General features: G+C 63.2%; 51 protein-coding genes and 1 tRNA gene (1 of these 52 running past the window's edge). 17 read left to right on the top strand and 35 right to left on the bottom strand.

What is annotated here, in order from left to right; all coding sequences use genetic code 11:
- Positions 1 to 30: 30 nt before the first annotated feature.
- From V6590_RS17210 to V6590_RS17200, 3 genes are all read left to right on the top strand, one after another.
- A tRNA-Met gene (locus V6590_RS17210) sits at positions 31 to 107 on the top strand.
- A 334-nt stretch (positions 108 to 441) separates the two neighbouring features.
- Positions 442 to 711: a hypothetical protein gene (locus V6590_RS17205; protein WP_335424917.1), complete on the top strand. Its 270-nt coding sequence runs from the start codon at positions 442 to 444 to the stop codon at positions 709 to 711.
- Positions 712 to 823: 112 nt separating this feature from the next.
- Positions 824 to 2,311, top strand: coding sequence for a reverse transcriptase domain-containing protein (locus V6590_RS17200; protein ID WP_335424916.1), 1,488 nt, complete (start codon positions 824 to 826; stop codon positions 2,309 to 2,311).
- A gap of 100 nt (positions 2,312 to 2,411) precedes the next feature.
- Here V6590_RS17200 and V6590_RS17195 read toward each other — a convergent pair whose 3' ends face one another.
- The 23 genes from V6590_RS17195 to V6590_RS17085 form a co-directional block, all read right to left on the bottom strand.
- Positions 2,412 to 2,639, bottom strand: a complete 228-nt coding sequence (locus V6590_RS17195; protein ID WP_335424915.1) for a hypothetical protein — start codon at positions 2,637 to 2,639, stop codon at positions 2,412 to 2,414.
- A gap of 23 nt (positions 2,640 to 2,662) precedes the next feature.
- The gene (locus tag V6590_RS17190) at positions 2,663 to 3,298 is read right to left on the bottom strand and encodes an N-acetylmuramoyl-L-alanine amidase (RefSeq protein WP_335424914.1); all 636 of its coding nucleotides are present in this window, start codon (positions 3,296 to 3,298) and stop codon (positions 2,663 to 2,665) included.
- A gap of 69 nt (positions 3,299 to 3,367) precedes the next feature.
- Positions 3,368 to 3,514 carry a hypothetical protein gene (locus tag V6590_RS17185; protein WP_335424913.1) on the bottom strand — a complete coding sequence of 49 codons (147 nt, stop codon included), beginning with the start codon at positions 3,512 to 3,514 and terminating at the stop codon, positions 3,368 to 3,370.
- Between the two features lie 17 nt (positions 3,515 to 3,531).
- The gene (locus V6590_RS17180; RefSeq protein ID WP_335424912.1) at positions 3,532 to 5,415 is read right to left on the bottom strand and encodes a DUF2793 domain-containing protein; all 1,884 of its coding nucleotides are present in this window, start codon (positions 5,413 to 5,415) and stop codon (positions 3,532 to 3,534) included.
- A 13-nt stretch (positions 5,416 to 5,428) separates the two neighbouring features.
- The gene (locus tag V6590_RS17175; RefSeq protein ID WP_335424911.1) at positions 5,429 to 9,400 is read right to left on the bottom strand and encodes a baseplate multidomain protein megatron; all 3,972 of its coding nucleotides are present in this window, start codon (positions 9,398 to 9,400) and stop codon (positions 5,429 to 5,431) included.
- Between the two features lie 5 nt (positions 9,401 to 9,405).
- On the bottom strand, positions 9,406 to 9,912 hold the full coding sequence (locus tag V6590_RS17170) for a C40 family peptidase (RefSeq protein WP_335424910.1): 507 nt from the start codon (positions 9,910 to 9,912) through the stop codon (positions 9,406 to 9,408).
- Positions 9,905 to 10,810, bottom strand: a complete 906-nt coding sequence (locus tag V6590_RS17165) for a phage/gene transfer agent baseplate hub protein (RefSeq protein WP_335424909.1) — start codon at positions 10,808 to 10,810, stop codon at positions 9,905 to 9,907. Before V6590_RS17165 ends, V6590_RS17170 begins: the two co-directional genes overlap by 8 nt.
- Positions 10,807 to 11,106, bottom strand: a complete 300-nt coding sequence (locus tag V6590_RS17160; protein ID WP_333817891.1) for a hypothetical protein — start codon at positions 11,104 to 11,106, stop codon at positions 10,807 to 10,809. The genes V6590_RS17165 and V6590_RS17160 overlap by 4 nt, the downstream gene beginning before the upstream one ends.
- Positions 11,103 to 11,729, bottom strand: coding sequence for a phage distal tail protein, Rcc01695 family (locus V6590_RS17155; RefSeq protein ID WP_335424908.1), 627 nt, complete (start codon positions 11,727 to 11,729; stop codon positions 11,103 to 11,105). Before V6590_RS17155 ends, V6590_RS17160 begins: the two co-directional genes overlap by 4 nt.
- Positions 11,730 to 13,823 (bottom strand): phage tail tape measure C-terminal domain-containing protein, encoded by a 2,094-nt coding sequence (locus V6590_RS17150; protein ID WP_335424907.1) that lies wholly within the window; start codon positions 13,821 to 13,823, stop codon positions 11,730 to 11,732.
- Complete coding sequence (locus V6590_RS17145) at positions 13,807 to 13,962, bottom strand: DUF7697 family protein (protein WP_434063278.1); 156 nt, start codon at positions 13,960 to 13,962, stop codon at positions 13,807 to 13,809. The genes V6590_RS17150 and V6590_RS17145 overlap by 17 nt, the downstream gene beginning before the upstream one ends.
- 113 nt (positions 13,963 to 14,075) lie before the next feature.
- Positions 14,076 to 14,483 carry a phage-derived protein YdaY family protein gene (locus V6590_RS17140; RefSeq protein ID WP_335424905.1) on the bottom strand — a complete coding sequence of 136 codons (408 nt, stop codon included), beginning with the start codon at positions 14,481 to 14,483 and terminating at the stop codon, positions 14,076 to 14,078.
- Positions 14,484 to 14,494: 11 nt separating this feature from the next.
- The gene (locus V6590_RS17135; protein WP_335424904.1) at positions 14,495 to 15,439 is read right to left on the bottom strand and encodes a phage tail tube protein; all 945 of its coding nucleotides are present in this window, start codon (positions 15,437 to 15,439) and stop codon (positions 14,495 to 14,497) included.
- 29 nt (positions 15,440 to 15,468) lie between these two features.
- Positions 15,469 to 15,909: an acyl-CoA transferase gene (locus V6590_RS17130; protein ID WP_335424903.1), complete on the bottom strand. Its 441-nt coding sequence runs from the start codon at positions 15,907 to 15,909 to the stop codon at positions 15,469 to 15,471.
- Positions 15,910 to 16,159: 250 nt separating this feature from the next.
- Entirely contained in the window at positions 16,160 to 16,660 is a 501-nt protein-coding gene (locus tag V6590_RS17125; protein WP_335424902.1) for a DUF6998 domain-containing protein, read from the bottom strand.
- A 79-nt stretch (positions 16,661 to 16,739) separates the two neighbouring features.
- Positions 16,740 to 17,381 (bottom strand): DUF6441 family protein, encoded by a 642-nt coding sequence (locus V6590_RS17120; protein WP_335424901.1) that lies wholly within the window; start codon positions 17,379 to 17,381, stop codon positions 16,740 to 16,742.
- A complete protein-coding gene (locus tag V6590_RS17115) occupies positions 17,378 to 17,692 on the bottom strand; it encodes a head-tail joining protein (protein ID WP_335424900.1) in 315 nt (104 codons plus the stop codon). The genes V6590_RS17120 and V6590_RS17115 overlap by 4 nt, the downstream gene beginning before the upstream one ends.
- A 1-nt stretch (position 17,693) precedes the next feature.
- On the bottom strand, positions 17,694 to 18,032 hold the full coding sequence (locus tag V6590_RS17110; RefSeq protein ID WP_335424899.1) for a DUF2190 family protein: 339 nt from the start codon (positions 18,030 to 18,032) through the stop codon (positions 17,694 to 17,696).
- Between the two features lie 25 nt (positions 18,033 to 18,057).
- The gene (locus tag V6590_RS17105; RefSeq protein ID WP_335424898.1) at positions 18,058 to 20,055 is read right to left on the bottom strand and encodes a prohead protease/major capsid protein fusion protein; all 1,998 of its coding nucleotides are present in this window, start codon (positions 20,053 to 20,055) and stop codon (positions 18,058 to 18,060) included.
- 420 nt (positions 20,056 to 20,475) lie between these two features.
- Complete coding sequence (locus tag V6590_RS17100; RefSeq protein WP_335424897.1) at positions 20,476 to 21,999, bottom strand: phage portal protein; 1,524 nt, start codon at positions 21,997 to 21,999, stop codon at positions 20,476 to 20,478.
- The gene (locus V6590_RS17095; protein WP_335424896.1) at positions 21,996 to 22,214 is read right to left on the bottom strand and encodes a phage head-tail joining protein; all 219 of its coding nucleotides are present in this window, start codon (positions 22,212 to 22,214) and stop codon (positions 21,996 to 21,998) included. Before V6590_RS17095 ends, V6590_RS17100 begins: the two co-directional genes overlap by 4 nt.
- Positions 22,205 to 24,187: a phage terminase large subunit family protein gene (locus tag V6590_RS17090; protein WP_335424895.1), complete on the bottom strand. Its 1,983-nt coding sequence runs from the start codon at positions 24,185 to 24,187 to the stop codon at positions 22,205 to 22,207. The genes V6590_RS17095 and V6590_RS17090 overlap by 10 nt, the downstream gene beginning before the upstream one ends.
- Complete coding sequence (locus V6590_RS17085) at positions 24,174 to 24,782, bottom strand: elements of external origin (RefSeq protein WP_335424894.1); 609 nt, start codon at positions 24,780 to 24,782, stop codon at positions 24,174 to 24,176. The genes V6590_RS17090 and V6590_RS17085 overlap by 14 nt, the downstream gene beginning before the upstream one ends.
- Positions 24,783 to 24,873: 91 nt before the next feature.
- On the opposite strand from V6590_RS17085, the gene V6590_RS17080 reads away from it, so the two are divergent.
- Genes V6590_RS17080 through V6590_RS17070 form a run of 3 tightly spaced genes read left to right on the top strand, consistent with a single transcriptional unit; the run spans position 24,874 to position 26,023 of the window.
- On the top strand, positions 24,874 to 25,095 hold the full coding sequence (locus V6590_RS17080; protein ID WP_335424893.1) for a hypothetical protein: 222 nt from the start codon (positions 24,874 to 24,876) through the stop codon (positions 25,093 to 25,095).
- A gap of 11 nt (positions 25,096 to 25,106) precedes the next feature.
- On the top strand, positions 25,107 to 25,691 hold the full coding sequence (locus tag V6590_RS17075) for a hypothetical protein (protein WP_335424892.1): 585 nt from the start codon (positions 25,107 to 25,109) through the stop codon (positions 25,689 to 25,691).
- The gene (locus V6590_RS17070) at positions 25,688 to 26,023 is read left to right on the top strand and encodes a hypothetical protein (RefSeq protein ID WP_335424891.1); all 336 of its coding nucleotides are present in this window, start codon (positions 25,688 to 25,690) and stop codon (positions 26,021 to 26,023) included. The genes V6590_RS17075 and V6590_RS17070 overlap by 4 nt, the downstream gene beginning before the upstream one ends.
- A gap of 36 nt (positions 26,024 to 26,059) precedes the next feature.
- Here the strand turns inward: V6590_RS17070 and V6590_RS17065 are convergent, their stop codons facing one another.
- The 8 genes from V6590_RS17065 to V6590_RS17030 form a co-directional block, all read right to left on the bottom strand.
- On the bottom strand, positions 26,060 to 26,572 hold the full coding sequence (locus V6590_RS17065) for a hypothetical protein (protein WP_335424890.1): 513 nt from the start codon (positions 26,570 to 26,572) through the stop codon (positions 26,060 to 26,062).
- Between the two features lie 73 nt (positions 26,573 to 26,645).
- Positions 26,646 to 27,350 (bottom strand): hypothetical protein, encoded by a 705-nt coding sequence (locus tag V6590_RS17060; RefSeq protein WP_335424889.1) that lies wholly within the window; start codon positions 27,348 to 27,350, stop codon positions 26,646 to 26,648.
- On the bottom strand, positions 27,347 to 28,315 hold the full coding sequence (locus tag V6590_RS17055; RefSeq protein WP_335424888.1) for a DNA methyltransferase: 969 nt from the start codon (positions 28,313 to 28,315) through the stop codon (positions 27,347 to 27,349). The genes V6590_RS17060 and V6590_RS17055 overlap by 4 nt, the downstream gene beginning before the upstream one ends.
- Positions 28,308 to 29,069, bottom strand: coding sequence for a ParB/Srx family N-terminal domain-containing protein (locus tag V6590_RS17050; protein WP_335424887.1), 762 nt, complete (start codon positions 29,067 to 29,069; stop codon positions 28,308 to 28,310). The genes V6590_RS17055 and V6590_RS17050 overlap by 8 nt, the downstream gene beginning before the upstream one ends.
- 272 nt (positions 29,070 to 29,341) lie before the next feature.
- Positions 29,342 to 29,863, bottom strand: coding sequence for a DUF6362 family protein (locus V6590_RS17045; protein ID WP_335424886.1), 522 nt, complete (start codon positions 29,861 to 29,863; stop codon positions 29,342 to 29,344).
- An 18-nt stretch (positions 29,864 to 29,881) separates the two neighbouring features.
- Positions 29,882 to 30,829, bottom strand: coding sequence for a helix-turn-helix domain-containing protein (locus tag V6590_RS17040; RefSeq protein ID WP_335424885.1), 948 nt, complete (start codon positions 30,827 to 30,829; stop codon positions 29,882 to 29,884).
- Complete coding sequence (locus V6590_RS17035; protein ID WP_335424884.1) at positions 30,826 to 31,020, bottom strand: hypothetical protein; 195 nt, start codon at positions 31,018 to 31,020, stop codon at positions 30,826 to 30,828. Before V6590_RS17035 ends, V6590_RS17040 begins: the two co-directional genes overlap by 4 nt.
- 13 nt (positions 31,021 to 31,033) lie before the next feature.
- Positions 31,034 to 31,288, bottom strand: coding sequence for a helix-turn-helix transcriptional regulator (locus tag V6590_RS17030; protein WP_136395974.1), 255 nt, complete (start codon positions 31,286 to 31,288; stop codon positions 31,034 to 31,036).
- Positions 31,289 to 31,602: 314 nt separating this feature from the next.
- Here V6590_RS17030 and V6590_RS20980 point away from each other — a divergent pair, with 314 nt between their 5' ends.
- From V6590_RS20980 to V6590_RS16975, 11 genes are all read left to right on the top strand, one after another.
- On the top strand, positions 31,603 to 32,196 hold the full coding sequence (locus V6590_RS20980) for a hypothetical protein (protein WP_335424882.1): 594 nt from the start codon (positions 31,603 to 31,605) through the stop codon (positions 32,194 to 32,196).
- Between the two features lie 142 nt (positions 32,197 to 32,338).
- The gene (locus V6590_RS17020; protein ID WP_335424881.1) at positions 32,339 to 33,568 is read left to right on the top strand and encodes a tyrosine-type recombinase/integrase; all 1,230 of its coding nucleotides are present in this window, start codon (positions 32,339 to 32,341) and stop codon (positions 33,566 to 33,568) included.
- Positions 33,569 to 33,727: 159 nt separating this feature from the next.
- The gene (hsdR, locus tag V6590_RS17015) at positions 33,728 to 36,184 is read left to right on the top strand and encodes an EcoAI/FtnUII family type I restriction enzme subunit R (protein WP_335424880.1); all 2,457 of its coding nucleotides are present in this window, start codon (positions 33,728 to 33,730) and stop codon (positions 36,182 to 36,184) included.
- A complete protein-coding gene (locus tag V6590_RS17010; RefSeq protein ID WP_335424879.1) occupies positions 36,181 to 36,903 on the top strand; it encodes a hypothetical protein in 723 nt (240 codons plus the stop codon). The genes hsdR and V6590_RS17010 overlap by 4 nt, the downstream gene beginning before the upstream one ends.
- A 10-nt stretch (positions 36,904 to 36,913) precedes the next feature.
- Positions 36,914 to 38,362, top strand: a complete 1,449-nt coding sequence (locus V6590_RS17005; protein WP_335424878.1) for a class I SAM-dependent DNA methyltransferase — start codon at positions 36,914 to 36,916, stop codon at positions 38,360 to 38,362.
- Entirely contained in the window at positions 38,359 to 40,116 is a 1,758-nt protein-coding gene (locus V6590_RS17000) for a restriction endonuclease subunit S (RefSeq protein ID WP_335424877.1), read from the top strand. Before V6590_RS17005 ends, V6590_RS17000 begins: the two co-directional genes overlap by 4 nt.
- Complete coding sequence (locus V6590_RS16995; RefSeq protein ID WP_335424876.1) at positions 40,113 to 40,832, top strand: DUF3800 domain-containing protein; 720 nt, start codon at positions 40,113 to 40,115, stop codon at positions 40,830 to 40,832. The genes V6590_RS17000 and V6590_RS16995 overlap by 4 nt, the downstream gene beginning before the upstream one ends.
- Complete coding sequence (locus tag V6590_RS16990; RefSeq protein WP_335424875.1) at positions 40,829 to 41,299, top strand: hypothetical protein; 471 nt, start codon at positions 40,829 to 40,831, stop codon at positions 41,297 to 41,299. Before V6590_RS16995 ends, V6590_RS16990 begins: the two co-directional genes overlap by 4 nt.
- Positions 41,300 to 41,547: 248 nt before the next feature.
- Positions 41,548 to 42,468, top strand: coding sequence for a DUF5655 domain-containing protein (locus V6590_RS16985; protein WP_335424874.1), 921 nt, complete (start codon positions 41,548 to 41,550; stop codon positions 42,466 to 42,468).
- A gap of 155 nt (positions 42,469 to 42,623) precedes the next feature.
- Positions 42,624 to 43,391 (top strand): hypothetical protein, encoded by a 768-nt coding sequence (locus V6590_RS16980; RefSeq protein ID WP_335424873.1) that lies wholly within the window; start codon positions 42,624 to 42,626, stop codon positions 43,389 to 43,391.
- Positions 43,392 to 43,958: 567 nt separating this feature from the next.
- Complete coding sequence (locus V6590_RS16975; protein WP_335424872.1) at positions 43,959 to 44,519, top strand: dCTP deaminase; 561 nt, start codon at positions 43,959 to 43,961, stop codon at positions 44,517 to 44,519.
- Between the two features lie 636 nt (positions 44,520 to 45,155).
- On the opposite strand, the gene V6590_RS16970 is transcribed toward V6590_RS16975, so the two are convergent.
- The 4 genes from V6590_RS16970 to V6590_RS16955 form a co-directional block, all read right to left on the bottom strand.
- Entirely contained in the window at positions 45,156 to 46,226 is a 1,071-nt protein-coding gene (locus tag V6590_RS16970) for an MBL fold metallo-hydrolase (protein ID WP_335424871.1), read from the bottom strand.
- Positions 46,227 to 46,802: 576 nt separating this feature from the next.
- On the bottom strand, positions 46,803 to 47,492 hold the full coding sequence (locus tag V6590_RS16965) for a hypothetical protein (RefSeq protein WP_335424870.1): 690 nt from the start codon (positions 47,490 to 47,492) through the stop codon (positions 46,803 to 46,805).
- 137 nt (positions 47,493 to 47,629) lie between these two features.
- Positions 47,630 to 47,857 (bottom strand): hypothetical protein, encoded by a 228-nt coding sequence (locus V6590_RS16960; RefSeq protein ID WP_335424869.1) that lies wholly within the window; start codon positions 47,855 to 47,857, stop codon positions 47,630 to 47,632.
- 23 nt (positions 47,858 to 47,880) lie between these two features.
- Positions 47,881 to 47,893, bottom strand: partial view of an N-acetylmuramoyl-L-alanine amidase gene (locus V6590_RS16955; protein ID WP_335424868.1) — the final stretch only. 623 nt of this gene lie beyond the right edge of the window; the window shows 13 of its 636 coding nt (coding positions 624-636); its start codon lies off the right edge, out of view; it ends in the stop codon at positions 47,881 to 47,883.

Below are 47,893 nucleotides of genomic sequence, written 5' to 3'. Positions count from 1 at the left end.
ACCCAATATCAACGATCAAAAAAGCACTGACGCGGGGTGGAGCAGCCAGGTAGCTCGTCAGGCTCATAACCTGAAGGTCGCAGGTTCAAATCCTGCCCCCGCAACCAAATTTTCCTATAAAAATCAAGACTTTACGGGCCGCCCTCTGGGGCGGCGTTTGCGCCCTCCACCGCGGGTCAACAATAGGTCAACAAACGGACCAAAACCGCGTGCAAGATCAGCGGGATAGTAGGGCCGCAGGAGGCAGACCGCGCGAACACCGAGCCTGAGCGCGCTCGACCGGTTTTCGGGCGGTAACCCACAGGTTCTCCGTCACTGCCAGATTATCACGCCTTCAAAGAACTCAATGACGCCTGGCGGCTCCGGTGACCGAAGCAACTGCGCAAGAATCCTCCCCACGACATCTTGAAACCAAACGGCCCCCACCCCACTATAGGCGGTATGTCCATGGTTGCCATGGCGGGGGACGTGAAGCTGGACCTGTCCATGCGGATCGCCCGCCACGGTGACCTCGCCGAAGTGGCGTTTGCTGCCGAGGTGTCTGTCGTCGCGGCCCAGCCGTGCGCAGTGGATGGGCTGAACCTGACCGTTGGCTTCGAAGCTGTGATTACTGCGTCCCAGGACGACCCCCACACAGCAGATAAGCTTTCAAAGCGGCGGGCGCGGCCGGGCCGGAGAGCGCTTGACATTGCCAAAAACCTGCTAGGGTGAAAGGTGGAGAAATGTGTGATCTGACCCGCAAAAACCGGCTCGCCTGAGCTGGCTTTCCGGCGTGCGCGCCTTCGCGCTCGTCGCAGCGTCCATGGTTGCCATGGCGGGGGACGTGAAGCTGGACCTGTCCATGCGGATCGCCCGCCACGGTGACCTCGCCGAAGTGGCGTTTGCTGCCGAGGTGTCTGTCGTCGCGGCCCAGCCGTGCGCAGTGGATGGGTGCCCGTCAACGGTCGGGGCTGTACGAATGGGGGACCCGAACGGAGAACATATGAGAAGTCTATTTGAAGAGGTTCGAAACGAGCAGAATGTATTCGCTGCCTGGAGGCACGTTAAGCGGAGCGCACTGACCTCCGGGAATACCGAAATCAAAGGCCAAGCCGCCGAGTTCGAACATGAACATCAGAAGCACCTCAGAAGACTGATTACCCAACTCAGGGAGGGCCGTTTTAAGTTCGACCCAGTCAAGGGTGTACTTAAGGACAAGAAAAAGAGGCTTTCGCAAGGCAAAGACCCGCGACCGATCGCCATTGCCACCTTACAGAACCGGGTGGTTCAAAGGGCAATCCTTCAGGTGTTGCAGCCTCGGGTTCTACTCGACCCCAAAGACCCTGATTCCCGATCGAACACGAAGATTGATGACCGCCTCGGCAAGATCAACGACGTGAACCATTCCAAGTACGGCGTCGGGGGCCTTATGAACCCCTACGGAGGCGTGCGCCCGGCAATCAGGTCGATAAGAGAGGCGATCGATGGCGGTGCGAAGTATTTCTACCAGTCGGATATCCGATCGTTCTTCACGAAGATTCCAACTGCTACCGTTGTGGATTTTGTTCGCCGTGAGACACAGGATGACCCCCTGTCTGACCTGTTTGCGGCGGCACTGGAAGTTCACCTTGCCAATCCTGAAGAGCTCGAGGGCTACACCCAACTGTTCCCGAAGGGCGGGATCGGTGTTGCTCAAGGGTCGTCACTTTCAGCATTCGCCGGAAACGTGCTCCTTTACGACATGGATCATGCTTTAAACGATCTGGGTGTGACCGCGATCCGCTACATCGACGACATACTAATGGTATCCCCAAACGAAGCGGACCTAGAAGCCGCAATCAGTTGTGCTGAAAAAACGCTGACCGGCTTTGGTTTTGGACTGTACAAGGCTTCGGATGGTTCGGGAAAAGCAGATCGTGGGGAGTGCGCCAACTCGATCACCTTTCTTGGTTGCACGATCCAGCCAAACCGGTGCGTGCCGAGCAAGCAATCGGTGCAGAACATGCGAAACAGCGTCACAGAGGCCCTTTCCAACTCGAAGGCAGCCATTCGTGAAGCAATTCGTAAGGGCGGAGGCCTCGATATAAAGTTATCCCAAAGCGCTACTCTGGACGCTATTGGTCGGCGACTCTATGGATGGCAAAAGGCGTTTGCGTTTTGCGCCGATTTACAGCCGTTCCAGCAGCTGGACGATCATGTCGCCACCCATATCCTCGATTATCAGGAATTCGTGCGGCGCAGCCTGAAGGGCAAAAGCTCTGAAATTCAGATGCTGGTGTATGGCATTCCGTCCACGAGAGCTTTGTTTGCTGCCCATGGACGGGGGACCTAAACGGGGCAAGGCCCATCTTCTGGCTGCGTGTGCCATTCAAGAGGATTGGCTGTATCGCGCGCCGCATACCCATCTACGAAATCGCGGTGCGGTTCGGGCCTCACTCCCTTTCTTTCACGACATACCCTGCCACGAAGTTCACCGCCCCCTGGGCCAGCGCGAGCCCTCCGGCGACGAGCGAAGCGCCGACCTCTCCACCGCAGGCCTCGGACAGCCCCGGCAGCCAGGGCGCGATGATCGCGGCCACGATCGGGCCGAGAAGGCTCGTCCAGCCGACGGCTGCCATCTTGCGGGTGGGGCGAAGGCTGAGTTGGTTGATCAGGTTCATGATGGTGTCTCCTTTGGTGGGTCTCAGGCCCGATTAATCCAGCTGCGCACGACGAAGCCCGGGCAGGCTTTGGCGGCGTGGTCGTTGTGACCGGTGATGCGGGTGATGGCGGTCTCGGCGCGGATGGCGTCGATCAGACCGCGCAGGGCGCGATCCTGGGCGGTGGTGAAGTGCCCCTCGAAAGGATCGGTGGCGGATGAACCCGCGCCGCCGATCAGGCAGATATGGATGACGCCGCGATTGTGGCCTTCCGCCCCTGCGCCGATTTCGGTCTCGGCGCGGCCGGGCAGGATCGCACCGTCGCGATCAATCAGATGGTGGTAGCCGATCTTGCGCCAGCCGCGCTCTTCGCGGTGCCAGCGGTCGATCTCCTTGCGCTTGGCTGCCAGGGCCTGCCCCCGCATCCAGTCCGGATGGGTGGCAGCGCAGTGGATGACGATCTCGTCCACTGGATAGCGGGCGTTACCCTGGAAGATCATCGGCCCGCCTGGCACCGGCACCGCAGGCTTCAGGTTGCGGATCGCGCCGCCCTCGTTGGCGATGGCCTTCAGCGCGGCATCAGTGCGCGGGCCGAAGAGCCCGTCAATCGCGCCAGTGTAGTAGCCGAGGCGCGCCATTGCCATTTGCAGCGCCTTCAGCGCATCGATCTGGTCGTTCATGGGTTTGGTCCTTTCGGGCAAAGAAAAACCCCGCCGGAAGGGCGGGGCGCGGGGCGGTCTTGTCGGGGTTCAACCGGCCTTGGGCGTGTCCGGCGGCGGGTCTTGCGCTTCCCGGGCGGCGGCCAACTCGGCGGCGAGAAGGGCGCAACGCTCTGAGAGGATCGCGATCTGCTGGCGCAGTTCGGCGACATAGGCGTTGGAAGCGGCAGGGGACATGAGGGCTCCTTTCAGGGTCAGAAGTCAGTTTCGAGGTAGAGGCCGGTGGACTCAAAAGCGACGGCCGCGGCGGTGGCGCCGTTGTTCAGGAAGAGGCGCGGCGCGAGGAAGGTCGCGGCCTGGGGCAGGTCGGTGGTCACTTCCTGTTCGAAGACGGCGCCGGTCGGTTCGTTGACTGCCCGCAGCCAGATCGAGGTTCCCGCGGCGGGGCACCAGATCGTCAGGGTCAGAAGCCCGGCCGTGGCGATAGGGAAAGCGCCGCCGAGATCCACGAGGGTTGGCGCGCCGGTGGCGTCATTCCGGACCAGTTGCCAATTTGCGTGCGTGCCGCGCTGGAAGCCAATGCCGATGGCTTCGACAAGGGTTGCCAGAGATGTCGTCACGGCCAGGGCTGCGATCGATGCCAACAGGCCGAAGAAGCCCATCCCGGTTGCCTGAAGAGTCGTCAGGCTGATCCTTGCGACAAAGGTGAAACCGCCCAGACCCGCAGCGTTGCCCCGCCAGCAGGTTGTGACTGCCGAGCGCTGATCGCAGACCGAATCCACCACGGCGGCCGAAGTGACCCGCCAGCGCCGGGAACTGTTCAGAAGCGATCCGGCGCTCAAGGCGGTGTGGCTGACCGTGCCAACGCTGGTCAGCGCAATCCCTTGGGCTGCAATTGTTGTGCCGGACACCGGTGCCCAGATTCCTATGCGGTTAAGCCCGGTGTGGGGTTGCAGCGGGAAATCCCGCCCGGAAGGCCTGACGACTTCCAGCCAGGGCGCGCCAGCCCGCTGTCGGCCATATAGTGCCAGCTTGCCCGCCGGTGGCACGGCCGGGATCGCGGCGAGGCCTGGCAGGATCAGGGGCTCAGGGAACTCGGCCCGCCCAGTGGCGCGATCGATCACAAAGGCATCGAAGAAGGCCGAGCCGTTCGGTGACACCTTGAGAGTCACGTCATCCGATCCGAGTAGCCCAAACAGCGCCCGCGCCGAAAACCCTGTCTTCAGGGCGAGGCTTGCATCATTCCCCGCTGCCGCCTTGTTGATCGTGGCCTCGTGCGACCCGCCTGCGTTGTTCAGAAGTGTCGCTGCGGCGTTGACGCTCAGCCGGTTCGACGCATCGGGCGATGCGCCGCCGAGGCCCAAGCCCAGCGCGGTGATATTCGCCGTGGCCGCGCCGATCGCCGTCACGCTGGCCGCAAAGGTGACGGTGGGCGTGTTGATGATGGTGCTGCCCAGTGCCCCTGCGGTCGTCGAGCCGAGATTGATCACGGTCGTCGATCCCGCGGCGCCGCCAGTGCCCAAGTTCACGGTCTTGGTGACACCAGTGCTCGTGCCGCCGGTGCCGATGCCATAGGTGGCAGTCGTCGTCGCGGTGCCGATCGTCACCGTCGCATTTGCAAACGTCGTCGCCCCCGCGAAGGTCTGGGCCGCGTTGCCCAGATGGGCCAATGTCGCGGAGAGGTTAGGCAAGGTGAAGACGCGTGTGGTGCCCGCCGACAGGCCCGAGAGCTCGAATGCCGCGAGCTTGGTCGGATCGGCGTCATCGGCAAGGCGGAAGAGGTTGTCCGGGAAGGGTAGTGCTGCCTGCCGCACCCAGGCACCGCCGAGAAAGGTCAGTGCGGCATCCGTGGCGCGATCCCAGACCGCCCAACCCTCGGCCGGGGGATAGAAGGCCCAGGCCCCGTCCTGCCAAGCGGCGATCGCAACGGCCTGGCCTGCCCAGGCCGCCGTAGGGCTGGGGCCCACGATATAGCGGGCGCCATCGACCGGCGATCCGGGCGGGGTATTCAGACCGGTGCTTTCCACAGCGGGCTGCACAAGGGCATCGAGGGCACGGAAGGCCTCGTTGACGGTGATGTGCTTCTGCGCCTGGTTCGCCTCGAGGAAGGTGAGGCGGATGTTCGGGGTGTCGGCCATAGGACCTCCGCGTTCAAAGGGTGATGTCGAGGATGGCGCCGCGGCCCAGCGCGCCGGTCTGCGTGATGCGCAGCGCGAGGGGGCCAGGGACCGGGGCGCCGAAGTCGGCGGTTTGCATCGCGGCCGTGTAGGTGAAGACTGGGGTCTTGAGGCCCGACACCGTGCGCACAATCGCGGCGCCGTTCAGCACGTCGAGTTCATAACCCTCTGCCGCCTCGCCGAGAGGCACTTCGGTCAGGGCCCAGTTGTCGCCTGCAAAGGCCCGCGTGCGGCGGGTCCAGCTGAGTGCAATATCGCCACCGGGCAGGTTGACCCGCCGGGCATGACAGGGCCGCCAGGGGCGCAAGCCGCGGGCGGAGGGCGCAAAGGTGACGGCGAGGTTCGCTGGATCGCCCGCGGGCTTGCTCGAAGCGCCGATCCGCCAGTTCCAGGGCGCGCCATGGTCTGCAGTGCCGATCGGCAGGGGTTTGACCCCTCCGTCCAGCACGACCACCCGCGCCCCGGCCGGGGCGGGGTTGGCGATCGCGTCCTCCGTGCCGAGAAGGCCACGCAGGAGCCGGGTCAAACGCCAGCGCCCTGGCGATTGCAGGCTGGCCGTGGCGAAGCCGACAATCTCCCAAAGATCAGGCGCGGTTTCGATGGCCACCCAGTTCGTGCCGGAGAACACGGCCGTATCGCTGACGCTGGCGAACTGGCCTGCGATCATGTCGACCCAAAGCTCGTTGCCGCGGTCGAAGCGGTTGGTCGGCCCGGCGTAGAAGGGAAAGGCCAGGATGCCGAACCAGCCCGGCCGCGAAATCGTCGTCAGGACCGCGAAACCATCCGTCGATGCCGATCGCCAGACCGCCGCGGTGCCATACCACGGGGCGGCATGGGCTGCGGCATAGGGTTGCCAGTCGGGGAAATCCTCCGACAGCTGCGGCAGGTTCATCAGCGCCACGAGGGGCGGACCATAGACTGCCTTTGCCCCCGAAGTTGCGCCCCGATCCGAGCCGGGGGCCAGATCATAAATGGCACGATCTGACCGGCGCGCTTCAACCCGTCGCCCAGCGCCGTCGGTGATTGAGGTCAGGGCGAATTCGATCAAGCGGTTGTCGTGATCGAGCAGGATCACATCGGCCGGGTCGAGCGCCAGCCGCGACGGCGGCAGAGTGAAACTCGCCTTCTCGCGGCCGACCCAAGCCTCAAACAATGCCCGGCGCACCCCGCGTTCAGCGGCGCCACTGGTCGAGGCGATCGGCAGTTGCTCGGCCGAAATCCGCGCCGTCTCGACAGTGATGCGCCGCGCTTCCACGGTAATTCCGGCGAACTCTTCATCCCGCGCCATCAGCCGCCACTTGAGGGCGAGGGGCAGTTCGGTCTCCTGCGCCCGGGTCAGTTCCAGATCCTCGGCCTCGCCGCTGGTAGCAACCAGCGTGTCGAGCGTGATCGTGGCGACGGGCCGCTGCCCCCGCATGCGGAAGCGGATTTTGCCCTCGGCCTCGAAGGCGTCGAAGCCGAAAAGCCGGGCGAGGGTCTCGATCGAGGCGCGCGGGCTTTCGATGGCGTTTACCGCAAAGCCCGGCACCGATCCGGCAAGATCGGTGGCGTCTAGGTCAGCTGGGGCCAGCCCAGCGCGGGCGCAGAGTTCGGCCACGAGTTCGGCGAGGCCCGTGGCTCCGGCGCGGCCGGTCAGCCAATGTCCCAAGCGCCAGTTCTCGGCATCGGACCAGACATCGCTTCGGGCGGGGAAGGCCGGGAAGGGGCGGGCGTCCCATGTCCAAAGCGCAATCTCGGCGGTCTCGATCATCCGGCCGGAATAAAGCGATGCGGCCGGGTTGTTGGCGGGGTTGGTCCAATAGCCGATCAGGGCCTCGGCATAGCGGCGTTGGATGAACTCGTCCGGCCAGCCTCGCGAGAAATGCGGAAGCAGAGATTCCGACGACTTCGGGTCAACAAAGACATTCGGCTGGTTCGTGCCGCGATCGACGCAAGGCGCACCTGCTTCCGTGAAACGGATCGGCTTTGATCCGGGCACCCAAGCGGTGGGCCCGCCGCTTTCGACGCCGCCCAGGCGATTGAAATGCGGCTGGCCCCACCAGTTCCGCAGGTCTTTGGGGCGGAAGACCCAAGGCTTTCCGGCGCCGTCCGTGATCGGGGTGCGGATTTGCGCCAGGCGGTCGGACGAGGAGGCATAGAACCAGTCGAAGCCCTCGCCGCCCTCGATGTTCGCTTGCAGATAGGCGGCCTGCTGCGGCCCCTGCCATCCGGCCAGGGCATCGAGGTGATCATCGCCATCGCGCCAGTCCGAGAGCGGCAAGTAGTTGTCGATGGCCACGAAATCCACATGCGGCGAGGCCCAGAGCGGATCGAGGTGAAAGAACACATCGCCCGTGCCGTCGGCAGGCTGATGGCCGAAGTACTCCGACCAGTCGGCAGCGTAGCTGACCTTGGTGCCGGGCCCGAGGATCGCGCTGACATCGGCCGCGAGTTGCACGAAGGAGGTGACGGCAGGATAGGTCGAGGCGCCGGAGCGGATTTGCGTCAGCCCGCGCATCTCGGTGCCGATCAGGAATGCGTCCACGCCCCCGGCCGCGGCGCAGAGATGGGCATAATGCAGGATCATCCGACGCAGGCCCCAATCGCTGGGGCTGCCGGTGAAACTTACCGTCGTGCCCGACACCGCGAACTGCCCCGGCGCGGCCGACCCGAAGAAGCTGGCCACCTGGCTGGCGGCGGAAGCCGTCTTGTCGACCGTGCCTGCAAAGCCCGCGGCCGGAGCGCAGGTGATCCGGCCGCGCCAGGGATAGACCGGCTGGCCGGGCGCAGTGCCGTTCGGCGAGTATGGGTTCGGCAGGGTGTTCGCCGCCGGGATGTCCATCAGGATGAAGGGGTAGAAGGTGACGCGCTTGCCCCGGGCCTTCAGGTCTTGGATGGCCTGCACCACTGCGGCATCGGTGGGCGTGCCGCCATAGGCTGGGCCGCCATCGACGGTGGACACCACATGGGCCGCGGCGCGGGTGATGCCATTGACACGCCAGACCATTGGCGTGGTTGTCTTGGTGGCGGATTCGACGCCCGGCTTGATCTGGCAGACGCCCGCCCTGAGATCGGTGCCAAACCAGGACACGACGAGGGAGATGGCCTCGCATTCGGGTAAGGCGGCATCGAGCCGGTTGAGAGACGCGACCAGATCGGGCAGGCCCTCGACGCTGTTCTCGTTCTCCGGGGTCGAGGTGCCGTTGCCACCCGAAGGCCCCCAAAGGCCCGGCGCGGCCGAGGTGCGGGTGACGGTCTCGGTCGCATAGGCGAACTCGCCCGCCGACGGGATCAGGTTCACTGCCTTCACCAGTCGTTCCATCGCACTTGGATCGGGCGAGGGCCGGATCACCTCGAAGGAAAGCTGCGGCAGGCGGTTGCCAAAAGTCTCAAGCGCCAGATCCTCGAAGACGACATAGGCGACGCCGCGATAGGCCGGGGCCTGCCCAGCGCCCTCTTTGGCTTCGATGAACGGGTCGGGCATTTGTGCCTCAGTGCCGAGATGCACCCGGACAACTGCGCCCGGAACATCGAAGGGTTTGCCATCGGCCCAGATACGGCAGACGCCGCCGATCGGGCCCTCGCACAGCGCGACGGCGAAAGAGGCGAAGTAACGATAGCCCTCGGTCACGACCTTTGGCCCGCCGCCCTTGCCGCCGCCTTGGGTCTGGCGGAACTGCTCCTCGCGGAAGTCGGTGGCCCAGATGATGTTCCCGCCAAGCCGCATCGTCCCGTAAAGCCGCGGGATCACCGCGCCCTCGGTCGCCGATGTCAGGCGCAGATCGTCAAGCTTGGCGCCTTCGATCCGTTGGTCCGGGGCCAGCGAGCCGATGATCAGGCTGTCGATGACCGAGCCCGCAAAAGAGCCGATCGCGCCGCCGATCGTGGCGGCGCTGAAGCCGAGAAATGCGCCACCGAAGGCGCTGCCGATTGCGGAACCGGCAGCGGCGAGGAGCATGGTTGCCATGGGGATCAGCCTGGAAAGAGGAAAGCCGCCACGGCGCGACGGCGCCAGGGCAGGGTGAAGGGTTCGCGGGTGACGCCAGTGGTCTCACGGGCGTGGATGAGGGCCAGCTGGTCGGCGGGCCCCGGCACGAGGATGCCGCAGTGCTTGGCCGGACTGGTCGCGACCATGCGGAACAGGATCAGGGCGCCGGGTGCGGCTGCGCCCATCGGGATCTCGATCAGGAAGGCTTGGGCGGCCTCCCACATCACTTCGCGGCCGCTGCTTTCGCCCCAATCGCGGGTGTAAGGTGGCGGGGTGACCGGTTCAGACCCATGCAGATCGCGCCAAATGCCGCGGGCAAGGCCGAGGCAATCAGTACCAAGACCCCGTGCGGAGGCTTGATGCAGGTAGGGCGTGCCAAGCCAGCTTTCCGCGATCGCCACCACAAGGGCGGGATCGGCCGCGGCGCGGACAGGTTCCTGCGTGGGCGCATCCCCACCGCCCAGCGCACGATGCTTGCCCAGTCTAGCCATCTGCAAGCGGGCGCAGGGGCGCGCCGGAGTTGGCGTCGGTCTCGTTCGGGTAGCGGGTGACCAGATCGTCGCCGGGGATCGAGGGGAAGCCACGGAAGTTGATCACATTGCCGAACCGATCGCGGCAGCTGGCGTGGCGCTTGTCGCAGCCTGCGGTGATGGAGAAGGCATCACCCGGCGCGATCGGGCGCACCGGTGCCTCGATCAGGGTGATTGTGGCCGTTCCGCTGGCAAGCGTGTGCCCCGCCACTTCCGCCCGCCGCCCGGCATTGGCGCCGCTAATCCACTCCACCACCCCGAAATCGAACCAGCCCGAGGCAAAGGCCCCGAGGCCCGTCGCGACGGTAAATCGCCGGTCTCCGATTGTGGCTGTCGCAGCGCCGGTGCCGCGATACAGGGCGCTCGTCAGGTTCACCCCGCAGCGCGCATCACCCAGCGTCGCGTCGCAGAAATACTGAAATGTTCGGCCGACGGGCTGGTTCAACAGATGCGCCAGAGCCCGCACTTCGGCGGTGAAGGCGTGCCGCCCCCGCCTGATCTCACCGATGCTGCCCCGGCGCATGAGCACGCGCTGGTTGACCGCTTGCCAGTTCACGAGCCAGACCTCGACGGCGCCGTTGTCCCAGAGGCCGTCGGCGATATCGGTCTCGGTGATGCGGTCTGACCGCAGCGCGCCTTGCACGTCCTGGGCGTCAACCGACAGATCGCCCAGGCTTCTGATCTCGCTGGCCGCGAAACCGGTCTCGGGTTCGAAACTGGTGCCTGCGAAGGCCAGCATCTGGTCATGATCGGTGAAGCCGAAGACGGCACCATCGCGGCGTTGCAGCCGCCAGCACCAAGCGAGGGTGGTGGTGCCTTCATCCAGATGCGCTTGGAAGCCTGCGGGCAGGGTCTTCATGGGGTGCGGTCCTGTTGTTCGAGGCGGCCGACAGCGGCGCCGATGCGGGCGATGTTCTCGTCAAGGCGGATCATCCGCTCTTCGATCACGGCGATGGCGCGCAGGGCCTCGGCCACGTCGCGGATTTGCTCGGGGCGGATCATCGCCAGATCGTCCAGTTGCCGTTCGAGCATGGCGACGCGGGTGTTGATAATCCCGGCCCACCAGATCGCGGCTCCGCCTTGGGCGGAAAGGGCCAGAGCGAGACTGACGTAGGCGACGTAGCCCATGGTGTTGCGGTCTTTGGGCGGGGTCATCGGCGCACCTCGATCAGGGGAATGGAGGGGATGGAACCGGTGCGTTCGATATCGAGGGTGACGGGCAGCTCGTCGGTGTCGAAGCGCACCGGCACGTCGAATTCGAACCCGGCGCGGATCACGGCGCCGGTCGTGGGCGCCACGACAAAGGTGACGATGCCGGTGGTAGTGTTGACCGACCAACCCGAACCCTGCGCGACCCCGTTCACCGAAATGGTCACTGTGCCCGCCACTGGCTTGATGATCGCCCGCGCCCACGATTGCACGCCGGAGGCATAGGTCTTGGTCAGGGCAAAGGTGGTGATCGATCCGTTGCCGGTGCCGATGATCTGGTCGGTGGGCGCGGGCGCGGCCGAGGGCAGGCAGGATTTGTAGTCCGACCAGTCCTTGAACCGAAACGCATGCAGGCGGCCGTTGCGGGCCTCGAAGAAGGCGACGACGGCAGCCAGATCGTCAGCCCGGCGCACGCCATAGGAGACGTCGTAGCGGCGGCGCGAGTTTGCCCAAGAGGCGTTGCGTTCCTCGTCGCCTGAGGCCAGTTCGACGATGCGGGTGCGCCTCTCCGGCCCGCCTTTTGCGCCCCGGCTGATGCTGTCCGGAAACCTGATCTCGTGAAACGCCATTCAGCTACTCCTTCGGCCATAGGCCACGGCCCGGGCGATGTCGGAGGCCACTTGCGCGCGGGAGGCGCGGAAGCTTCCGGCGTCGCGGGCATAGATGTTGACGGTGGTGCCTGCGCCCCTCTCCCAGGCGCGGGTCTCGGCACGGTTCAGGACGCGTTCGCCGCGCAGAAGGACGGCGGCGTATTCGTCGGACCCAAGGCCCCTCCCGCCGCCATTGTGGAACCGCGGGGCGGCGGCGAGGGCGGCGGCGGGGATCATCATGCTGGCGGGGCCGGGCACTCGGCCGCCTGTGTGATAGACACCCGCCGAGATTGATCCGCCGATGCCCCCGCCGATCCCGCCCAGAACCCCGCCCAGCGCGGAAGCGAGGGGACCGAAGACGAAGCGGCGAAAGGCGATCTTGGCCAGATCAGCGATGATCGACGTCGCCAAACTGCTGAAATCCAGCTTCCCCGTCCGGACGAACTCGGCGACGGCCTCTTCCCCCGCGCGGAAGGCCGAGGTGATCGCCTCGCCCACGCTGCCGCCCCAGTTCGCGGCCTCGGCAGCGTAGGTTGACAGCGCTTCGCTGACCGCCGCCCAGCCGGTTGCCGCGATATCGGCAGCGGCAGCCACTTCCTCGGCCGTCTGCAACGGCCCACCACCGCCACCCGCGCCACCTTCAGCCGGAGCGTCGGGCGTGATGGAGATTTGCAGCGCGCGATCGCGGACGTCGTTGAAGTATTCCGACAGCGGCGAGCCGGAGACGATCCCACGGATTTGCGCCGCCAGCGCTGCCCTTCGTTCGGCATCGCGGGCGGCATAGGGGTTCGCCACGCTGTCGATCCGAAACGTCGCCGGGTCCAAGGTGGACAAGGCAGGATCAAGGCCGACCGCCTCAAGGGCCGCATTCGCCGCCTCGGCAAGAGCGTTGATCCCGGCCAGCGCCTTCTCGATCATCCAGTTGACGGCATCGATCACGGCATTCGCGGCGCCCACCGCGAGGGCCCCGACGGCATCTGGCACGCCCTGGAAGGCGTAGGTCGCACCTGCGGCCGCGACCTTGAAGGCGTTGATGACGAGGTCGCCCATCCAGATGACGCCGTCGACGATCCGCTCCCAGGCCCAATCGGCCCAGGCGACGGCATTGTCCCACCAGCCGCGGATGGTATCGAAGACAGGCTTGCCGATCTGGTAGACGTTCTCCGCGAAGACCTGCCAGGCCGCCCGCGCTACGTCGGTGAAGCTGACCTGCGCGCCGGTGGACTCGTTGATCTCGTTCCTCATCCCGGCGATCGCTGCCGAGCCCAGCGCAACTGCAGCCGTTACCAGTGGGAAGCGCCCGGCGACTTGCAGCACCCCTTGGCCAAGGGTCCGCGCCATACCGCCCAGATCGCGGAAGAGGGCGCCGACCCCGCCATTGCCAAACCCATAGATCTGGGAAATCTGGCTGCCTTGCTGCGCCATGACCATGAAGGGATTCATTCCGCCTGCGAGCGAGACGCCGATATCCTGAAGCTGGAAGGACAGGTTCGCCATGCGGTGGCTGGCGTTCCGCGTGGCACTACTCATCCCACCGAGCGCCGTGGTCCGACCCTTGATTGCCGCAATGCTGGCCAGTGTCGCCTGCCGTTCGCGCGCAATCGCGGCCGTCATCTCCTCCGCGGAAATGGCCCCGACCCGGTGTGCTTGCCGGATCTCGGTCAGGGTGGATCGATAATTCCGCACCACCGCGAAAAGCGGGTTGTGCTTGGCACGCAGGTCATCAAGGGCCCGGCCATAGGCGGCAACATCGGCCGCATCGCGGGCCATGCCGCCCGAGACCCCGGTCGATCGGTTGACCGTGTTCATGACGGTGCCGGACACCGCCCCCGCCTGGCGCAAAGCCGTCGCAGCCCGGGCTGCCCGATCGGCAAGGTCCTGCATCTGGCGCATGGCTTCCCCGGCCGAGACCCCGGCCGCATTCAGCCCCGCCGCCGCCCGTGGGCCCGCCGCCTCGATCAGGGTCAGCGCGCGGGCGCCTTCCTGGCCGATGCCGACCAGTTCGGCCTTCAGCGCCTGCCCGCCGGTCGCGACAAGGCGCACCGAGACCCGGCGTTCAGATCGACTCGTCATGGTTCTGGGCTCTCACTTGGGCGTTAATGCCGCGCACGGCGAAGGGTTCGATCAGGGGCAGAAGCTCGGCCGCGATCAGCCGGTTCAGGCCCAGCGCTTCGGCCATGGCCAGGGCGGCCGTCATGTCCCAGCCCACCACACCGCCGGGGATGGCGCGGAACTGGCCGCGGAGGGACTGGGCCAGTTCCCAGGCTTGCCAGGCTTCAAGCGTGCGAGGGCGGTGGAGATCAGCGGGGCAGTCGGGGCAGGGCTTTACGCATCCGGCGCAGTAGCCTTCGCCCCCGCCGAAGTGCCATTCGGCAAGGGCCCGGAGACGTTTCCCTCATCGGCCAGGATCAGGCCCTTCGCCACGTAATCGGTCTGAAAGCGCTGGAAGAGCGGGAAGAGGTCGAGAAGGGCGGCCACCGCCTCGGGCGTTGGCGGCACGGGATAGCCCTCGGCATTGCCGACGCCCTCCCAGTCAAGGATTGCGAGCGACCCGATCGCCTTGGCCAGAGCAACGGCTACCTGATCGGCCGGGGCGTCGTCGGGGAGGCTTGACACCTGCGCGTCGCTGCGGGCGGCACCGATCAGCGCCGAGGTCAGAGGCGCGAGGCGCAGGCGCACACCACCACCGAGGTCGAGCCAGGCGGGTTCGGGCGATAGGTTCAGGCGGATCATGGGAAGGCTCCTCAATAGCTGGTGGTCGTGTTGACAAGGACGGCGGTGCACATGCGGGCGGGGGAGGTGGCCCGCGCCGCTTGCCATTCGAAGGTGGCCTGCACCCCCTGCGGCCCGTTGATCGGGATGCGAGGGCGCGGCAGATAAGCGGCGTGGACCGTGAAAGTGAGGGAGGCGTTTGCGCCCAGGCTCCAGGCAAAGACAAGTTCGCAGGGATCACCGGCGATCGCCTGGTTCACCAGCGTCAGATCGGCGAAGCGCGCCTCGATCGATCCCGTGAGGGCGGCCATCGATGGGTCCAGTCCTTCGAGAAGGCCATCGTTGCGGATGGTCTCGATCCGGTCGAGGTTGTTGGCATAGGACACCTGCGCCGAGACGATATTGCCCAGCGTGGCCCCGTTCCGCGTGATCGACCCCTGAAAATTGCCGAAGCGCTGCAAGGGCAGGGTGGCATCGGTCAGGGTTCCGGCGGCCGTCGTGGCTGCAACCGTCTCGCCCCGCCCGATCAGGCCGACCGTTGCCGTAAGCAGCCCAGAGCGCTGCGATTGCCACTGGATGCGATCGGCGACGAGGCCGGAGTACATCGCGAACCGCGGCACGTCCGGCATCTGCGTTTCGATCGCCATGCTGGGCAGCGTGAAGCCGCCCGACTGGAAGGTATGCGTCCGCGGCGTGGTGCCGGTCGTCACCGGTTGGCCGAAGATCGCCTTCAGCCAGAAGCCCAGGTTCTCGGCGTCCATCGGAATGACGACATCGCCATCCACATTGACTGCATCGCGGATCGGCGCCTGCGGATCACGGCCGTAGCCCAGAAGTTCCGGCGAGAGGAGGCCCTGTTCTGAGCCAAGCGTCGTTGTGGCAAAGGGCATCCGGCGATAGCCGCTGGCGGGCGGCGTGCCGTAAACGGATTCGAAGGCGAACGCGACTTGCGTCCGCGCGCCGGGCTGGCGGGCCATGGGTCAGTCCTTTCGGGGGTGGGGTCAGGTCAGAGAAGCGGGTCGGTCGTGGCGTAGGCGAGGATCACCGTGATCACCGCCGCCTTCAGGCCCTCATTGCCGTCGATCGCCAGCAGCACCGGTTCTGGCGCTTCGGGCGTGATGTAGTCACAAAGGCCGCCCAGCGTTCGGTCAGCGGCCAGCGCAGTGCCGATCGCGAGGCGCAAGGCGTCGAAGGCGGCATCCCGAGCGGTCGGATTCCCGTCGACAACCACTTCGATCTCGGCGCGGTGTTCGTAGTAGTAGCCCGGCGGCGACAGCCACACCTCCGGCGGCCCCGGATCGCCATCGCGCAGGATCACCACCCCGGCGGCAGGCACCTTCTCGGGCAGGATCGTATTACGTAGCACCTTGGCACCCGGCGGCATCGCGCTGGACAATAGGCTATGGAGCGACCCGAGCAGGCGCTCGGCCGTGGATTGGGTGGGCATGGGCGGGTTCCGGCGTCGAGGCTGTTCCTAAACGGCCCAGCGGGTTATCATGCGATTGTCAGACCGTTTTCCGAGCGAAGGCACCTTTCGATGCCGAAATCTCTCCACGACAAACTCGCCGAGCTTGATCCGGCACGTCTTGCCCGCATTCGGGCCGAGGCTGGTCGGCTTCAGGCAGAAATCTTGGCGGCGAGGTCGGATCGGAACCCGACGCCCGATGTGAAGGGTGCGTCCAGCGGAAGCGATAAACTCAGCTCGTCATCGGCAAGTCGGACCATTTGACCCGAAGGTATCGGCCCTTGCGGCCGGGGATGTCCTTCCGGTCGATCATGCGACCCGAAACCTCAAATTCCTCGTTGATCTTTACGACCAGCAGTTTGCTGAAGTTGCCTGAAAGATCGATTACAACCTCGTCCTTTCGCTTGAACGGTGTGATCGTCTTGATTTCCACATGGTCGTTGCCAAGCCTGCCATCGGCGCCTTGGGCGTAGTTCTTGTTCAGCTTGATTCCATAGGTCATGGCGCCGAAGAGTTCGCCGATATCGCCATAGAGGTTAAGGTGCCGACCGGTCTCAAGGTGATACTGTTCGGCCAGAGAAATCAGATCGTCAAAGTAGGGGATCATCGAACGGTCACCATTTGGGTACTTGGCATCCCATTCCTGTTGGCGGAGGTACTCGTCGATCTCCGACCAAGTCACCCATTCACCGTCATCATAGAAGGCGCGGTCGTCCCAATTGATACTGTCCATTCCGTAGCCCAAGCGCCTGATTCCTCTTCAATTTGCTCACCTTGCTTCAGCATTCTGGCTGTTCTGTGGCGGCAGGTTCTCACCCCTTCCACGCCCCCAAGATCGCTGCCGGCAGCCGCGCCGTCGCCTCCCGCGCCAGCGCATCGAGGTCCAGCTTCTTTGGCATCTTCACCTGCCGCAACAGCAGGAACACCGGCACCGTCTGGGCCCCGGCCAAAACTCCATCCCGCCGCCGACGGCCGCCCTTGGCCGCGGCCAGCCCCCGGCTGTTCAGACGCGCATCATCGACGACGAGCAGGCTCGGCCTGTTTCGGCGATAGACGAAGCGCAGGCGCATGCCGGTGCGCTGCTCCCAGCGCCAGGGCGTGATGCGCTGGCGGCCGAGGCCGGTGAGGCCTGCGGCGGGCAGGGGGATCGCCAGCCAAAGGCCGTCCTTGCCGCGGATCAGCACGCCGCCGTCGAAGGCGTGCAGGATGTCGGGCGCCTTGGTCCAGACGAGGCTTGCAGCGCGCAAGCTGGTGCCCGATCGCGGGAAGTCTGCCTGCCGGACGGAGTTGGCGAGGCGCGATCCCAGCCCCGAAGCCCGAACCTGCCCGCGCCAGTCGTCGCGCAGGCCCCGCCCGGCGGCAAAGACGCCGCGGGTCACGGCGGCTTCGGCCTCTTGCAGGATCTCGGTGGCGACCGCGTTCAGATCGCCATCGATGCTGGCGCCGATCTTCATACCTCGCGCGCCTCTGCCTTCCAGACATGGCGCAGGGCGTCGCGCAGCGGTTCGCCCCGAACCTCGTAGATCACGCCTGCGATCTCGAACGTGTCGCCTGGGGCAAGGGTGCCCAGCGCGGCGCATTCGACATCGATCATCACGCTGTCGGTGACAAACCGGCCCTCGCCAAAGCCGGTCACCGCATCCGGCCGCCGCAGCATGACGCGGACAGCGACCGGCGCGCCAGCCCCACCCGATCGCCAGAGCGCATCCTGCGCGAGGTTCGGATCGCGGAAGAGGGCGGCCGTGACGGTGGCAAAGGCCGACATTTCAGGTGGCGCCCCCATTCAGGCGCACGATCCCGGTGGTATCGCCTGCGCCGCCCGCCACCGCCTGCGTGGCGATGCCGATCCGGGTGTTGCCGGTAAGGACGTTGGTGGTTCGGTTGTTGGCCGCATCCCAGTAGATCGTCTGGCCGACCGTCCAGGCCTGCGAGGGCGCCTTTGGCAGTGAGAACACGCCCACCAGCCGGATCACGGCGGTCTCGCCGATCGCCGCGGCCCCCTCGGCAACGCCGAAGATGCTGCCGACCAGCACGCCCTGGCCGGAGGCGATCACGGCGGCGGCGGTAATGTTGATGGTTTCGCCATTGGCGATGAAGTTCTTCATCAGGGTTCTCCTTCAGAGAGGGGCGTCAGACGCCCGCGTTGCGGAAGAGGCCGCGCCAGTCGATGGCTTTGGCGGCGAAGTCGTGGCGGGCCTTGATCTCGATGCCGTCCACCTCGAAGCCCGAGCGGGTTTCGGTGTAGACGCCCTGCTGGCCTTCGAGATAGGCGAACTCGATCGTGTCGATCCGCGACGGATCGGCTGCAAGGAACCAGGGATCGGGCCCGGCGGCGGGGATCAGGCGGGCCTCTTCGATCGGTTCCAAGCGATTGGCGAAGGCGTTCACCCCGGCCACCGCGTTGGGGGTGGTGGCGGTGACGTTCTTCCGCGCTTCGACCGACCGGACGCCCGGCGGGGTGATGATGTAGCGCGGCAGCACGCTGATCTGGCGGCCTTCCAGCCCCCGCTGGTTGCCGAAGAGGCGGTAGGCCTCGGCGAGGGTGGTTTCCGAGATGGCTCCGGCGGTGCCGAGGTTGGCGTGCGAGGCATGGAAGAGCGGGTTGCCGTCGGCCATGTTGGGGTTGGTCGAGAAGATCGAATAGACGAGGTCGCTTTCGAGATCGGCCGCGGCGGCGCCGAAGGCCGAGGGGATGCGGGTGAAGGCATCGAGGTCGTCGTTGATCAGCGTCTGGCGGGTGATGCCGACGATCCGGCCGTAGGTCACCAGCGCATAGACCTCCCGGCTTTCGCCGATCGTGCCATAGGTGAACTCGCCCGATTCCGGCACGCGCAGCAGGTCTGGCGCGCCGCCAAGCTGATTGCGGGCGACCGGCTTGAAGTCGGTGATGACAGCCTGCCGAGCCCAAGCGGTGAAGGTGCGGGGCGTGGTATCATAGGCCGCGCGCAGGGTCTTGTTGGCGACGTTCGCCAGGATCAGGGGGAAGTCGCTGGTCGAATGCAGGCCCGAGCGGCCGATCAGGGCCTCGGTCGCGAGTTCCATCTTCGACATGCCGCGGGTCGCGATGCCGCGGCGATCGAGGGCGTGGCGGGCCAGTTCGAGGAGGGTCAGGCCGCGGAATTCGCGCGCCCGGTCGGTCAACTGGGCCCGGCCGGGGTTGTGACGGTGCAGCAGCGCTTCAGACATGGCGTCGCGATAGGCGGCGTCTGCCGCGCCAGTGCCGCGGGCGGTAGCGGCGACAGGCTCTGATCCCCGGGCGGCCGGTGCATCGGCTTCGGCCAACTTGTCGAGGATCGCGGCGCGAGCGGCATCAAGCGAGAGCCCGCGGCGGATCAGATCGGCGGCGAAGCCCGCGCCCAGCGCATGGCGTTCGCAGAGCGCCAGCACCTCGGCCGCGGAACGGTTAGCCTCGGTGCGGATTGCATCAGGGGACGGAGCGGCCGCAGGCGGCGCGATCGGCGCGGCGCGGGTTTCCACAGCCGCTTCGGCTTCGGGTGTTTGGGTCTCGGGCATGGTGGTCCTCGTCTGGTTCGCGGAAAGGGCGGGCGCGTCGGCCCGGGTCAGGAGGCAGGGGGTGAGGGTTTCGGGGCGGGGATCGGTGCTGCGGATATGCGCGCCGGGATCGGCGGGCATGGCGACGGCGGAGATTTCCATCGGCTCCCAGTCGACCGCGCGCCACAGCTCGCGCTGGCCCTGGGGTTTCGTGATGTCGTAGCGATGGATCCGGTAGCCGACAGACACGGCCGAGACCGTGCCATCCATGATCCGCTGCACGATCGGGGCGGCATCGGGGGCAGAGGTGAGCCGGACCCGGGCAAAGCCTTGGCCGCCCTCGATCCGGGCCGTTCCGGGCAGGATGGCGCCCACGACGGACTCGAGACCCCAGGACCGGTGCGAGTCCAGAAACGGCGCGCCTGCGTTCAGGCGATCCATCCGAACGGCGCCGGGCGTGACGACCAGTTCCTCGTCATATTCGACGACGTCATCCCAGCCCTCATAGCGCCGCCTCTGCACCGTGGCGCCGGTGGTCCAGATCACATCGATCGTCATGTCGTCACCCTCGCCGCGAACAAGCCGCAGCGAGGCCTCCCGCGTGATCAGCGGGAGGTTCAGGGTTTCCGGGGGCATTGGGTGTCACCTCGTGTTACGAACGCGGGTTTGCGCGTGGAGAAAAGCAATGACATCATGAAAGAAGCCACTTGACCTCGTGAGGTTCGGTGCCCACCTTTGGAACGTCATTCAGTTGGGGGTCTTCGGGCCTCTGGGGATGGTGGGGGGCTCAAATCCCTTGGTGTTGCTAGGACCGGCTCTGCTCTTCCTCGTCTGTTTAATCGCCTCCAGGCATCTACTGCGCAAAGGCACCAGCAAAGAAAGGAGCGCCCACATGGGAAAAAAGTCTAAACCAACTACCTATCCAAAGCTGTCTACGTCCGTCCACGAAGCTCTTCATGAGTTCTCAGTTTCGTTCGGAGCCGGTTTCCTTGGTGGCACCATTCCAACCATTCTGCCGTCGCGCCGATAAGCGCGACGGCAGCTTTCTGCGACGGTTCACTTGGCCTCGCCATTGCCTGATTGCGCCGAGATGCCTTCCGTTTGAGCCAGACCGGCGCGGCTGACGCGGCGGGGATCGGCATCGAAGATCAGGCCCAGTTGATCGAAGAGGGTGGCATACTTCTGCCACTCCTCGACAACCTCGCGCGGGTCATACCCGCGGCGGGCAATCTGCTGTGCCGGGGTCGAGAACCCGGCGCGCACCTCCATCAGATCGGCGGTCACGTCCTGAAGGGGATTCACGCTTTCGAACCGGGGTGGCGCCCATTCGACGGCGATCTCCGGCTGGGGCAGGGCACCGGCCGTCCAGGCGGCTTCCATCACCCAATCCCAGATGCGCTGGCAGAACATCGGAATGACCACCTGCCATTGCACCGCTTCCACCATCCGGCGGAATTCATGCAGGCCGACGCGGGAGGACGCGAAGTTCACCTGACTGAGATCGCCAGTCATCAACTCATAGGGCACCCGGAACCCGGCCGAGATGATGTGCTGCTGCACCCGGTTCCATTCATAGATGCCCGAGGTCGAGGCGGGCGTGTTGAACTTGATGTCCTTGCCGTTGCGGACATAGCCGATCAGGCCGGGTTCGAACTGTTCGATCCGGTTGCCATCGGCATCCTGCACCACTGGCGCAATCGACTGCTGATCCTCGTCCGCGCCAAAGACGAAGCCAACCATCGAGGCCTCGATTTTCTTCCGCACCAGTTCGGCGGTCTGCCAGTCACCCAACTCGCGCAAGGCGCGCATCGCAGGCACGCCCCAGGGCACGCCGCGGTTCTGGACTCGCTGGCGTTCGAAGAGGTGGGCCACGCCATCCGCGCCGACCCGCAAGGATTCAAACCGCCGTCCAAATACCGGCATCGCATCGCCCGGATGATCGGGGAACATCCAGTAGCCCCGACGACGGCCGAGCGCGTCGTATTCGATGCCCTGGACGATCCGCCCACCATCCGGCCGATTGCCGAACTTGGCCCCATCAAGGTGATCGGCCTCGTTAAGCTGAATCTGCACCGGCGCGGCGAGGCGGTCACTGGCCCGGCGGCGACGGCGAAGAGCGAACACTTCGCCGCCTTCGATCATTTCGCGCACGGCCAGGGCGGTGAGACCGTGGAAATCGGTATGCCCATCGGCATCAGCCCTCTGCGCCCAACGCTTCCAGAGATCATCGGCGAGCTTGTTCAGCGCCGGATCGGCCGCGGCGGCCCGTGGCCTGATGCCAGTGCCGACGATGTTCGAGACCAAAACCTGCACGGCCTTGGCGGCGAGCGGGTCGTTCCGCACCAGATCGCGCATCCGGTCGCGCAGGGCGCCGCCCGCGACGGCGATTTCCGCGTCAGCAGCCGTTGACCCAGCGCGCCATCCATCGGTTCCCCGCCCGCGGGCGGCGGCGTCATAGCCACGCCGCAGATTGGCGATCGCCACCCGGGCCGCATAGCGCCGGGCCGCCGTGCGGGGCGCCACCGTGGCCACGATCCGGTCGATCACCCCCCAGGGTACATCGGGCGGGGTGGGTTTCATGTGCGGCCCCGGCTGAAGCTGGCCTTGCCCGCGACAGGGCGCGACCCGCCGGAACTGTTGGCCATCTGCCCTTCAATGAAGCGGATGCGGGCGAGAAGATCGGCCGCATTGCCATAGGTCAGCCGCCGCCCGTCATATTCCACGACCAAAGCGCCTGCGGCATAGGCGCGGCGCAGGGCATCAAGTTCGGCTTGCGAGAAGGACATCAGAGCCATTTTCCACGTCGGGGCCCAAGCCAGCCGGTTGGCCGCTTCGGGGCAGATTGCGGTTGTGGCCGGTCAGGTTGACCGGCCGGGGTGGTGGCGGGCCTCGCGGGCCCGATCTGTTCTTCCAGCGCTTCCCAGCGGGCGTTGTCCCAGCGATCGATCCCCATCAGCCAGGCGGCGGCGCGGGCATAGACCCGGCAATCGAGGGCCTCATTCCGCTCGCGGGTCTGTTCCCATTCCAGCTTCTGATAGCCGGTGCGGGTCTTTCGGGTGACGAGCTGCTCGGAGGTCAGCTGCTTCACCCATTCGGCCGTGGTGCCTTTCGGGATATGGACAAAGCCTGCGGGCCAGTCGGCACCTGCGGCCCGTTCCTCGTCCGTTGGTGCGGCAAGGCGCAGGAAACGGTAGGTCTCGGCCTTGAACACGGCCCCGGCGACCTTCCAGAGCCGGACACCGCGCCGCAGCTTCCGGCCGCCTTCGGTGGTTTCGACATAGGTCGGCCCGTCCACCGGCGTCGATCGGTCAAACCCGGCCACGCCCTTGATGGCGATTACCTGCCCGTGGCCAGCCTGCCGCACCCAGGCATAGACCGCATCGGTCGTCGCGCCGTCGCCGGAGTCGATCGCCACCCGCGCCAGCGCCATCCGGGCACCGGAGGCGTGTTCCCATGTCATCCCGAGGAACTCGTTCAGATCCGCCCAGACCTCGGCCCGGGCGGTGTCGCCTTCCAGAACCACATGATCGACGAGCCAGGAGCGCAAGTTTCGGCCCCAACCCCAGACGTCAATCTCGATCCGGTCGCGCTGGACGTCGATCCCGGCCGTCAGGATCAGCACGCCCGCAGGCGCCCGGCCCAACTGCCAATCCTCGCGTCGCTCGTAGAGGCGCTGCCAATCCGGTGCCTCGCCGCGTTCCGCCCAGGTTTCCCCGAGGACGGTGTTCTTGACCGTTTTCAGGGCGGAATCGTTGCCCTGCGCCTGATCCCAGCGGCGGGCGATTTCTTCCCAAGAGAGCCACCCGAGGGGCGAGTAGAGCCCCGAGATGTGGAACCCGATCACGCCCGCGGTTTCGGCCGAGGCCTGCACGTCCGGCGCGGCGGTCGGCAGCCAGTCGGCCCCGTTCTCCTCGTCCATCATCCACGTCTTGTGCCGTTCGGCAATCGGCGCCTCGCAGTGTTCGCACAGGTATGCCGCGGTCTCCGGTCGCCCCTTTTCCCAGCGCAGCCGCTCGAACTTCAGCCATTGCAGCCCGCCGCAATGCGGGCAGGGGACGTGATAGCGGCGCTGGTCGGTCAATTCGAACTCCCGCTCGATCCGGCTGAGCCCCTTGATCGTGGGCGTCGAGGCCAGGAAGATTTTCTTGCGGTGGCCGAAGCTGTCGGTGCGGGCCTCGGCCAGCGCCACCGGATCACCTTCGCCCTCAAGGTCGCCCGGATAGGCGTCGACCTCGTCCAGAAAGAGCCAGCGCGCAGGCATGGACCGCAGGCCGACGGCCGAGTTTGCGCCGGTCAGCACCAACTGGCCGCCGGGGAAACGCTTGGCCAGAACCGTGTTTCCAGCGTCGCGCGATCGAGCGGGCAACACCAAGGCCCGCAGATCGGGGCTTTCCTCGATCAGGGGCTCGATCCGCTGCTGGCTCAGGCGCTTGGCCAGATCGGTCGTCGGTTGCACCGCCAGGATCGGCCCCGGCGCGCGGTGGATGCAGAAGCCGATCCAGTTGTTCCCGGCCTCGGTCGCCCCAACCTGGGCGGATTTCATGAACACCACCCGCTGGGCCGGGTTGTTCGGCGACAGGGCCTCCATGATCGCCTTGAGGTAGGGCGTCCGGCTGGTGCGATAGGGCCCGGCCTCAGACGCCGCCCGTGACGACAAGATGCGGTGCCGGTCGGCCCATTCGGCAACCGTCTGGGCCGGATCGGGCGCCAGTCCCCGCGCCCAGGCGATGGCGATATCCTCGGCCCCCTCGAAGCTAGCGAAGTTCAACCTTGACCTCCGACATCTCCGCCAAATGGCGGCGCAGGTAACGCATCAACACCTGTTCCACGGCATGGGGCTCGGCCCCGAGTTCGGCTGCGATGTCGGCCGCTACACGCGGCGGCCAGTTCAGCCACGCGTCGCGTTCACGCCGGGCCAGATCAAAGACCATCGCCGTCGCCCGGGCGCGATCGACGACCTCGCCCTTCATCTTCTGCAACCGCACCCGGGCGGTCTGAGCCTTCAGCACCTCATTCGCCATTCGGGCTTTGACGAAGGAGACCTCGCCGCCGTCGCCCGCGGCCGCACCCGGATCGGCACCGGCCTCGGTCAGTGTCTCGGCGACGGCCGCGAAGGCCTGCCGCGGCACCGCCTTGGTGCCCGCCACAGCCCGGGTCGCGGCGGCCGTGCCGCGCCCCAGATCCCGGGCATGTGCGCCGCGCTGTTTTGCCGGATCGGTCGAGGCGTCCCACATCGCATCGGCCTTGGCGGCATCGATCGTGCCGTCAGCTTCCGTCGTGATCCGCCCCGTGGCGATGGCCTTGCGCACGGCGCTTTCATGCACCCCGCGCAAGGCCGCGTAGGCGCGCCGCGACAGCCCCATATTTCGACATTCTCCAATTAAGTCAGTGATTTGGACTTGCTCTTCGGACGGTCTCGGCAATGTCTGCGACACCTTGAAACGGAGGTTCCCGATGCCCGCCAAGACCGCCCCGATGACCGGCTTCGAGGCCAATTGCCTCGCCGCCGCCGACCATTTCATCGCCTGCCGCGGGTCGAAACCCGCGACCCGCATCCGCGCCCGGTTCGACCGGATCGATCAGGCCGAAGCCTTCGCCACCACCTTCGGCGACAGCCGCACCATGATCTACGCCGTCACCGCCGAAGGCCGCTCCGCCCACATCAAGAACGCCTGAAGGAGGCCCCGATGTTCACCAACCTCTCCGCCGTCCAGATCAACCGCCTCGCCCAGCGCCTGAGCGAGGCGCCCTTGGGGCGCAGCGCCAGCGTGGCCGCCGCCGCCGAACGGTTCGAGCGCCTGCTTGCCGCCAAGATCGGCGCCGAACGGGCGCCCAAGGCCATCAAGGCGATCCTGACAGCCCCCGGCTTGGAGACCGCCGAAGGGCGGCTGGTGGCGGAGATTGACGCCTGCGAGCCGGACGCCCCGGCAGAACCGGCGCCGCCCTCGGCCACGGCGGAACCGATCGCTGAACCGGCGCAGCTGGCCGAAACCGAACCCGCCGCCGCGCCCAGCGCCCCGCGCCGACGCCGGGATGCCGACATCGAGGCCAAGGCCCGGCAGGGCGAGCTGCCCCCGCCGCCCGACTTCTCGGCCGCGACCCATGCCCGATTCCGCGCCAAGCTGGCCGCGCTGGTGGAACTGGCCGGGAAGGCCGATGCAACCGGTCTGCGTGCCATCTCGATCAATCCGATCTCATCCAGCCCCAAAGCGCTGGCCCGCTATCGCGACCTCGCGGTGCTGGCGATCGAATCCCGGGAGGGCCGGGCATGAAGATCATCCGCAGCTTTGAACCAGGTGACCGCTATCGCTTCGATTTCGACCTTTGCACCTGCGCCCGGGGATGGGCGCAGGTTGATACCGCCCAAGACGCCTCGTGGTTCGGCACATGGGCCTCACCCGCTGAACGCACCATCCTCAACTTCGCCGAAGGCGATGTCACCCGAACCGTCTGCGACACCGACGAGGAGTTTGCCGCCGCCCTGCGAGAGATCGATCGCTGGAACCGGGATCACGGCTACGGCCCGGCCCGGATCGACCCCGGCTTCGATCCGGCCCTGAAGGCGGCGTTCGAGGCGGTCGGGCTGGCGGAGATGTTGCACTGATCGATAGTGGAAAGCCAAACTTGACTCGTATCGAACTTATCGGACGCCGTGTGCTTGCAACCGGCCCTCAAGAAATTCCGTAAGTTCGGCACTGCTTGAGCCGTTGGTGAAAACTTCAAGGTCGGCGACTGAGCCGTGCTGCATGTCGATAACGACACGAATGCCAATCAGGTAGCCATATCCTTTTGCGGCATTGGTCATCGCAAGTAGTTTCGCCCTATCTTGAGCATCAAGGCGATTTTCGACGCGTTTGGCTTCAACGACCAAGAGATTTTCTGGGAGCCCAATCCGATGCACGATGATGTCAGGTCGTATCAATCGCAGCGCTTCGACTTGGTCATCGAGCCCATATGCCAACATCTTGGCCTCTGTCTGGCGGCGATTCCACTCTGCGTTCACATTCCATTCTGGAAACAGAGTCGCCATCAATTGGCAAAGCTGGGCAGTTATGGCTTGTTCACCCGGATTTGCATACCGGAACGCTTCGTCAGTCAGTAAGTCTTGCATCGCGGCAGCAAACTTGGACAGCGTGTCGTTAACCTCCGTCAATTAGGACTGCTCCTTCTGGCGACGTGACTGCCAGAAACCTTAGCGGCGATTGTCGCAAGACAGTAGCCCCCTTTCATGCCCTCGCCAGCGGCGCCACGTTCCAGAAAAGCACCCGCCCCGGCCCACGCTTTGCCAGGCACATCTCCCAAGCCTTCGCATCGTAGTGCGGATCGGCCGGGAACGGGGCGCCCAGCGCGGCGCGATCGCTGAACTTGCGGGGATGAACGTGGATCGTGGCCCCGCCGACCTCGCGCGGGGTGAGGTCTCGGCCGATCTGGACGACGTAGCGGCGGGCTTTCGGCCAGGCGGCGGCGAGGCCGCGGGCGAGGACGCCGGAACCGGCGGCGCACCAGACCTCTTCGGGATCGAAAGCGGCCAGGCGGGCGGCGGCGGAGATTGCCTCGACCGCGCCCGGGATTTCGGCGCCGAAGGGGATCAGGCTGGCGCCGGTGTTGCGGCAGTATTCGCGGGCGCGGGATTGCACGACCGACAGATAGCCCGGGCTGATCGGCACGACCTTGGCGCCGAGGCGGGCGGCCTCAAGCGTGCGGGGATGCGGCCGGGTGCGGGCGGCGACGAAGATCGTCGCGCGCTTGCCGAGGCGTCGGGCGACCGTTGCGATCGCGGTCTGTGCGCCGCCTTCCGGCGGGCTGGCATAGACCGCCTCCTGCACTCCATCGAAGACCTGGGCGATGAAGCGGGCCTTGGTGCCGCCGGGGAAAAGATCATCACGGACAACGGCGATTCCGTGGTGCATTTCGAGGATCGGGGCAGTCATTGGTCGTCCTCCGGATCGGCTTCGTCGTCGGTGTCCGGCCCATCGATCTCGCCGAACTCCACCGGCCCGCAGGCCTCGGTCGCCTTGCGGGGATCGCCCTTGCAGAATACCAGCACGTTCTGGTGCGTCCGGCCGAGCTTGCGGGCGGCGGTGAACTGGCGACCGACACGGATCGGCAGGGAACCCACGGCGGTGACGAGGATCGCGTCGTTGTAGAAGCGGGCACCGGCGGCCTCAAAGGCTTCGACCGTCAGGCCCGGCAGGTTGACGAAGAAGCCGTCAGCATCGCGGACATCGCCGATGACCCAGACGGCGAAGCGGTTCGGCCGGAGGCGGGCGACGGCCTGGGCGATGATCTCGCCCAGGGCCGTCAGGAAGTCGGCCAGGGGCATGGTTGAAAGGTCCGAGGGGTCATCGGAATAGCGTTCGAGGTTCCAGTAGGGCGGGCAGCTGAACACCAAATCGGCCTCGATGCCAGCCGCCAGCCGGGCGAGATCACGGCTATCCCCGGCGATCCAGCGAGGCGCCGGGTCGCCCGCCAGATCGGCCTGCGCCAGGTTCGCGGCCACCTGTTCGGCGCGGAGTTCGATCCCGACGTAAGGCCGCCCAAGGCGGGCCGCGACGATGCCGCGGACGGAACCGCCCGCGAAGGGGTCCAGGACGGTGCCACCCGGCGGGCAGAACCAGCGATAGGCGATTTCGCAGAGGACCGGATCGAAGATCGACGTGCCCGAGGCGGTGGGAGCATCCGAGGCGGCGTAATGGTTGGCAAGGAATTCTTCGGTCGTCAGTTCCCGGCCAAGTTCGGCCTCCTTGGTGCGCTTCTTGGCGTAGAAGGATGGATCGCCCGAGGTGTGCGAGGGCATCAGCACCCCGCCATTGTGCGGGGCGGACTGCCCAGCCCCGACCACATGCTCGCCGCGCATCAGGTCTTGCCCGAAAGTGCGGGCGGGGCCCTTAGCCATGGGCGGCCTCCTTCCGGGTGCGCTTGCCCTCTTTGTGGCGATAGTGGTCGATGTCCTTGTGGATCGGGGCGGGGTCGGCGGAGCCCATGCCGGGGACGGCGAGGAAGGATTTCTCGCCCGACCAGCCGCGATCGAGGGGACGGGGCGTGCCGCCGGGGGCAGCGCCACGGCCGAGTTCAGATCGGACACCCAGATCCAGCCAAGCGCGCTTGCGATCCTGCCACCAGCCCTTGCGGGCCTCAAAGACCGAGAAGGGCGGGATGCCGAAGCGTTCGGCGAGGTTCGCCGAGGGGGCCGGGGCCGCCGCGCCACCGCCGGTGCTTTCGCCCTGGGCGTCTCCCTCACCGCCGCCCATGCCAAAGCCTTCAAACCCGGCCATGATCTCGTCCAGTTCGGCCTCATCGAAGCCGATCAGGTCCAGATCGAAATCCGCCTCGCGCAGCGCCGCCAGTTCCGACCGCAGGAGATCGTCGTCCCATCCGGCGTTTTCGGCGATGCGGTTGTCGGCGATCACCAGTGCCCGGCGCTGGGGCTCGGTCAGATGGTCCAGCACGATCACTGGCACTTCGGTTAGGCCCAGCGCCTTCGCGGCCATCAAGCGGCCGTGGCCTGCGATGATCACCTCGTCCTCGCCGATCAGGATCGGGTTGGTGAAACCGAACTCGGCGATCGAGGCCGCGATCTGGGCGATCTGATCTTCGCTGTGGGTTCGGGCATTGCGGATGTAGGGAACCAGTCGGTCAACCGGGAGCATGTCGATCTGAAGCACGGGGAAGGGCCTTTCGGATGGGGTTGGCCGAGGGCTGCGGCCTTAGGTGCGCACCCGCGCACCCAAAGCGCGCACCCAAGGCGCGGACCCAGATTTTTGTTCTGTCACTAGCGGTTAGACGCGTCTAGGCCCCCCGCATACGCCTCCCTTCCGGGAGAACCTAAGGCGGGGGGGCTGCCGGGAGCGGCGGCGGGAGCAGGGGTGAGGGCTTGGAGTGAAGCGATCCGTCGCCTGCACCCTTCGCCATCTTGCCTTCTTTATGCGTCAAAACCCGGGAAAGTGTCGCGCCCGAAGTTCGACGGATCGAGCGGGTTGTCCTCGGTGTCCGCAGCGCTTTCGCGCGGTTGATTGCGGGCGGTTGCGGTGAGGGGTTTTGCGCCCTTGCCTTTGCTCTTTGATTTGTCGAGCTTTTCCAGCTTCTTCGAGATGGTCAGAAGAGCGGCCACCCAGCGGCGCCAGGCGGTGGATCGCACTACACCAGCCCTGATGCAGACCTGCCGCCAGCGGGCACCTTCGGCCCTGAGCCAGATGATCCGGGCGTCCTCGGGGTTCAGCATCAGGAGCCAGTCGAAGCATTCCTCCATCCGGCTGATGGCCGCCGCGCTGGGGATCACGCGCATCGGGCGCTCGGGTGTGTAGCCGTAGGCGTGGCGGGCGTCGTGCACCACCGGCGGCCAGGAATTGCCATAGCCGCGGGGGCGGTCTTTCTCGGGCAGGTTCCTGAGGGTGTAGGCGGCTTCCTCGAGGCGATCCTCGATCTCGCGGGGCGTCAGGCGCAATGGGGGGCTCCTTCGGGGCTAGTAGATTTGGCGGGCGCGCAGGGTGGCCTCGGTGACAAGGCCCGCCCGCAGCAGGGCGTCACGGGTAGTGTTGGTGAAGGCGCTGGGCGGCACGTAGCTGCCGGAGTTGATCCAAGCGGCGAGGCGCAGCAGGTGTTCGGGAATGCCGCCCGGCGTGCCGGACGCCACGGCTGGGACGCCAAGCGCGACAGAAGGGCCAGCGCCAGCTTCGCCAGCCCCTCGCGCCTTTGCCCCCTGGGCGATCCGCTTGGCATGGCGCGCCGCGATCGCCTGGCTGAAGTAATCCCACGTCCGGATCGGGCTGCCTCGTGGCCTGGCCGTCCGGTCGGCGATCACCGGCAGCACGTCGAGGTCGAGGTCGTAGCCCGCTTTCAGCCATGCGCCGATCGTGGCCGTGGTGGCGGTGATCGCCGCCCTGGCCGCCGGGGTCATCCCCTCGCCGCAAGCGGCAAGGCAGGCGGCCTCGGCTGCGTCCAGATCGGGGCCCTCGTCGCCTGCCGAAACCTCGACCCGGCCCTCGCGCGTCGCGCCCGCGTCAAGCGCGGTAGTAATTACTGGTTCTTTACTTACAGGGTTAGTGTCCAGATTCTGGACACGGCTTTTCGCCAAATCTGGACACGGCTCCGGGGTCGACCCATGTCCAGAATCTGGACATGGCTTGAGGGCGAATTCCTCCTCGAAGCCGAGGAAGTACCGAGTCGTCCGCTGGCGTTTTGTGTCATCGTCGAGGCGCCGTTCGCGGCGGATCAGCCCGGCTAGTTCCAGCTTGTCGAGGTGGGTGTTGAGGCTGGCCCGCGAGATTTCGGCATCGGCCGCCAACTGGTCCTGCGATGGGAAGCACCCATAATCCGGGTTGTGCCGATCGCAGAGATGCCAGAGGACGAGCTTGGTCGCAGGCGCCAGCCCGCGCTGCTGGATCGCCCAGTTGGTGGCACGATGGCTCATAGCGCGGCCGTCACCGTCAGCCGCTTCACGATCGCCTCCATCAGCGCGATCCGCAGATGCGCATCGTCCTGGCGCATCTTTCCGGCCCGAACCCGCGCCCAGTAGAACTGGCGCCGCAGGTCAAGTTCGCGCTGGGCTTCGGCGATCAGGGCAGAGACTGGGAAGCGGCCTTCGGGGGTGATTTTGGTCATCGGCGCCCCCATCTCAGCGCCGCCCGGCCACGGCCTTGTGCTGGCCGGTCTTGCGGGCTTCCTGCTCCTTCAGCCAGTCGCGGACAGCCTCCTTCCGGTAGAGCACTTTGCGGCCGACGCGGACGCAGGGCGGCCCCACGCGCCGGGTCTCCCAGCGCTGCAACGTGTCGACGGAAAGGGCGAGCTGCCGGGCCAATTCCGCTCGGTCAAGCCAGCCATCCAGCAGCGCCGGATCGGCGCCCGCGTCCTTCAAGGGATTGGTATCCATGAGTTTCTCCTCGCGCCGCCGCCCCGGGGATCGGGGCCGGTCATCGGCCAGGAGAGGCAAGCACACGGCAGGGACCGGCGAAGAGGCGGAAACCGGCGGAAAGGAAAAGGGAATTACGCCGGTCACGCTGGACCGTAGTTCAACCGGCAAAACGCGTGCTGCAACCGGCTTGATTGGCGACGGGTTTATGACAATCTGAAGGAGAGCAGTTCACAACAGATTCGCCACAACGTCGCCGCGCCCCGAAGGGCGAGGTGCACGGCCCCTGTGCGTTCAGGGGCTGGAGAAAGGAGGGCGGTGACGGGAGGCAGGTGATGGGGTTTCCGCCCAGGGATTTCTATTCTGTTGGCGATTTGTCCGTGCGCTGGGAGGTCGCTCCGCTCCAGATCATCGAATGGGCCATGAACGGCCGGATCGAACTGATCGTGGCGCTGCCACATGCTGAATTCGAAGGCGGCGAGGAGGCCGATTACGCGGCCATTCGCGCCGGGCACGCCCGTCCGCTGTTCCGCTCCTATGGCGATGCCGAACGGCACGTGTTCATCCGGCGGGCTCGCCCTCCCAGTTGCAGCAAGATGCTGGCGATCGTCTCCCCGCCAGACGGCGTGAAAATCATGGCGGCCGATGTGCTTGTCGCGACCGCGGAGGTGGAGCGGTTCGAAGACGAGAATGGCCTTGTCCGTCGAGTCGTGTCCGGCCCGGGGGCACAAACCCGATACGACTGGGACGGGTTCTACTGCGAGATCATCTGCCGGATGCATGACAAGGGCCTTCCTGAGAAGCAGAAGGAGCTGATCGACGACATGGTCGAATGGTTCCTCGACCGGTCGGTCAACGGGGATGCACCTGATCCTTCGACAATCCGCAAGAAGATCAGAGGCTTCTGGGGCAGGCTTCGCCCCGAATAGCCAGCACCCCGCCCAGCGCCGACCTGACCGGCGTAATTGCCCAGACCTTTCCGCCGGTTTCCGCCTCTGCGCCGGTTGACCCCGAATGAGACATTGCTCCGCGCCGCGGGTCGTCGCTGACTGCGGGTGAAAGGAGCGTCACATGAAGGCAAAACTCTCAGAACGCGTTGTAAAGGCTGCCGAAATCGGTAGCCGCAAATACGTCCTCTTCGATGAGGATACCCCCGGTTTCGGGCTCTGCGTCTATACCACCGGGCGCAAGGGCTTCGTCCTGATCTACCGCATCGCGGGCCAGCAGAAGCGCTTCACGATCGGGGTTTGGCCGACATGGTCGGTCTCGGCCGCCCGAGATGAAGCGAAGCGCCTGATCCGCGAAATCGATCGCGGGGAAGACCCGCTCGACACCCGCAAGGCTGCCCGCGGCGCGCCGACGGTCAAGGAACTGGCCGAGCGGTTCATCGAAGAACATCTGCCGAAGCTGGCCAAGACCAACGCTTCGGACCAGAAGAGCATGCTTGAAAAGCTGGTTCTGCCGGAATGGAAGAACCGCAAGGTGGCGGACATCACGCCCACCGATGTCGATCGCCTCCTGACCAAGATCGCGGCCGGGCGGGCCCGGCCGTCGAAGAAGAAACCCACCCAGAAACGGCGCAAAAAACTGGCCCCGCCCAAGCCTACGCCGGTGAGGGCAAACCGGGCTGGGGAGATGCTGCGCAAGATGTTCAATCTGGCCATGCTATGGAAGATGCGCACCGACAACCCGGCCTTCGGGTTCCGCCGCCGCCCCGAGGTGGCCCGCGATCGGTTCCTCTCCTTCGAAGAAATCGAACGCCTGGCGAACGCCCTGGCCGTCGACGAAGACCAGCGCGCCGCCAGCATCATTCGCCTCTGCATGCTGACCGGCGCACGGCTGGGCGAGGTCCGGACGGCCACCTTCGACCAGTTCAATCTCGATCTGGCCATCTGGACCAAGCAGGCCGCCTACACCAAGCAGCGCCGCATCCACCGCGTGCCGATCTCGCACGAGGCCGTCGCGCTGATCCGGCTGCGGCGCGACATCGTCCCCAAGGGTTGCCCGTTCCTGTTCCCCGGCGACGTGCCTGACCAGCCGGTCGGCGATCCCAAGCGTTTCTGGCCGAAGATGCAAAAGGTCGCCCAGATCCCCGACGTCCGCATCCACGACCTGCGCCACACCTTCGCCTCCCTGTTGGTCTCCGGCGGCGCCTCGCTAGAAATGATCGGCCGCCTCCTGGGCCACACCCAGATCGGCACGACGCAACGCTACGCCCACCTGATCGACGCGCCCCTGCGGGCCGGGGTCAACGCCGTGGGCGAGATGCTGAAGCCGAGGCTTAGGGTGGTGGGGGAGTAAAGAGCAGCACCGTCATTGACGGGAAACATACCACCATAACGCGACTGGCGACGCCTTTGTGCGTTGCCGCGCGGTCTGAACTCCGCTTATGCTAGCGTATCAAGGCACTTATCCGATTTACCGCTGTAACGGTGCGTCGCGCTGCGAGGACAGGACCGCATGGAGAAGCGATCGCTCAGTGAGCGTGACATTTGCACAAAGTTCATTACGCCCGCCCTGCGCAATGCTGGATGGGATGAAATCACGCAAATCCGAGAAGAGGTCAGCTTTACCAAGGGGCGCATTATTGTTCGGGGCAAACTGGTAAGCCGCGGAAAGGGAAAGCGCGCCGATTATATTCTGTCGGTAAAGCCGAACATTCCGATTGCAATCATTGAAGCCAAAGAGAACTCCTTGCCTGTTGCAGCGGGGATGCAGCAAGGGCTTGAGTATGCTGAGACCTTGGGAATTCCGTTTGTGTTCTCATCGAACGGTGACGGTTTCGTGTTTCATGACCGCACGGGGCTGAGCCCAGCGCCCGAAACGACGCTCGCGCTGGATGAATTCCCTTCACCTGCTGACCTTTGGGCGCGCTACCGGGCTTGGAAAGGGCTTTCCGACAAAGCCGCTGCGGTTACATTGCAGGACTATTTTGACGACGGTAGCGGGAAGTCTCCACGCTATTATCAGGTCAACGCTGTGAATGCGGCGATCGAAGCCATTGCCAAAGGACAAGATCGGGTCTTGTTGGTCATGGCGACAGGCACAGGCAAAACCTATACGGCGTTCCAAATCATTTGGCGGCTTTGGAAGGCTGGCCAGAAGAAGCGTATCCTGTTTCTGGCCGATCGAAACGTGCTGATCGACCAAACGATGGTTAACGATTTTCGGCCGTTCGCAGGCAGCATGGCGAAGCTGTCCACCCAGTCAAAGACCATTGAGCGGGCGGATGGCACCCTCACCGATCTGACGCTGGCCCTGGACAAAAAACGCCGGATCGACACGTCCTATGAAATCTATCTGGGCCTCTATCAAGCGATCACAGGCCCGGATGAAAGCCAGAAGCTTTACAAGGAGTTTTCGCCGGACTTCTTCGATCTCATAGTCATCGACGAGTGCCACCGAGGCAGCGCCGCAGATGACTCTGCCTGGCGCGAAATCCTTGATCACTTTTCCGCAGCGACTCAGATCGGTCTGACTGCCACGCCCAAGGAAACCGAGTATGCCTCGAACATCGACTACTTCGGGGCGCCGGTTTACAGCTATTCCCTGAAGCAGGGCATCCGAGATGGCTTCCTTGCCCCATACAAGGTGATCAAAGTTCATATCGATCGCGACGTTCAGGGTTATCGCCCGGTTCAAGGGCAACTGGACCGTGACGGCGAAGAGGTCGAAGATCGCATCTACAACACCAAGGACTTCGATCGCACGCTGGTGCTTGACGACCGCACCAAGCTTGTCGCCCAGAAGGTCACCGATTTCCTGAAGCAGAGCGGCGACCGGATGGCGAAGACGATCGTCTTTTGTGTCGATCAGGAACACGCGGCCCGCATGCGCCAGGCGCTGATCAACGAAAACGCTGATCTCGTGGCCCAAAACCATCGCTACGTCATGCGGATCACGGGGAATGACAAGGAGGGCCTCGATCAGCTTGGCAACTTCATTGATCCCGAAGCTGCCTATCCAGTCGTCGTGACCACCTCGCGCCTTTTGTCGACCGGCGTCGATGCCCAGACCTGCCGCCTGATCGTCCTTGACCGCGAAGTCGGCTCGATGACTGAGTTCAAGCAGATCGTCGGCCGCGGCACCCGGGTGCATGAAGACACCCAGAAGCTCTATTTCACCTTGATGGATTTCCGCGGTTCGACCAGCCATTTCGCTGACCCGGAGTTTGATGGCGAGCCGGTGCAAATCTACCAGCCCGGCCGGGATGATCCGATTACCCCGCCGGACGATGCGCCTCAGACGGGTGATGATGGTGAACCCCTGTCGCCCGAACCCGGCACTGACGAGACTGTTCTGATCGATCCGGTCGATCCGATGGCTGGCGCCGGGCCGATGGGCAATCCTATCCGCAAGGTCTATGTGGACGGGGTAGGGGCTCAGATCGTGGCTGAACGGGTCGAATACCTTGATGAAAGCGGCAAGCTGGTCACGGAGTCCTTGCGCGACTACACACGCAAGGCTTTGCAGAAGCAGTTCTCAAGCCTTGACGCCTTCCTCAAGCGCTGGAACAGCGAACAGCGCAAAGAGGCGGTGGTCGAGGAACTGGAAGCCGAAGGTCTGCCGCTGGATATGATCGCGGCCGAGCTTGGCCGTGACCTCGATCCCTTCGACTTGATCTGCCACATCGCCTTTGACGCCAAACCGTTGACCCGGCAGGAACGGGCCGAGAATGTCAAGAAGCGCGATGTCTTCACCAAGTTCGGCCCCCAGGCGCGTGCCGTTCTGGAAGCGCTTCTGGCCAAGTACGCCGATGAAGGGGTGATGAATCTCGATGACCCCGGCGTGCTGAAAATCGCGCCCTTCAGCGGGATGGGAAGTGTTGTCGAACTCATCCGCGCCTTTGGGGGAAAACCCGGGTTCGAACAGGCCGTGCGCGACCTGCAATCTGCCATCTACGAGGAAAGTGCGTGAAAAAGGTTACCCCAGAGCAGTCAATTCGTGTTCCGGTTAAACTCGTCGATGGCGAGTGGGAGTTTGCCTACGGAGGCAAGGTTCCCGTCGGAAACGGTACCGAGGGTGAACTTATTGTCCCTGCGAAGGCAATCGTTGATCCCAAGTTTCTCGAAAGAATGAAGACAAAGGCAAGTATAAGGATTCTAGAGGAGGGAGCCGAGCTTCTCGCCTATGTGGTCACGAAGGATGACAAAGGCATATCGGAAAAATCGAAAGTACACCTCATCCCGTGGAATGCAATGCGTGATTCAATTGCAACTGAGTTCATTGATAATTGGAGTGCGGGTCAGCCTTCTTTCGTAAAGGTGGCTATTGGAAATCCGACAGACAGGCATAAAGCAAAGTTTGAAACTCAGTCGGGTGGCTTGTGGTTGCTCATTGAGGGGCGCGAGTCTGCTGGCCTACAGTCGTCACAGATATCGCTGCCAGATGGCATCACTGACGAAGCAGCAATAAGCCTCAACCACGCCTTTACGCTACTTTCTGAAGTCTTTGAGCCTTGGCGCAAAGCCCATACAGGAAACGTCTATCAACGGTACCTCTATAAAGAAAAGAATGACCGTTGGTACCCGCTTGAGCTCTTGCGAAACGGTGCAATCGCTGGTCAGGAGCAGGCCATAGCCTACAGCCTCTGGCAAGACTTCCTGGCGAAGATCGCCGCAAACAAGAACATCTGAAAGACCAAGAATGTCCGTCCGCACCCTCGTCAAATCCATCCAGGACATCATGCGCAAGGACACCGGCGTCGACGGTGACGCCCAGCGCATCAGCCAACTGTGCTGGATGTTCTTCCTCAAGATCATCGACGATCAGGATCAGGAACTGGAACTCACCAAGGACGCCTACACCTCGCCCATCCCGGCCGATCTGCAGTGGCGCGCCTGGGCGGCCGATCCCGAAGGCATCACGGGCGAGGCGCTGCTCGACTTCGTCAACCTCACCCTCTTCCCGCGCCTCAAGGCCCTGCCCGCAGCCGCGGGCCCCCGCGCCAAGGTTGTCCGTGACGTGTTCGAAGACGCCTACAACTACATGAAATCCGGCCAGCTCATGCGGCAGATGATCAACAAGATCAACGAGGTGGATTTCAACAACCTGACAGAACGCCAGCACTTCGGCGACATCTACGAACAGATCCTGAACGACCTGCAGAACGCCGGAAACGCAGGCGAATACTACACTCCGCGCGCTGTGACCGCTTTCATGGTCCAGCAGATTGACCCCAAGCCGGGCGAGATCATCTTCGACCCCGCCTGCGGCACCGGCGGCTTCTTGACCTGCGCCATGCGCCATATGCGCGACACCTACGTCAAGCGGCCCGAACATGAGGCGCTTATGCAGGCCTCCCTTCGCGCGGTGGAAAAGAAACCGCTGCCCCACATGCTCTGCGTCACCAACATGCTCCTTAACGGGGTGGAGGAGCCGAACTTCGTCCGCCACGACAACACCCTTGCCCGCCCGCTGGTCAGCTGGACCAAGGATGAACGCGTCGACATCGTCCTGACCAACCCGCCCTTTGGCGGGAAAGAGGAAGACGGGATCGAAGGTAACTTCCCCACCTTCCGCACCCGCGAAACCGCCGATCTGTTCCTTGCCCTAATCATCCGCCTGCTGAAACCCGGTGGCCGCGCCGCCGTGGTGCTGCCCGACGGGTCGCTCTTCGGCGAGGGGATCAAGACCCGGCTGAAAGAACACCTGATGGAGGAGTGCAACCTGCACACCATCGTGCGGCTGCCGAACTCGGTCTTCAAACCCTATGCCTCCATCGGCACCAACCTGCTGTTCTTTGAAAAGGGCCAGCCCACGCAGGATATCTGGTATTGGGAACACCGCGTGCCCGAGGGGCAGAAAGCCTATTCGATGACCAAGCCGATCCGGCTGGAGCATCTGGCCGATTGCGCCGCATGGTGGGGCGGGGCTGCGCGGGCTGGGCGCGAGGAAGGCCCGCAGGCGTGGAAGGTCTCCGCCGCCGACATCAAGGCCCGTGGCTATAACCTCGACATCAAGAACCCCCATACGGTGGCCGATGACCATGGCGACCCCGAAACCCTGCTGGCCGATCTGGACGCGGCCGAGGCGCAGGTCCACGCCTTGCGCGATCAGTTGAAGGCGATCCTGACTGAGGCGCTCTCGCGATGAAGGACGGAACTTTCACCGCCGACCGCCTGCTGGCGCTGTATGACCGCGTGGCCGAGGCCGAGGACGCCATCCCCCGCCTGCGTCGCTTTGTGCTGGATCTGGCCGTGCGCGGGAAGCTGGTGGAACAGGACCCGAGCGACGAACCGGCGGCAGAGTTGCTGAAGCGGATCGCGAAAGAAAAGGCGCGGTTGGTGAAGGCGGGAGAGATCAGGAAGCCGAAACCTTTCGATCCTATCGACGAGCCGCCCTTCGCTGTCCCCGCCAATTGGGCATGGTCGCGTATGCGCGAGGTGACAGCGGATCGGGGTCAAATGATTCCCAACACCCGTTTCACCTACATCGACGTTTCGGCGATCAACAAGGAAGCGGGCGTTATTGAGGCGCCAACGGTGCTTGAGCCCGCCGAGGCCCCCAGCCGAGCGCGGAAGATCGTGCGTAAGGGCGACGTGATCTACTCCTGCGTCCGGCCCTATTTGCTAAACGTCGCGGTCGTTGAGGACGAAATCGAACCCGCGCCAATCGCAAGCACGGCATTTGCGATCATCAACGGGCTGGGGCTGATCCTGCCGCGCTACATCTGGATCGTGCTGCGTTCGCCGTTCATGGTTGCAGCGGTGGAAGAAACCCAACGCGGCCAAGCCTATCCTGCGATCAACGATTCAGACTTCGCGGTTCTACCGTTTCCCCTCCCACCCCTCGCTGAGCAGCAGCGGATCGTGGCCAAGGTGGATGAACTCATGGCGCTGTGTGACAGGCTCGAGGGCGCGCGGGCGGGGCGAGAGGCGGTGCGGGATCGGCTGACCGCCGCCACCCTTACCCGCCTGACCGCCCCCGAGACCGACGCCGAAACTTTCCCCACCCACGCCCGCTTTGCCCTGCAAACCCTCCCCACCCTCACCACCCGCCCAGACCAGATCAAAACCCTGCGCCAAACCATCCTGAACCTCGCCGTGCGCGGGAAGCTGGTGAAGCAAGACCCATCCGACGAACCGGCGGCAGCTACCCTAAGGAAGATCGCTGATCAAAAGCGACAACTCATTCGAACAAAGAAGCTCAAAGGTAACATCCCGATAACCAACTCTATTTCGTACCGCGAAGCTGTGGACATACCGCTCGGGTGGAGTTGGGCATCGTGTGATGAGCTCTTTTTTGTAACAAAGCTGGCTGGCTTCGAATACACAAAGTATTTCGATCTCAAGGACGAGGGCGAGGTGCCAGTCCTGCGGGCACAGAATGTTCGTCCTTGGGTTATCGCAGAACACAATTTGAAATACATGCCACTTGCGACTTCAATTGCGCTTGAAAGAAGCGCGATTACAAAGCGGAGCCTCTTGATCACATTCATCGGAGCGGGCATTGGGGACGTCGCATTAATTGAGCCCACGAGGCGATGGCATCTTGCCCCGAATGTTGCGAAAGCTGAACTGTTTGAGGGCTGTGACGACCTCTTTTGCCTAGAATATGCGGTGTTGTTCTTTAACTCGCCGGTTGGTCGAGATGAGGTCTTCAAACATGTTAAAACTACGGCGCAGCCTAGTCTTTCGATGGGTACAATAAGGGACATGGATGTTCTCGTTCCACCCCTCGCCGAACAACACCGCATCGTGGCCAAGGTCGATGCCCTGATGGCGCTCTGCGATCAGCTGGAAGCCAGCCTCACCACCGCCACCACCACCCGCTCCCGCCTCCTCGAAGCCCTGTTGCACGATGCGCTGCGCGGGGCGCCGGGCGATCAAGCCGAGGCCGCCGCATGACCGAGCCACGCGTGTTCAACGTCTATTGTGACGAAAGCTGCCATCTGGAGAACGATGGTATCCGGGCCATGGCCTGGGGTGCGCTCTACGCCCGGGAAACCGAGGTTCGATCGATTGCCGAGGCGATCCGCGCCCTGAAGGTGCAGCACGGGCTAAGCCCGACGATGGAGGCCAAGTGGACCAAGGTCTCTCCGGCCAAGGTCGGCTTTTATCTTGCGCTAGTTGATCTGTTCCTTGCCGACGACCGGCTGCGCTTTCGCGGGCTGGTCGTGCCGGACAAGGCGAAGATCAATCACGCCCAGTTCGACCAGACGCATGACGACTGGTACTACAAGATGTACTTCCTGATGCTGCGCCCCATCTTCTGCGCGCCGCATCGCTATCGCATCTACATGGACGTCAAGGACACGCGTGGCGGCCCGAAGACGCGCAAGCTGCATCAGGTCGTGGCAAACGACCTTTACGACTTCAATATGGAGTCCGTGCAGCGTGTGCAGCAGATCCGCTCGCATGAAAGCGAACTGTTACAGCTGACGGACATCCTGATCGGGGCCCTGACCTATGCGAACCGGGGGCTTGTCACCAGTGCGGCCAAGGTCGCCATCATCACACGGCTGCAGGAACGGCTGGGGCGGGGCGTGCTGACACGCACCTCCACCTTCTCGGCCACAAAGTTCAATCTGCTGGTCTGGCAGTCGCGTGGGGCTGTCGAATGAACCCACCGGATTTGCTCCGGTTCGCTGATTTTGGCGGTGACTGGGCCGCCTATGAGGCGGAACTGAACCGGGTGTTCCTGGACGAGATTGCCCGCGCCGGTCTGGTGTTCCGTGGTGAGGCCGTGAACTGCCGCCGCCATGCCGAAGTTGCCGGGCGCTGGGCGTCATACTGGCACTTGGTGCAAGAGGGGCGAGTCGAGGATGACCGGACGCCGGACCTGCGTCGCTGTGAGCGACTGCGTTGGGTGCCATGGGTGATCAAGAACGCGGTGGCGCATCCCGAAATCGATGAGTGGCAGAACACCCGGGGAACCGAAGTGAATACGCTGCTGTGGTACCGCGAGGAATACCTTGTGATCCTCGGGCAGCGGAGCAGCTACTGGTTGTTGCGAAGCGCCTATTGCACGGAGAAAAGCGGCCGCATCGCTCAGTTGCGGAAGGAACGTGATGCCTCCAATCGCCGCTGACTGCGCCATCGCCAGAAATTCTGAAGCCGCCCGGGTTAACCAAGGCGGCCTCGAATGCTCATCCTACACATGGCAGGTGGGACGCGCTACATATGGCGTCAGAATCTCTGCTTGTCAAGAAGATTCAGGCTTGACAAGCCTGTTTCAGGGGTGTCGCGATGCGGCGAATTCTATTATTAACAATGGGTTAAGGGGTCATCTTGGGGAGATCGGAAACCATCTGACCCGCGATGGCGAAGGCGAAACAAATGAGTGATATCAAGCTGTTCCGCATAGCCTCCGGTGCCATTACTGAACTGGCTGGAACGACCGACACGGTCGAGAAATCCGTGCAAGTCCTGTTCGAGAAGAACCTCGAGGCGCTGCTGGGTGTCCGCTTCTTAGCCACTGAGTACACGACCACCCATGGCGGCCGGATCGACACGCTGGGCCTGGACGAGAACGGCTGCCCGGTGATCCTCGAGTACAAGCGGGCCAGCAACGAGAACGTCATCAACCAGGGGCTCTTCTACCTTGATTGGCTGATGGACCACCGCAAGGATTTCCAGTGGCTGGTGATGGAGAAACTCGGCAAGGCCGCCGCCGATGGTGTCGACTGGTCCGCACCGCGCCTGATCTGCATCGCGGGCGATTTCAATCGGTATGACGACCATGCCGTGAAGCAGATGCAGCGGAACATCGAACTGATCCGCTACCGGCGCTTCGGGCCTGAGCTTCTGATGCTCGACCTTGTGGCAGCGACCTCGACCAAGGGCGTGTTTATCGACACTAAAGGCAGTGTGACGGATGGCGGGGCAGGGGGCGGCAACAAGTACAAGACGATTGGCACCGTCCTGCAGGAACTTGATCCCGGGATGTTGGACCGTTTTGAGGCCTTGCGCGCCTACATGATGGCACTGGGCGACGATGTGCAGGAGACGAGGTTACGCTTCTACATCGCGTTCAAGCGGATCAAGAACTTCGCCTGCGTCGAGTTCCGCCCAACGACCTCCAAGATTCTGATGTTCGTGAAAATTGACCCGTCGACGGTTCAGCTTGAGCCGAGCTTTACCCGCGACGTCTCCAACCTTGGCCACTTCGGCACCGGCGACCTTGAGATCACGCTGTCGAAGGCCGAGGATCTAGAGAAGGCGAAGCCGCTAATAGAACTCAGCTACGGCGCGTCATGAACTCGACACCAAACCTTAGGCTACCCACGGCAGAGGGAGTAAGCTATCCCTTGTTGCGGTCAAGTCAAGCAGACAGGCAGTTGACAAGACGAACGATAGCCAAAAAGCCAAAATCGACTTGATTGACGAGTGATCTGATACTGACAGGGGGCAAAATGAAAGTAAACGCGATCAACAGCTGGCGGCACCTTACCACAGTAAGCATACTTATTGTTGCGCTTTTAATTGGTCTACTTGCGCACTTTAATTCAAGCCAGATTGGAGAGAAGCTCTCAAGTCTATTGCTGTTTCTTGCTGGAACGATCTGCAGTGCTGTCATTACCTATATCTACTCCGGTGGTGACAAAACAATCCACTTGACTTACGATCGATTGATGCAGTTGGTCTCGGGTGCTGAGCTAGCGGGTTTGGATCGCGTTGAAAGCACACTGAAGTACGGCACAAAAGCAGAGAAGGCCTGCGAACTCGCAAAGACTTCAATTGACTTTATTGGGGTTGGTGGGACGAAATTTCTTCCGCAGATTCTAGATGAAAGCAGTAAGCTCGGCCGGAAGATTGCTGCGGGTGAAGTCAAGGTCAGAATAATGCTGCTTGATCCGGCGGGTACGCAGATTTCGAATTGGACGAAGAGTTCGTCGAAGCAAGAGCGTGTCAAGTCCGACATTGGAAGTTCGATTGAAATACTTAGGCCCAGGCTGAGTGATACCCTGCAGGCAAGAGTCTATGACTTCTTGCCTCCTCTGAGAATGCTAATAATTGATGGAAATCAAGTTTACATAAGCAGATATGATCCGGCTAGCGACACAGGATGGGACGCACCTCAGCTCTGTTTCAGCAATCGGGAGAGTACTGATAGTGCTGAGTTCTCGGTTGCCTTTAGAAACCTTTACTCACTTCTTTGGTCCAATGGGAAGGCAGCATGAGTGCGGTCGAGGTAAGCCAATCGGAGGGTAGAATAAAGTATGGGATTGCTCATGGTCGCTTCCAGCCTCTGCATAAGGAGCATCTGTCATACCTACTTGCGGCTCGTGAAAATTGCCAACACTTGATTGTGGCTATAACAAATCCGTTTGCGCCGCCCGATGATACATTTTCTGAAAGTGACCATCGAAATCGATCGGATGCCAATCCGTTCAATTACTTCATTAGGTCGCAGATAATTTCTAGGGCGCTGTTGGACGCTGGAGTTTCTTCAACAGACTTCAGCATAGTGCCATTCGAGCTTACAAGGCCTCAAGATTGGAAGTATGTTCTTCCCAAGGCTAGTGACTGTGTATTTTGGGTTCGAGTCTTCTCGTCGTGGGAGGAACGAAAAATGTCACTCTTCTCGACGCACGGCTATCGTGTCGAAGTCATTAATCGGGGCATGATCAAGGGGATGACCGCTTCTGAAGTCAGAGATCGTTTGCGAGCACAGAGGGACATCTCAGAACTTGTCCCAAGTGCTACAATTGATGTCCTGCAAGAGATCTACGGTTCGGAGCTAAGCTATGCTGTCTGACACTCAGATTCTTGATGAGATAGCGGCTGGTAGTGTTGGAATTTCTCCTTTCAATCGGGAGAATCTACGCCCGAGTTCCTATACACTTACTCTTTCATCCAAGATTCTCGTACCAGCCTATGCCTCTGGCCCAGTTGATCTGCGCGATCAGTCTACCTACCCGAGCTTTTCACAAGAGAGCTTAGGCGACGAAGGGTTTGTTCTAGAGCCCGGGGCGTTTGTTTTGGCTGGATCGAATGAAAAGATTTCGCTGTCCCGCTCAATCTCTGCCACTCTTCGAAATTTAACTGGCCTCTCTCGCCTTGGCATTTCTACAGAGATCGCTTCACTGGTCAGCCCGGGTTTTGGGGAAAGATCAGCGAAGAACATTACGCTAGAGCTTAAAAACTTCTCGCCGTTTGCGGTTAGAATTTTTAGCGGAATGCGGGCCTGCCATATGATCTTCTTCAAGATGTCCAAGGAGGCTCAGCTTGGTTATGATGTGGACGTCGGAGTACACGATTCTATTGATGCGCCCGCTGTTTCGAAGTTCTGGGAGTATTTTCAGTGAGTGATTCTCACGTTGATCACTTGGAGCGTTTGTGTTGCGGTTCAGTTGTTGTCTGGATTGACTGCGTCTCATCCGTTCGGTTCTTTGGCGCATCGAATTCGAAATGATAGTGCCTGCCGTACTCGGACAGCCGGGTGACTGCGATCTTAGCAGGTCAACAATAGGTCAACCTGCCGATCTACCTCGTTCTCGGTTTGGGCTACGGCCGCGTCCGCTGGCTGCGGTTGGGAGCGGCGAGGTAATCAAGCGAGATCAACGAGTTGGCGCGTAAGTTGTTGAAATCAACGAGTTCGATGTTCTCCTTTTGGTCCGCCTCATAACCTGAAGGCCGCAGGTTCAAATCCTGCCCCCGCAACCAGTTTCTACGAATAAGATCAATGCCTTACGCCCCACCATCCAGCGGGGCTTTTTGCTGTCCGAACGGCGGGTCAACAATAGGTCAACAAACGGACGAATTCCGCGTGCAAGATCAGCGGGATAGTAGACGGGCAGGACCCAGAGCGCGCGAAAACCGCAGAAGAGCGCGTCAAACAGGATCAGCCTCCTGTTCTACCGCTTCCAGCCCATCAACCCCGTCTCAGACGAAATCTTCAACTGGCTCCGTAGCCCCGATTCCACAATAGGCCGACTTCCCAGTCAGGACGCCATCCGCTCGACAACCCAGTCGGCGGCACCCAACTTCTTCCTTGCACGGACTATTCCGACCTCTCGTGGTTCTCGATAGGTCCGAATACCAAAGTCTCGAAGAAGCTTCTCAACCTCGTGGTTGTGTTTCACACGCGACAGGTCAGCTGGCGGCGCGGTCAGGTGAACATGCTTCGTTCGCGCCTCAAGACGCTGAATATCAGCCGGGCTTGGGAGTTTGCCAGCCCGATTCCACGGTGTCAGGATTGCCTGGGGGTCTGCATGCAGCATATCCGTCCAAACATTCTCATTGTGGCCAGTCTCCGACCCATGATGCGGCACCTTAAACACGCTGGCCTTTTGCTGTGGCCTGGCTGTTGAAGCCACGACAGCTGACCAACCGGCACGCGCGTCCGGCGTCTCTTCAAGATCGCCGCCAAGGAGAATGCATTCGTCCCCTATTGAGATCCAAAGGGCTATTGAATGATCGTTCTCCGCGGTGGAGACAGCCCGTCGCTTGGTCTTCCCAAACCCCGGAATAAGCTTGGCTATCTTCCCAAGACTCTCGGTAACTTGGAAGGCTGAAGGTGAAAGCGACCAGATTTCAACATGACACTGGTGGGAGACCGCATGCTTCGGAATCTGCAGCAAGCGAGTGTCTGCCAAACCCAGTCGGTTTTCCGCCCGGGTCCGCATCGTCTCGAAGACCTGCCTGAGCTCATCAACCCCAGTACCGAAGGATGATGCCAAAGGATCAGCGTGCGCAGCCAGGAAGGATAGAAACTCCGAGCCCGTGAAGGAACTTGGCACACATACAGTGGCGGCCGCACAAATCTGAACAGTGTTGGCGATACCTCGAATGTGGTCATCGTGCCAATGGGTTACCACAACCAACTTCACAGCGTGCTGTGGGTTGACGCCAATCGAATGCAAGTACTCAATAGCTGCCGGACGCGTTTGACCTTGCCTTGCTACAGAGTCTACGATGATCCAATGATCATCGCCGAGATGAACAAGGACTGACTCGCCATAGCTAGGACCGATAACTGTTACCTCAACTTCATCCAGTGCTGGTCGCGTCATTCTTGATCCACTGGATACCAGAAACAAGCGCCTTGAGCTCGTCCTCGGATTTCTTGAGGGACCTGCTAGTCCAAGCAGGAAGGCGACGAAAAACAATGCGCGAGTAGCGTTGACGGGTTCCAGACCTCGATTCTAGCCCGACCACCCAACGAAAAATTCCCCCAGGCTGAAGCAAATCCCGATCGCCGGGAGGTACGTCAGCGAGGTCAAACTCTGCGACTTCGTCATAATCGGTTTTCGCGCCCTTTATGTTACGAAGGCGAGCTGAGAACGAGGCGTCCTGAATTTCAAGAACCAACCCTTCCCATTCGAAGGTCTTGCCAGCAGAAGTCGGAATTGCCCTCCAAGCACGCAGTCCGATAGGACTTGGAGCCCTCAGGCTGCTTCCGTCCGAAAAGAAGGCGAAAGGCGTTGAAACTGGCCTAGGCGTAACCGCTGTCGCGACGGCTGCCCGACTGAAGACCCTTGTACCAGCTGAGGGTTCTGCCAGCTCCTGAAAGGCCAAACGACGAACTGCCGTCTGATTTTGCTCGTCCGTGTCCACGTCGAGGCCAGAGAATTTAAGCGCGGATGCTGTCATTCCAGATGACCCAGTACGGCAAGGATGATCTCTTCGCACCTGTCCATGCGTGGCTCAAATTCATTCTTTAGAACTTCCAATGCCGCCATGGCTCCATCCCCCTCTTTATAGCCCTTGAGTTCGAAATGATTGTTCACATGCGTTTGAATTCCAGTGTCAGCATCTATTTCGTACGCTGGCATCAGTCTCGCTTCACAGTGCCCAGACCAAGAAGCTTCGATCAACACCTCCCTCATGGAGACGTTGGTCATTCCTCCCAGCGTGACACCCTGAGAACCTTCAATTCTTTCGCCAAACGCACCCCAAGGGGCAGTCGGCGCGAAGGTTCTACCTAATTGTGTTCTTCGATCGCTACTTGGCGCTCGAAAATAGACGGTACGATTAATTCCAAACTGTGTTATCTGACTGTGCGGCAGTAAATCGCCAAAGACGCGCAATACGAAATCGAGCAAGGATATTTCAGGTGACTGTTCGGTTTGAAGGCTGAACCTATTGCGCTGGACATCCAAACGGAGCGGACCCAGCGTTACCGATGCCACCTCTGAGTGAACAACGTGCACCTCTGCGCTCTCGGCAGTCTCTTTGGAAATTACTTCGTTAACCAAGAACCACGATGGGTGGAAAATCGCAGGATTGAAGCTTCCTATGAGGACGATTGACCAGTTGTTTCGTTCGATCTCAGGCAACATAGGGTTCTTGATCCTGACCAGTAGGCTGCCGAGCATCCCTCGCAGACAACACGAAAGCGGCCGCTGCGATGCGGCCACACTCGTCTTCCCCTATACATAGACACTTGACAAGCCGTCAATCGATCGTTCGCAGGTCATGCACTCTCCTTCACCGCATACCCTGCCGCGAAGTTCACCGCTCCTTGAGCCAGCGCGAGCCCACCGGCCACAAGGGACGCCCCTACCTCGCCCCCACAGGCATCCGACAACCCCGGCAGCAAGGGCGCAATGATCGCGGCCACGATCGGGCCGAGGAGGCTCGTCCAGCCGACAGCGGCCATTTTGCGGGTGGGGCGAAGGGTGGGTTGATTGATCAGGTTCATGCTGGTCTCTCCTTGGGTGGGTTTCAGGCCCGGTTG

Source organism: Gemmobacter denitrificans (assembly GCF_036964905.1).
Taxonomy (GTDB): Bacteria; Pseudomonadota; Alphaproteobacteria; order Rhodobacterales; family Rhodobacteraceae; genus Gemmobacter; species Gemmobacter denitrificans.
The sequence above is the reverse complement of the archived record's forward strand: the minus strand, read 5'-3'. Positions and strand labels throughout refer to the sequence as shown.

What these genes read in the sequence shown, in the direction of transcription:
- V6590_RS17205 (WP_335424917.1), top strand. Translation starts at nt 442, where the DNA reads ATGTCCATGGTTGCCATGGCGGGGGACGTGAAGCTGGACCTGTCCATG.
- V6590_RS17195 (WP_335424915.1), bottom strand. Translation starts at nt 2,639, where the DNA reads ATGAACCTGATCAACCAACTCAGCCTTCGCCCCACCCGCAAGATGGCA.
- V6590_RS17190 (WP_335424914.1), bottom strand. Translation starts at nt 3,298, where the DNA reads ATGAACGACCAGATCGATGCGCTGAAGGCGCTGCAAATGGCAATGGCG.
- V6590_RS17185 (WP_335424913.1), bottom strand. Translation starts at nt 3,514, where the DNA reads ATGTCCCCTGCCGCTTCCAACGCCTATGTCGCCGAACTGCGCCAGCAG.
- V6590_RS17180 (WP_335424912.1), bottom strand. Translation starts at nt 5,415, where the DNA reads ATGGCCGACACCCCGAACATCCGCCTCACCTTCCTCGAGGCGAACCAG.
- V6590_RS17175 (WP_335424911.1), bottom strand. Translation starts at nt 9,400, where the DNA reads ATGGCAACCATGCTCCTCGCCGCTGCCGGTTCCGCAATCGGCAGCGCC.
- V6590_RS17170 (WP_335424910.1), bottom strand. Translation starts at nt 9,912, where the DNA reads ATGGCTAGACTGGGCAAGCATCGTGCGCTGGGCGGTGGGGATGCGCCC.
- V6590_RS17165 (WP_335424909.1), bottom strand. Translation starts at nt 10,810, where the DNA reads ATGAAGACCCTGCCCGCAGGCTTCCAAGCGCATCTGGATGAAGGCACC.
- V6590_RS17160 (WP_333817891.1), bottom strand. Translation starts at nt 11,106, where the DNA reads ATGACCCCGCCCAAAGACCGCAACACCATGGGCTACGTCGCCTACGTC.
- V6590_RS17155 (WP_335424908.1), bottom strand. Translation starts at nt 11,729, where the DNA reads ATGGCGTTTCACGAGATCAGGTTTCCGGACAGCATCAGCCGGGGCGCA.
- V6590_RS17150 (WP_335424907.1), bottom strand. Translation starts at nt 13,823, where the DNA reads ATGACGAGTCGATCTGAACGCCGGGTCTCGGTGCGCCTTGTCGCGACC.
- V6590_RS17140 (WP_335424905.1), bottom strand. Translation starts at nt 14,483, where the DNA reads ATGATCCGCCTGAACCTATCGCCCGAACCCGCCTGGCTCGACCTCGGT.
- V6590_RS17135 (WP_335424904.1), bottom strand. Translation starts at nt 15,439, where the DNA reads ATGGCCCGCCAGCCCGGCGCGCGGACGCAAGTCGCGTTCGCCTTCGAA.
- V6590_RS17130 (WP_335424903.1), bottom strand. Translation starts at nt 15,909, where the DNA reads ATGCCCACCCAATCCACGGCCGAGCGCCTGCTCGGGTCGCTCCATAGC.
- V6590_RS17125 (WP_335424902.1), bottom strand. Translation starts at nt 16,660, where the DNA reads ATGGACAGTATCAATTGGGACGACCGCGCCTTCTATGATGACGGTGAA.
- V6590_RS17120 (WP_335424901.1), bottom strand. Translation starts at nt 17,381, where the DNA reads ATGAAGATCGGCGCCAGCATCGATGGCGATCTGAACGCGGTCGCCACC.
- V6590_RS17115 (WP_335424900.1), bottom strand. Translation starts at nt 17,692, where the DNA reads ATGTCGGCCTTTGCCACCGTCACGGCCGCCCTCTTCCGCGATCCGAAC.
- V6590_RS17110 (WP_335424899.1), bottom strand. Translation starts at nt 18,032, where the DNA reads ATGAAGAACTTCATCGCCAATGGCGAAACCATCAACATTACCGCCGCC.
- V6590_RS17105 (WP_335424898.1), bottom strand. Translation starts at nt 20,055, where the DNA reads ATGCCCCCGGAAACCCTGAACCTCCCGCTGATCACGCGGGAGGCCTCG.
- V6590_RS17100 (WP_335424897.1), bottom strand. Translation starts at nt 21,999, where the DNA reads ATGAAACCCACCCCGCCCGATGTACCCTGGGGGGTGATCGACCGGATC.
- V6590_RS17095 (WP_335424896.1), bottom strand. Translation starts at nt 22,214, where the DNA reads ATGGCTCTGATGTCCTTCTCGCAAGCCGAACTTGATGCCCTGCGCCGC.
- V6590_RS17085 (WP_335424894.1), bottom strand. Translation starts at nt 24,782, where the DNA reads ATGGGGCTGTCGCGGCGCGCCTACGCGGCCTTGCGCGGGGTGCATGAA.
- V6590_RS17080 (WP_335424893.1), top strand. Translation starts at nt 24,874, where the DNA reads ATGCCCGCCAAGACCGCCCCGATGACCGGCTTCGAGGCCAATTGCCTC.
- V6590_RS17075 (WP_335424892.1), top strand. Translation starts at nt 25,107, where the DNA reads ATGTTCACCAACCTCTCCGCCGTCCAGATCAACCGCCTCGCCCAGCGC.
- V6590_RS17070 (WP_335424891.1), top strand. Translation starts at nt 25,688, where the DNA reads ATGAAGATCATCCGCAGCTTTGAACCAGGTGACCGCTATCGCTTCGAT.
- V6590_RS17060 (WP_335424889.1), bottom strand. Translation starts at nt 27,350, where the DNA reads ATGACTGCCCCGATCCTCGAAATGCACCACGGAATCGCCGTTGTCCGT.
- V6590_RS17055 (WP_335424888.1), bottom strand. Translation starts at nt 28,315, where the DNA reads ATGGCTAAGGGCCCCGCCCGCACTTTCGGGCAAGACCTGATGCGCGGC.
- V6590_RS17050 (WP_335424887.1), bottom strand. Translation starts at nt 29,069, where the DNA reads ATGCTCCCGGTTGACCGACTGGTTCCCTACATCCGCAATGCCCGAACC.
- V6590_RS17040 (WP_335424885.1), bottom strand. Translation starts at nt 30,829, where the DNA reads ATGAGCCATCGTGCCACCAACTGGGCGATCCAGCAGCGCGGGCTGGCG.
- V6590_RS17035 (WP_335424884.1), bottom strand. Translation starts at nt 31,020, where the DNA reads ATGACCAAAATCACCCCCGAAGGCCGCTTCCCAGTCTCTGCCCTGATC.
- V6590_RS17030 (WP_136395974.1), bottom strand. Translation starts at nt 31,288, where the DNA reads ATGGATACCAATCCCTTGAAGGACGCGGGCGCCGATCCGGCGCTGCTG.
- V6590_RS20980 (WP_335424882.1), top strand. Translation starts at nt 31,603, where the DNA reads ATGGGGTTTCCGCCCAGGGATTTCTATTCTGTTGGCGATTTGTCCGTG.
- V6590_RS17020 (WP_335424881.1), top strand. Translation starts at nt 32,339, where the DNA reads ATGAAGGCAAAACTCTCAGAACGCGTTGTAAAGGCTGCCGAAATCGGT.
- hsdR (WP_335424880.1), top strand. Translation starts at nt 33,728, where the DNA reads ATGGAGAAGCGATCGCTCAGTGAGCGTGACATTTGCACAAAGTTCATT.
- V6590_RS17005 (WP_335424878.1), top strand. Translation starts at nt 36,914, where the DNA reads ATGTCCGTCCGCACCCTCGTCAAATCCATCCAGGACATCATGCGCAAG.
- V6590_RS17000 (WP_335424877.1), top strand. Translation starts at nt 38,359, where the DNA reads ATGAAGGACGGAACTTTCACCGCCGACCGCCTGCTGGCGCTGTATGAC.
- V6590_RS16995 (WP_335424876.1), top strand. Translation starts at nt 40,113, where the DNA reads ATGACCGAGCCACGCGTGTTCAACGTCTATTGTGACGAAAGCTGCCAT.
- V6590_RS16990 (WP_335424875.1), top strand. Translation starts at nt 40,829, where the DNA reads ATGAACCCACCGGATTTGCTCCGGTTCGCTGATTTTGGCGGTGACTGG.
- V6590_RS16985 (WP_335424874.1), top strand. Translation starts at nt 41,548, where the DNA reads ATGAGTGATATCAAGCTGTTCCGCATAGCCTCCGGTGCCATTACTGAA.
- V6590_RS16980 (WP_335424873.1), top strand. Translation starts at nt 42,624, where the DNA reads ATGAAAGTAAACGCGATCAACAGCTGGCGGCACCTTACCACAGTAAGC.
- V6590_RS16975 (WP_335424872.1), top strand. Translation starts at nt 43,959, where the DNA reads ATGCTGTCTGACACTCAGATTCTTGATGAGATAGCGGCTGGTAGTGTT.
- V6590_RS16970 (WP_335424871.1), bottom strand. Translation starts at nt 46,226, where the DNA reads ATGACGCGACCAGCACTGGATGAAGTTGAGGTAACAGTTATCGGTCCT.
- V6590_RS16960 (WP_335424869.1), bottom strand. Translation starts at nt 47,857, where the DNA reads ATGAACCTGATCAATCAACCCACCCTTCGCCCCACCCGCAAAATGGCC.